This window comes from Polaribacter sp. R2A056_3_33 (assembly GCF_019278485.1).
GTDB lineage: Bacteria > Bacteroidota > Bacteroidia > Flavobacteriales > Flavobacteriaceae > Polaribacter.
In genome coordinates, this window is the sequence record NZ_CP058984.1 from 57,672 (window position 1) to 115,342 (window position 57,671).

At 30.4% G+C, this 57,671-nt stretch carries 54 protein-coding genes and 2 tRNA genes (2 of these 56 cut by a window edge); 37 read left to right on the forward strand and 19 right to left on the reverse strand.

Features of this window, described 5'->3' with window-relative positions; translation table 11 throughout:
• The 4 genes from H0I29_RS00290 to H0I29_RS00305 all read right to left on the reverse strand — a co-directional run.
• On the reverse strand, window positions 1-490 hold the 5' portion of the coding sequence (locus tag H0I29_RS00290) for a hypothetical protein (protein WP_218754007.1). It extends 539 nt beyond the left edge of the window; only the first 490 of its 1,029 coding nucleotides appear in the window; its start codon is at window positions 488-490; its stop codon lies beyond the left edge, outside the window.
• Between the two features lie 2 nt (window positions 491-492).
• Window positions 493-825 (reverse strand): type II toxin-antitoxin system PemK/MazF family toxin, encoded by a 333-nt coding sequence (locus H0I29_RS00295; protein ID WP_218754008.1) that lies wholly within the window; start codon window positions 823-825, stop codon window positions 493-495.
• Entirely contained in the window at window positions 826-1,071 is a 246-nt protein-coding gene (locus tag H0I29_RS00300; protein ID WP_158838426.1) for a ribbon-helix-helix domain-containing protein, read from the reverse strand. It lies immediately after the preceding gene.
• 273 nt (window positions 1,072-1,344) lie between these two features.
• Complete coding sequence (locus H0I29_RS00305; RefSeq protein WP_218754009.1) at window positions 1,345-2,685, reverse strand: microtubule-binding protein; 1,341 nt, start codon at window positions 2,683-2,685, stop codon at window positions 1,345-1,347.
• A gap of 296 nt (window positions 2,686-2,981) precedes the next feature.
• On the opposite strand from H0I29_RS00305, the gene H0I29_RS00310 reads away from it, so the two are divergent.
• The 5 genes from H0I29_RS00310 to H0I29_RS00330 all read left to right on the forward strand — a co-directional run bounded on the left by H0I29_RS00310 (window position 2,982) and on the right by H0I29_RS00330 (window position 11,750).
• Complete coding sequence (locus H0I29_RS00310; protein WP_218754010.1) at window positions 2,982-5,714, forward strand: T9SS type B sorting domain-containing protein; 2,733 nt, start codon at window positions 2,982-2,984, stop codon at window positions 5,712-5,714.
• 30 nt (window positions 5,715-5,744) lie between these two features.
• Window positions 5,745-7,733, forward strand: coding sequence for an excinuclease ABC subunit UvrB (gene uvrB, locus H0I29_RS00315; RefSeq protein WP_218754011.1), 1,989 nt, complete (start codon window positions 5,745-5,747; stop codon window positions 7,731-7,733).
• A 194-nt stretch (window positions 7,734-7,927) separates the two neighbouring features.
• On the forward strand, window positions 7,928-9,112 hold the full coding sequence (locus tag H0I29_RS00320; RefSeq protein ID WP_218754012.1) for a PorT family protein: 1,185 nt from the start codon (window positions 7,928-7,930) through the stop codon (window positions 9,110-9,112).
• Window positions 9,113-9,141: 29 nt separating this feature from the next.
• On the forward strand, window positions 9,142-10,503 hold the full coding sequence (locus tag H0I29_RS00325; RefSeq protein ID WP_218754013.1) for a PQQ-binding-like beta-propeller repeat protein: 1,362 nt from the start codon (window positions 9,142-9,144) through the stop codon (window positions 10,501-10,503).
• 17 nt (window positions 10,504-10,520) lie between these two features.
• Window positions 10,521-11,750 carry a DUF5018 domain-containing protein gene (locus H0I29_RS00330; protein ID WP_218730992.1) on the forward strand — a complete coding sequence of 410 codons (1,230 nt, stop codon included), beginning with the start codon at window positions 10,521-10,523 and terminating at the stop codon, window positions 11,748-11,750.
• Between the two features lie 258 nt (window positions 11,751-12,008).
• On the opposite strand, the gene H0I29_RS00335 is transcribed toward H0I29_RS00330, so the two are convergent.
• Together H0I29_RS00335 and H0I29_RS00340 are read right to left on the reverse strand one after the other, a co-directional pair.
• On the reverse strand, window positions 12,009-12,704 hold the full coding sequence (locus tag H0I29_RS00335; protein ID WP_218730993.1) for an LrgB family protein: 696 nt from the start codon (window positions 12,702-12,704) through the stop codon (window positions 12,009-12,011).
• Window positions 12,701-13,066: a CidA/LrgA family protein gene (locus H0I29_RS00340; RefSeq protein WP_218730994.1), complete on the reverse strand. Its 366-nt coding sequence runs from the start codon at window positions 13,064-13,066 to the stop codon at window positions 12,701-12,703. Before H0I29_RS00340 ends, H0I29_RS00335 begins: the two co-directional genes overlap by 4 nt.
• Window positions 13,067-13,571: 505 nt before the next feature.
• Between H0I29_RS00340 and H0I29_RS00345 the strand changes: the two genes are divergently transcribed.
• Window positions 13,572-14,090, forward strand: coding sequence for a peptide-methionine (S)-S-oxide reductase (locus H0I29_RS00345; RefSeq protein ID WP_218754014.1), 519 nt, complete (start codon window positions 13,572-13,574; stop codon window positions 14,088-14,090).
• Between the two features lie 58 nt (window positions 14,091-14,148).
• Here the strand turns inward: H0I29_RS00345 and H0I29_RS00350 are convergent, their stop codons facing one another.
• Window positions 14,149-15,048 (reverse strand): EamA family transporter, encoded by a 900-nt coding sequence (locus H0I29_RS00350; RefSeq protein ID WP_218754015.1) that lies wholly within the window; start codon window positions 15,046-15,048, stop codon window positions 14,149-14,151.
• 305 nt (window positions 15,049-15,353) lie between these two features.
• Here H0I29_RS00350 and H0I29_RS00355 point away from each other — a divergent pair, with 305 nt between their 5' ends.
• From H0I29_RS00355 to H0I29_RS00400, 10 genes are all read left to right on the forward strand, one after another.
• Window positions 15,354-15,686: a helix-turn-helix transcriptional regulator gene (locus H0I29_RS00355; RefSeq protein ID WP_218754016.1), complete on the forward strand. Its 333-nt coding sequence runs from the start codon at window positions 15,354-15,356 to the stop codon at window positions 15,684-15,686.
• Between the two features lie 50 nt (window positions 15,687-15,736).
• Complete coding sequence (locus tag H0I29_RS00360; RefSeq protein ID WP_218754017.1) at window positions 15,737-16,204, forward strand: DUF6428 family protein; 468 nt, start codon at window positions 15,737-15,739, stop codon at window positions 16,202-16,204.
• Window positions 16,205-16,232: 28 nt separating this feature from the next.
• On the forward strand, window positions 16,233-16,865 hold the full coding sequence (locus H0I29_RS00365; protein WP_218754018.1) for a low molecular weight phosphatase family protein: 633 nt from the start codon (window positions 16,233-16,235) through the stop codon (window positions 16,863-16,865).
• Window positions 16,866-16,867: 2 nt separating this feature from the next.
• A complete protein-coding gene (gene arsB / locus H0I29_RS00370; RefSeq protein ID WP_218754019.1) occupies window positions 16,868-17,908 on the forward strand; it encodes an ACR3 family arsenite efflux transporter in 1,041 nt (346 codons plus the stop codon).
• Between the two features lie 64 nt (window positions 17,909-17,972).
• On the forward strand, window positions 17,973-19,466 hold the full coding sequence (locus H0I29_RS00375; RefSeq protein WP_218754020.1) for a potassium/proton antiporter: 1,494 nt from the start codon (window positions 17,973-17,975) through the stop codon (window positions 19,464-19,466).
• 127 nt (window positions 19,467-19,593) lie between these two features.
• Window positions 19,594-19,902, forward strand: coding sequence for a DUF6660 family protein (locus tag H0I29_RS00380; protein ID WP_218754021.1), 309 nt, complete (start codon window positions 19,594-19,596; stop codon window positions 19,900-19,902).
• 122 nt (window positions 19,903-20,024) lie between these two features.
• Window positions 20,025-24,359 carry a CusA/CzcA family heavy metal efflux RND transporter gene (locus H0I29_RS00385; RefSeq protein WP_218754022.1) on the forward strand — a complete coding sequence of 1,445 codons (4,335 nt, stop codon included), beginning with the start codon at window positions 20,025-20,027 and terminating at the stop codon, window positions 24,357-24,359.
• 4 nt (window positions 24,360-24,363) lie between these two features.
• Complete coding sequence (locus H0I29_RS00390; protein ID WP_218754023.1) at window positions 24,364-25,554, forward strand: efflux RND transporter periplasmic adaptor subunit; 1,191 nt, start codon at window positions 24,364-24,366, stop codon at window positions 25,552-25,554.
• Window positions 25,554-25,973, forward strand: coding sequence for a Fur family transcriptional regulator (locus H0I29_RS00395; RefSeq protein ID WP_218754024.1), 420 nt, complete (start codon window positions 25,554-25,556; stop codon window positions 25,971-25,973). Before H0I29_RS00390 ends, H0I29_RS00395 begins: the two co-directional genes overlap by 1 nt.
• Before the next feature lie 56 nt (window positions 25,974-26,029).
• The gene (locus H0I29_RS00400; RefSeq protein WP_218754025.1) at window positions 26,030-27,982 is read left to right on the forward strand and encodes a heavy metal translocating P-type ATPase; all 1,953 of its coding nucleotides are present in this window, start codon (window positions 26,030-26,032) and stop codon (window positions 27,980-27,982) included.
• 99 nt (window positions 27,983-28,081) lie between these two features.
• Here the strand turns inward: H0I29_RS00400 and H0I29_RS00405 are convergent, their stop codons facing one another.
• Complete coding sequence (locus H0I29_RS00405; RefSeq protein WP_218731007.1) at window positions 28,082-28,645, reverse strand: hypothetical protein; 564 nt, start codon at window positions 28,643-28,645, stop codon at window positions 28,082-28,084.
• A gap of 98 nt (window positions 28,646-28,743) precedes the next feature.
• Entirely contained in the window at window positions 28,744-29,940 is a 1,197-nt protein-coding gene (sucC, locus tag H0I29_RS00410; RefSeq protein ID WP_165733658.1) for an ADP-forming succinate--CoA ligase subunit beta, read from the reverse strand.
• Between the two features lie 237 nt (window positions 29,941-30,177).
• Between sucC and H0I29_RS00415 the strand changes: the two genes are divergently transcribed.
• From H0I29_RS00415 to H0I29_RS00460, 10 genes are all read left to right on the forward strand, one after another.
• The gene (locus tag H0I29_RS00415; RefSeq protein WP_218754026.1) at window positions 30,178-32,601 is read left to right on the forward strand and encodes a DUF5916 domain-containing protein; all 2,424 of its coding nucleotides are present in this window, start codon (window positions 30,178-30,180) and stop codon (window positions 32,599-32,601) included.
• Between the two features lie 108 nt (window positions 32,602-32,709).
• Complete coding sequence (locus H0I29_RS00420) at window positions 32,710-33,372, forward strand: ABC transporter ATP-binding protein (protein WP_218754027.1); 663 nt, start codon at window positions 32,710-32,712, stop codon at window positions 33,370-33,372.
• A 45-nt stretch (window positions 33,373-33,417) separates the two neighbouring features.
• Window positions 33,418-33,963 carry a CPBP family intramembrane glutamic endopeptidase gene (locus tag H0I29_RS00425; protein WP_218754028.1) on the forward strand — a complete coding sequence of 182 codons (546 nt, stop codon included), beginning with the start codon at window positions 33,418-33,420 and terminating at the stop codon, window positions 33,961-33,963.
• Between the two features lie 6 nt (window positions 33,964-33,969).
• Entirely contained in the window at window positions 33,970-34,734 is a 765-nt protein-coding gene (locus H0I29_RS00430) for a TIGR02757 family protein (protein ID WP_218754029.1), read from the forward strand.
• Between the two features lie 199 nt (window positions 34,735-34,933).
• Window positions 34,934-36,883 (forward strand): BatA domain-containing protein, encoded by a 1,950-nt coding sequence (locus H0I29_RS00435; RefSeq protein WP_218754030.1) that lies wholly within the window; start codon window positions 34,934-34,936, stop codon window positions 36,881-36,883.
• On the forward strand, window positions 36,880-38,133 hold the full coding sequence (locus H0I29_RS00440) for a dihydroorotase family protein (protein ID WP_218754031.1): 1,254 nt from the start codon (window positions 36,880-36,882) through the stop codon (window positions 38,131-38,133). The genes H0I29_RS00435 and H0I29_RS00440 overlap by 4 nt, the downstream gene beginning before the upstream one ends.
• Window positions 38,134-38,138: 5 nt before the next feature.
• Complete coding sequence (locus H0I29_RS00445; RefSeq protein ID WP_165733665.1) at window positions 38,139-38,465, forward strand: hypothetical protein; 327 nt, start codon at window positions 38,139-38,141, stop codon at window positions 38,463-38,465.
• A gap of 21 nt (window positions 38,466-38,486) precedes the next feature.
• Entirely contained in the window at window positions 38,487-39,128 is a 642-nt protein-coding gene (locus H0I29_RS00450) for an alpha/beta hydrolase (RefSeq protein ID WP_218754032.1), read from the forward strand.
• Between the two features lie 195 nt (window positions 39,129-39,323).
• A complete protein-coding gene (locus tag H0I29_RS00455) occupies window positions 39,324-39,770 on the forward strand; it encodes a GNAT family N-acetyltransferase (RefSeq protein ID WP_218731016.1) in 447 nt (148 codons plus the stop codon).
• A 65-nt stretch (window positions 39,771-39,835) separates the two neighbouring features.
• Window positions 39,836-39,908: transfer RNA gene (locus H0I29_RS00460), tRNA-Gly, on the forward strand.
• 67 nt (window positions 39,909-39,975) lie between these two features.
• Here the strand turns inward: H0I29_RS00460 and ppk2 (H0I29_RS00465) are convergent.
• Both ppk2 (H0I29_RS00465) and ppk2 (H0I29_RS00470) read right to left on the reverse strand, forming a co-directional pair.
• Window positions 39,976-40,755 carry a polyphosphate kinase 2 gene (gene ppk2 / locus H0I29_RS00465; RefSeq protein WP_218754033.1) on the reverse strand — a complete coding sequence of 260 codons (780 nt, stop codon included), beginning with the start codon at window positions 40,753-40,755 and terminating at the stop codon, window positions 39,976-39,978.
• 7 nt (window positions 40,756-40,762) lie between these two features.
• On the reverse strand, window positions 40,763-41,617 hold the full coding sequence (ppk2, locus tag H0I29_RS00470) for a polyphosphate kinase 2 (RefSeq protein ID WP_218754034.1): 855 nt from the start codon (window positions 41,615-41,617) through the stop codon (window positions 40,763-40,765).
• Window positions 41,618-41,710: 93 nt separating this feature from the next.
• On the opposite strand from ppk2 (H0I29_RS00470), the gene H0I29_RS00475 reads away from it, so the two are divergent.
• Window positions 41,711-42,661 (forward strand): lipid A deacylase LpxR family protein, encoded by a 951-nt coding sequence (locus H0I29_RS00475; protein WP_218731019.1) that lies wholly within the window; start codon window positions 41,711-41,713, stop codon window positions 42,659-42,661.
• A 31-nt stretch (window positions 42,662-42,692) separates the two neighbouring features.
• Here the strand turns inward: H0I29_RS00475 and H0I29_RS00480 are convergent, their stop codons facing one another.
• Entirely contained in the window at window positions 42,693-44,117 is a 1,425-nt protein-coding gene (locus H0I29_RS00480; protein WP_218754035.1) for an ATP-dependent RecD-like DNA helicase, read from the reverse strand.
• A gap of 105 nt (window positions 44,118-44,222) precedes the next feature.
• On the opposite strand from H0I29_RS00480, the gene H0I29_RS00485 reads away from it, so the two are divergent.
• From H0I29_RS00485 to H0I29_RS00495, 3 genes are read left to right on the forward strand one after another with little or no spacing between them, the layout of a single operon-like run.
• The gene (locus tag H0I29_RS00485) at window positions 44,223-44,957 is read left to right on the forward strand and encodes a hypothetical protein (protein WP_218731021.1); all 735 of its coding nucleotides are present in this window, start codon (window positions 44,223-44,225) and stop codon (window positions 44,955-44,957) included.
• Window positions 44,926-45,762 carry a DUF3822 family protein gene (locus tag H0I29_RS00490; protein WP_218754036.1) on the forward strand — a complete coding sequence of 279 codons (837 nt, stop codon included), beginning with the start codon at window positions 44,926-44,928 and terminating at the stop codon, window positions 45,760-45,762. Before H0I29_RS00485 ends, H0I29_RS00490 begins: the two co-directional genes overlap by 32 nt.
• Window positions 45,759-46,298 carry an RsmD family RNA methyltransferase gene (locus H0I29_RS00495; RefSeq protein WP_218754037.1) on the forward strand — a complete coding sequence of 180 codons (540 nt, stop codon included), beginning with the start codon at window positions 45,759-45,761 and terminating at the stop codon, window positions 46,296-46,298. Before H0I29_RS00490 ends, H0I29_RS00495 begins: the two co-directional genes overlap by 4 nt.
• A gap of 78 nt (window positions 46,299-46,376) precedes the next feature.
• Here the strand turns inward: H0I29_RS00495 and H0I29_RS00500 are convergent, their stop codons facing one another.
• The 5 genes from H0I29_RS00500 to H0I29_RS00520 are packed head-to-tail and all read right to left on the reverse strand — an operon-like array spanning window position 46,377 to window position 51,451.
• Window positions 46,377-47,330, reverse strand: a complete 954-nt coding sequence (locus H0I29_RS00500) for a MoxR family ATPase (RefSeq protein ID WP_218731024.1) — start codon at window positions 47,328-47,330, stop codon at window positions 46,377-46,379.
• Window positions 47,330-48,712 (reverse strand): peptidylprolyl isomerase, encoded by a 1,383-nt coding sequence (locus tag H0I29_RS00505; protein ID WP_218754038.1) that lies wholly within the window; start codon window positions 48,710-48,712, stop codon window positions 47,330-47,332. The genes H0I29_RS00500 and H0I29_RS00505 overlap by 1 nt, the downstream gene beginning before the upstream one ends.
• Window positions 48,678-49,463: a hypothetical protein gene (locus H0I29_RS00510; protein WP_254712669.1), complete on the reverse strand. Its 786-nt coding sequence runs from the start codon at window positions 49,461-49,463 to the stop codon at window positions 48,678-48,680. The genes H0I29_RS00505 and H0I29_RS00510 overlap by 35 nt, the downstream gene beginning before the upstream one ends.
• Window positions 49,464-49,522: 59 nt before the next feature.
• Window positions 49,523-51,157, reverse strand: coding sequence for a peptidylprolyl isomerase (locus H0I29_RS00515; protein ID WP_218754039.1), 1,635 nt, complete (start codon window positions 51,155-51,157; stop codon window positions 49,523-49,525).
• 12 nt (window positions 51,158-51,169) lie between these two features.
• Complete coding sequence (locus tag H0I29_RS00520) at window positions 51,170-51,451, reverse strand: DUF493 family protein (RefSeq protein ID WP_165733678.1); 282 nt, start codon at window positions 51,449-51,451, stop codon at window positions 51,170-51,172.
• A gap of 96 nt (window positions 51,452-51,547) precedes the next feature.
• Here H0I29_RS00520 and H0I29_RS00525 point away from each other — a divergent pair, with 96 nt between their 5' ends.
• The 5 genes from H0I29_RS00525 (at window position 51,548) to H0I29_RS00545 (ending at window position 56,040) form a co-directional block, all read left to right on the forward strand.
• The gene (locus tag H0I29_RS00525; RefSeq protein ID WP_218731029.1) at window positions 51,548-52,090 is read left to right on the forward strand and encodes an AAA family ATPase; all 543 of its coding nucleotides are present in this window, start codon (window positions 51,548-51,550) and stop codon (window positions 52,088-52,090) included.
• A complete protein-coding gene (locus H0I29_RS00530) occupies window positions 52,087-53,979 on the forward strand; it encodes an ATP-dependent DNA helicase RecQ (RefSeq protein WP_254712670.1) in 1,893 nt (630 codons plus the stop codon). Before H0I29_RS00525 ends, H0I29_RS00530 begins: the two co-directional genes overlap by 4 nt.
• Window positions 53,980-53,981: 2 nt before the next feature.
• Entirely contained in the window at window positions 53,982-54,932 is a 951-nt protein-coding gene (gene fmt, locus H0I29_RS00535; protein ID WP_218754040.1) for a methionyl-tRNA formyltransferase, read from the forward strand.
• A gap of 186 nt (window positions 54,933-55,118) precedes the next feature.
• Window positions 55,119-55,391: an HU family DNA-binding protein gene (locus tag H0I29_RS00540; RefSeq protein WP_068449845.1), complete on the forward strand. Its 273-nt coding sequence runs from the start codon at window positions 55,119-55,121 to the stop codon at window positions 55,389-55,391.
• 91 nt (window positions 55,392-55,482) lie between these two features.
• A complete protein-coding gene (locus H0I29_RS00545; protein WP_218755158.1) occupies window positions 55,483-56,040 on the forward strand; it encodes a YqgE/AlgH family protein in 558 nt (185 codons plus the stop codon).
• Here the strand turns inward: H0I29_RS00545 and H0I29_RS00550 are convergent.
• On the reverse strand, window positions 56,037-56,870 hold the full coding sequence (locus H0I29_RS00550) for an aminotransferase class IV (RefSeq protein ID WP_218731031.1): 834 nt from the start codon (window positions 56,868-56,870) through the stop codon (window positions 56,037-56,039). The two genes, H0I29_RS00545 and H0I29_RS00550, sit on opposite strands and share 4 nt — an antisense overlap.
• 163 nt (window positions 56,871-57,033) lie before the next feature.
• Window positions 57,034-57,417: an START-like domain-containing protein gene (locus H0I29_RS00555; RefSeq protein WP_218731032.1), complete on the reverse strand. Its 384-nt coding sequence runs from the start codon at window positions 57,415-57,417 to the stop codon at window positions 57,034-57,036.
• A gap of 108 nt (window positions 57,418-57,525) precedes the next feature.
• Here H0I29_RS00555 and H0I29_RS00560 point away from each other — a divergent pair.
• Window positions 57,526-57,599 (forward strand) — tRNA-Met (locus H0I29_RS00560).
• Window positions 57,600-57,651: 52 nt separating this feature from the next.
• On the forward strand, window positions 57,652-57,671 hold the start of the coding sequence (locus tag H0I29_RS00565; RefSeq protein WP_218754041.1) for a site-specific integrase. 1,342 nt of this gene lie beyond the right edge of the window; only the first 20 of its 1,362 coding nucleotides appear in the window; the start codon lies at window positions 57,652-57,654; its stop codon lies off the right edge, out of view.

The following is a 57,671-nucleotide window of genomic DNA, read 5'->3' on the forward strand; positions in this document are numbered from 1 at the left end:
GTTTAGCTGTTAGAATTTTACCTTGTACAAATCTGTTAAAAATGTATTTTTTTTCTACAGAAGTATAATAAACAAAAGAAGAAGCTTTAAATAAATCTAACTTTTTAATGGGTTGTTTTTTTACTAAAAGTGTGTTTAGAAATTCAGCTTTTAGAGTATCTACATCTTTTAATTTATCTAAATACTGATTTCTTAACTCTAAATCGTTGTACAAAAATCGAAATTCTAAATAATTAGGAAACCCAGAATCTGTTAAATCGACTTTCATATTATCTTCTTCATCGTACATATATTTAATACGCATGGCTTCTATAGAATATAAAAGTAAATCTGAATATTGCTTAAAAAGTAACAATTCTTGATGTGTGCATAATTTTTCTTGTTGCACACTTACAATGAGTTCTTTTAATACAAAATCTACCATTTTATGATAAAAAACATATTGTTCTTTTGAATCTAAAAGTGCAGAATCTAAAGGTGTTGTAATCATTTTTAAAATTTAAGAATATCGTTTAAAGTTTTCTTAATTACTTCAATATCTTTTAAAGGAATTTTACCTATTTTTTTATCCAACCTTGTTTTAGAAACAGAACGAACATGAAAAGTCAACACTTCTGAAGTCTTTTCTAATCCGTTTATTTCATTTGGGTTGATAATTAAATTTCCTTTATAATTTTTAATACTTGTGGTTAATGGACAAACAATTACAACTTGTAAATGTTTATTTAACATATTACCACTTATAATAACTGCTGGTCTTCTACCGCTTTGTTCACTACCTTTTGTAGGATTTAAATACAGTTCCCAAATTTCTCCTTGTTTCATTTAGTTAGAATCTGCATCGTTAAGTTCTGTAAAATATTCTTGCATGCCTTCTTCTGCAATCAATAAAATATCTTGGTCCGTAGCAGCTTGCTTATAAGACTTTATATAACTCGCTTTTTCTATTTGTTCTAAATACAATTCTAAAGCATTTTCTATTAACCTATTTTTAGGAAGTTTTAACTCTTTTGCCAATACAGATAATTTTTCTAAAAGACTATCTGGTAAAGAAGATGTGAATGTTGCCATTTTATATTTATTTTTCACAAATATAATACATATTTACTGTTTACAATTATAAATTAAGAAATAAATATCTTTAACTTAAGCAATTAGCTAACAAATAAGCCCGCGTTAAGGATTGAAATGACATCCTTTTTTCTTTTTCAGAAAAAAGATATAATGAAAAGCCTGACCTTCTTTTTGTTTTTCAAAAAAGAAGGTAACGCCCAAAATATTTTTCTTAACAACAATTTTCAGGCAAAAGCTAACTGCTTACTACAACTGAAAACTGAATACTTTTTACCCTAACAAATCGTCGTTAGAAGTATCTGTTTTTGGTTTTGCTGCAGGAGCATCCGTTCCTTTTGGTGCAGTTGCATCTGCTTTGTAATAGTCTTCAAAAATCTCTTTCATGTCTATTCCGTAACGGTCTGCAAAGTTTTTTTGAATGTCGATATCTTTCTCTCTAATTTCGTGCAAAGCCTCTGCGTAAGAGCTATAAACACCCGTCATTACTTTTTCGTGAACCGGAATATTATCCATCATTTCTTGACGCGCTCTAGCACTTGCAGAATGCATAGACGCTAAAGTTTCTCCGATATGCTCATCTGTTTTTACGCCTAAATGCTCTAAAATTGCCGCAAATTCTTGGTCTGTTCTTGCTTTTAATGCAACCACATAACCATCATAATACTTTAACCTTTCTTCTGTATCCGACTTTAATTTTGCTCTATGAGTTTGTAAATTAGAACGCAAAGAAGTTAATACTTTAATGGTTAAATTGTGTTTGTGCACAAAACTATCTTTACTGGCTGCCAAGGTTGTGTAGGCATTTTTAAGACCTTCTAACTCTTCTACTTTTTGCTCAATAGCAGTCATTTTACCAATCGCTTCTGAATAGGCAGTAGATTGTTTGTCTACAATTTCTTCTAATTCTTGTCGAGATTGTTTTAACAACGCATATTGTTCTTCTAATTGCGCTTCTACTTCTTTCTTTTTAGCTAACGCTTTTGTATGGTTTTTAGAAGCTTCTACAATAGCATCTTTTAACTTTTCTTCTACTTCTTTTATTTCTACTTCTCTATTTTTTAAACGTGTAACTGCTGCTTGAGATTTGTAGGAAAGCTCACTTAATAACGTTTGAATATCGGCACTTTCTATACGTTGCTGAAATAATGCTTTTGCTTTATTATCTGCACCTGCACGTAGTTTTTCTGCTGCTGCAAATTCTATTTCTTCTTTTTTAATCTTCGATTTTCTACCCCATAAATTGTTCCACCAAGTATCGGCTTTATTTTGGGCATCTTCTAACTCTATTCTTGCTCGTTCTAATCCTTTTTGAGCATCGTCTATTACTTTTTGTTCTGATGGGTTTAAGGCTGAAAATTTCTCAAACATAATACCAACTTCATCTTGGTAATCTGTTAAGTCTTTTATAGCATCTAAAAGCGTACTTCTGTCTTTTTCTGCCATGTGCACAACATCATCTAAGGTTGCGTTTAGAATTTTTTGGCGAGACTCTGGATCATCTTCTTGTGCCAATTTAGATTTCATGGTGTCAATCGCTTTCCCCCAATTTACATCTACTTTTTCAGTTTTTTTGTTTGCACTAGTTTCTAGTAAATCAAAATCATCAGACATAGTTTTTTTATTTTTTTAGTTGAACACGTTATTAGACTAGCAATTTCGTTAAAAATTTTTAATTAAATACAAAATCACATCTAAATATATGTAGCTCAGATTCTTTATTTGTTACAATTAATTTAATATTTTTAAAGTTTTAATGCATATAAAGCTACTTTTTGACAAGATTTCAAATAATAATACTTCCAAAAAAATATTTAATTCTATTTTTTACATGTTTCAACTATTTTTTAACACAATAAAATGATAGGACTCTATAAATAGTTTTATTTTTATTTTTTAAAACCCTCAATTTGAAAATAAAACTACTTTTATTACTTATTCTTATTAGTATCAATACTTTCTCGCAAAGAGAAACAGATCATTGGTATTTTGGAGATAAAGCAGGCATTCATTTTAATAAAGAAAATGTAGATGTTTTAGAAGACAGCCAAATGACAGTTCTTAAAGGCTCTTCAAGTATTTCGGATAACCAAGGAAACTTATTATTTTATACAGACGGACAAACCATCTGGAATAAAAATAATGAGATAATGATAAATGGTGAGGGCTTAAATGGCGAGTTAAACAACACGCAATCTTCGATAATTATACCTAAGCCAAATAGTGATTCTACTTTTTATGTTTTTACAACTAGAAAAACAGAATTAAGTTCTCCCTTAGTTTATCCTATGATTTATCATTCAGAAATAGAATTTTCAACTTCAAGACCTTTAGGCTGGGTTAAATACAAGAACATGCCACTTATACATTCCACAGCAAATAAAATTACCGCTGTACACCATAAAAACGGTAAAGATGTTTGGGTTATAACTTACGGAAGTAATGCATATGAAGCTGAAAATGATATTTTTTACGCTATTAAAGTTACAGAAGATGGTGTAGAAAGACCATTTACAACAACACAACTTGAGTATGTAAAATATGAAAATAGTTATGATGGAGAAATGACAATTTCTCCTGATGGAAGTACCATCGCTTTATATAATGATGGTCTTATCAGGTTTTTTAATTTTGATAGCAATACCGGTATTTTATCAAAATTAAAATATGTAACCATAGCAGAATTTGGTGGAGCTGGTTATGCCGCTTATGGACTTACTTTTTCTCCTGATTCTAAATTTTTATATTATTCTGCAAGTTATAGTGGTCAAACCTATAACATAATGCAATTAGAAGTAGCCAATACAAATGAAAGTTATAGAGGAACCCCCGTATACTCTGGTCCACTAGACATACTGCAATCTTCTATAAGCTTAGGTACAGACGGAAAAATATATATTGCACAATCAACCTATGAAAATCTATATGATATAAATGGTTATAAAATTGGTTATAACCTATTTCCTGTCCAAACTCTTAGTATTGTACATGAGCCTAATAAAATAGGTGCTTTGGCAAACTACGAACATGAAGCTCTAAATTTAAAAAGTGGTGCTTCTTATAGAGGCTTGCCTAATTTTATTCAATCTTATTTTAGAAATAGAATTGTTACTCAAAATGAATGTATTACAGATACTTTTAACTTTAGTCTAGACTCTTATAATACAATATCTAATGCCCAATGGGATTTTGGCGATGGAAATTCTGCTTCAGGTTTATCTTCAGATCATCAATACGCATCCGAAGGTAATTACCTAGTAACCTGCACCGTAACAATTAACGGAACCGATATTCCTTTTTATAAAGAAGTAACAGTTTATCCATTACCTGTTTTAACTCCAGACCAAAAATTAATACAATGTGATGTTGATAATAATGGAATCGATTTTTTTGATTTAACTGATATTGGAGATAAAATAGTTAAAGATGCCTTTAATAAAGCGTATCTTTTCTACAAAAACAGCATAGATGCAGAAAATGATGAAAACCGCATACCAAATCCAAAAAACTTCGAAAATGAAAGCAATCCTCAAGAACTTTTTGTAAAAGTTATTTCGGAAAAAGGCTGTGGAAACATTACTAACTTTTTTATTGAATCTAAGTTTGTTTCTCTTGGTACCATTGACACGTATTATACCTGTGATAGCTCAGACAATTTAAATGGAGACAGTATTGGATATTTCGATTTAAGAACAAAAAGCACTGAAATTATAGACCAATTTAGTTTAGATTCTAAAAATACAATTCGTTTTTACCCAACATTATTAGACGCACAAACCACAGAAAATCAACTTCCTTATAAACTTAATACGCCATCTACAACTATTTATGTTCGAGTAGATAATGAGTTAGGTTGTGGCGGAATGGAGCCTATAAATTTAGTAGTAAATCCTACTCCCAAAATAGAGCTACAAGACAGTTACACTATTTGTTTTAATCCAAATGTAAACCCAATTACCCTAACAGCAGATGCTAGCAATGATTTATATGAATGGAGAGATAGTTCAGACAATATTATAAGCACAAACAAAGACTTTAAATTAAATGCTATCGGAGATTTTTCTTTAACGGTTTACAAAACCGAAAACGGAATAACCTGTACTAGTTTTAAAGAATTCACAGTAATTAATCCGCCAGCGGCAACGATTTACTACATCAATGTAAACACAGAAGACGAAGCCAATAATATTATTGATATTAGTCTTGACGGTAACAGTACCTATGAATTCTCATTAGATAATAACACCTTTTTTGGTAATGGAACTTCACATACTTTTACGCATGTCACTCCAGGATCAAGAACTATTTATATAAGAGATCTTAATAATTGTGAACCTCCAGTGCAAACCGATGTTTCAGTAATTGGGTATAGAAAGTTTTTTACACCAAACAATGATAATAAAAACGACTATTGGAATGTAAAAGGAATAAATAGCACTTTCTTTAAATCTGTTAAAATATTTATTTTTGATAGATACGGTAAAGCAGTCTACCAAATTACAGATTTCAATAATCTAGGTTGGGACGGAACCTATAATGGTAAACCGCTGCCTTCTAACGATTATTGGTTTCAATCTGAAATTATTGACAACAACGACCAATTAATTAAAGCTTCTGGAAATTTTAGTTTAATAAGAAAGTAATAATCTTTTTTCTATCCGTATTTTTACATCATGGAATTTAAATTGGTATCAGAATTTTCTCCTACGGGAGATCAACCACAAGCAATAAAAGAACTTACACAAAGTGTTAATGATGGCGAAAAATATCAAACGCTTTTAGGTGTAACAGGTTCCGGTAAAACATTTACCGTTGCTAACGTGGTAAAAAATGTAGACAAACCTACCTTAGTTTTAGCGCACAATAAAACATTGGCGGCACAATTATATTCTGAGTTTAAACAATTCTTTCCTGATAATGCCGTAGAATATTTTGTTTCGTACTATGATTATTATCAACCAGAAGCATATATTCCCGTTACCGGAACCTTTATTGAAAAAGATTTATCTATCAATGATGATATAGAACGTTTGCGTTTAAGCACTACTTCTTCTCTACTTTCTGGTAGACGAGATGTTATTGTAATTGCATCGGTTTCTTGTTTGTATGGTATTGGAAATCCGGTTGAATTTAAGAAAAACGTCATTCCCATTCATGTTGATCAACAAATTGCAAGAACAAAATTTTTACATCAACTAGTACAAAGTTTATATTCTAGAACAGAACACGAAATAAAAAGCGGAACCTTTAAAGTAAAAGGAGATGTGGTTACCATTTATCCGTCTTACGGAGACAATGGCTATAGAGTCCATTTTTTTGGTGATGAAATTGAAGAAATAGAATCATTCGATTTAGAAAGTAATACCGTTTTAGAAAGCTTTAGTGAACTGACCATTTACCCAGCAAACTTATTTGTAACGTCTCCAGACATTTTACAAAATGCCATTCATCAAATTCAGGAAGATATGATGAAACAGGTAGATTATTTTAAAGAAATAGGCAAACATTTAGAAGCAAAACGTTTAAAAGAGCGAACAGAATTCGACTTAGAAATGATTCGTGAATTGGGTTATTGTTCTGGTATTGAGAACTACTCTCGTTATTTAGACGGACGAGAACCTGGTACAAGACCGTTCTGTTTGTTAGATTATTTTCCGGATGATTATTTAATGGTTATTGATGAAAGCCACGTAACCGTTCCGCAAACACACGCTATGTATGGTGGCGATAGAAGTAGAAAAGAAAATTTGGTGGAATACGGTTTTAGATTACCTGCTGCAATGGACAATCGTCCGTTAAAATTTGAGGAGTTTGAAGAAATTCAGAATCAGGTAATTTATGTATCTGCAACGCCTGCAGATTACGAGTTAGAAAAAACAGAAGGTGTTTTTGTTGAGCAAGTAATTAGGCCTACTGGCTTGTTAGATCCGGTAATTGAAATTAGACCAAGCTTAAATCAGATTGATGATTTAATTGAAGAAATTCAACAAAGAGTAGAAAAAGACGAACGTACTTTGGTGACTACACTTACCAAAAGAATGGCAGAAGAATTGACTAAATATTTAACAAGAGTCGATATTCGTTGTCGTTATATTCATTCTGATGTTGATACTCTTGAGCGTGTAGAAATTATGCAAGATTTGCGTAAAGGTTTGTTTGATGTTTTAATTGGTGTCAACCTTTTACGTGAAGGATTAGATTTACCAGAAGTTTCTTTAGTCGCAATTCTAGATGCCGATAAAGAAGGTTTTTTACGTTCTCACCGTTCTATTACACAAACCGTTGGTAGAGCTGCAAGAAATGTAAATGGTTTGGCAATTTTATATGCTGATAAAATGACCAACAGCATGCAAAAAACCATTGACGAAACCGAACGCAGGCGAGAAAAGCAAATTACCTACAATACCAAACACGGCATCACTCCGACTCAGATTAACAAAAAAATTGATGATACTTTGTCAAAATCTGCTGTTTCTAGTTATCATTACGATAATGCAAAACAGGTTGCCGCGGAACAAGATTTACAGTATTTACCAAAAGAGGAAATAGAAAAACGTATTAGAGAAAAACGCAAGCACATGGAAGCTGCCGCAAAAGAATTAGACTTTATTGTTGCTGCAAAATTACGTGATGAAATTGCGGTTTTGAGAGAAAAATTGTAATAAATAATTCCATATTTTTTTTTACAAAATTATTTTTTAAAACTTCTTTTGAATAAAATTTAAGTAAAATAAACATTAAGTTAAGTCGAATAAAAAAGCAAAAAAAAACCAATTCTATTAATAGGTTTTAATATAGATAATTATCAATAGTTAAGTAAGGTCTTATTTATATTTTCACAACAATAATTAAAACAATGAAAAAGATAATTACTCTTATTATCCTATTTATAGGATTAAATTCAATTGCCCAAAATAAATTTGAAAAAGGTTATTTTACAACTATAGATGGAAACAAAACTGAATGCTTAATTAAAAATGAAGATTGGAGGCAAATTCCATCTCAATTTCAATTTAAATTAACTGATAAATCTGAAGTTAAAAAAATACAATCTAATCAGTTAAACGTATTAGAAATCTATAATAAATTCTTATTTGAAAAACATAAAGTAGACATTAACAAATATTCTAATAATTTAAATAACCTGAGTAATAAAAGGGTCTCAATATTTAAAAATAAAAACTTGTTCTTAAAAGTAATAATAAAAGGAAAAGCAAGTCTATTTAAATATTCAGATAACGGAGTTGATTACTTTTTTTATAGTATAAATTCAAAAATTAAACCTTTAGAGTATAAAAAATATAAGAATAATAAAGGTGGTATTTCTGAAAACTTAAATTACCAAAAAACGTTGAGGGATGAATTAAATTGTAAAAACATTAATTCTAACATTAAATATAGAGAAGATAGTTTTATCAACTTTTTCTCAAAATTCAACTCATGCTCTAATAGTTCAAATAAATTATATATAAAAAAAAACAGAAAAGGTAAATTTAATATTTATGGTAAAATAGGTTTTGGACTATCATTATTAGATTTTACTTCTACCCCAGCAATTAATTTAGGTTTAGAATTAGAATATATTTTCCCTTTCAATAATAATAAATGGTCTCTATTTACTGAGCCTACTTATCAGTCTGCTTTCAAAACAATTAATATAGATGTAGTTACAGGATATACACTTTATGCACCACCATCAAACCCAAATGCAATTGTTGGCTTACCGATTTATAGTAGTGAAAAAGTAAAATACAGCTCTTTAGAAATACCCATTGCAATAAGACATTATCTATTCCTTAATAATAAAAAAGTTTTATTTATTAATTCGGGTATTAACTTAGACTTTCCTATAAAATTTAATGAAAAGGAAACTAAAATGAATAAAAACATAAGTTTTCTTTTAGGAATTGGATACCACTTTAATAATAAACTCAGTATAGAAGCACGTTATAATGCACCTAAAAAAATAACTTCAGAAAGTAATACTGAATATCCAAACATTCAAAGTTTCATGATTAAATTAGGATATTCTTTTAATTAAAAAATTACAAACTATACATTAAAAGAACTATGAAAAAAATAATATCAATTCTATTAATACTAATATTGCTTTCATGCTCAAACGATGAGTCTCTTCCTCATCAAAATTCAAATCCTGAAGAAATAAAACTAGAAAAAATTTCTTTTGAAGGAAAAACAGTTACTATAGATTGGAATACTGTTTTAGATGCAGATGATGATCTTATATATTATAGCTTATATATAAATTCTATTTTAGTAGAAAAAACAACTAAATCTATAAGCACATCACTCTTAGAATATAACAATGAATATAGAGGTAGAATCATTGCCACAGATAAAAACGGAGGAGTTTCTGAATTAGAATTCACTTTTGAAAGCCCTAAAAGTAAAATCCTACTTTTTTCAGATTCTTCTCAAAACTTAATAGCATATGATTTAATTACAAATAAGACTTTGTGGGAATCTAGCACTTCGTTTATTGAAGCTCATACAGCTTATAAAGACATGATTTTTTCAGGTGTAAAGGGATTAAACGGTATTAACATCCTTACAGGTGAAATTGAATGGACAATCAGTCCGGGTACTAATTATAATGAATATAGAAACATTATTACAGATAATACCAATGTATATGCTTTTGATGCAAGTAGTAAACTTTATTGTGTAAATATTGAATCAAAAGAAAAATTATGGGATCGTAGTTTTCTTAATTATTACGCAACACTATCTATCGATGAAACTAGAGTCTTTGTAAGCAGTAGAAATAATGATCATTTATACGCCATAAATAAAGTATCAGGACAAACAGATTGGAGTCTAAGGTTAAACGCAAGCTATAAATTTTTAACCAATCCTTTAATTAATAACGACCAAATATATATTGGGGATTACTATGGTATATTTTATGCATTGAATAAAAATAACGGAAGTAAAATATGGACTGTCGATATGGGAAGATATAATTCCTTTTTTGCAGCACCCACAATATTCGAAAACACTATAATAACAGGAACCTATAGCACTCTTTATGCTTTGTATGAAAACAACGGCAATATTAAATGGACTTACAAACCTGAAGGAACAATAGAAACTTCTCCTTTTATACACAACAACAATATTTATATTGGTTTATCTAAAAATGGAACAGCAGAATTAGTCTGTTTAAATGCTGAAGACGGCGGTTTTAAATGGAAATATGATTTAAGTTCTAAAACAACTACTTCTCCTATTGTTTACGAAGGCATTGTCTATATCGGTGATTGGGATAATAACTTCTATGCAATTAACGCGACTAATGGTAGCTTAGAATGGAAACTACAAACAGATAATCCTATTATAAAGTCTCCAATAATTATTATTGGAAACAGTGATACTGTAATTTATCCTAGTTCTCACGGCTTAAAAAACTAACAAAAATCCCCTATAAAATGATTAAAAAAATCACAATATTAGTATACATAATATTTGCTCTTATAGCATGTTCTAAAGACGATGAACCCGATTTACCAATTGTTTTAAGCAATCAGAACACCATTAACTCATTTGACCTTACTATTAACGGAGAAATTATAAACGGAACTATAAACCAAATAGACAAAACAATACTATTTAGTTTAGCTGGAGCTGACATTTCTGCCTTAAAGCCTTCAATTGATTATTCTGAAAACGCAAATATATCACCTAACATAAACGAATCTCAAAATTTTAATAATGAAGTAGCATACACTGTATATGCAGAGAATGGAGACCCTAATATTTATAGAGTTATTGTTAACAATAGACCACTTAATTCAGAAAGTGAAATACTATCCTTTTCGGTCCTTGTTGAAAATAAAACTATTGAAGCCTATATTAATAAAGACAACAAAATTATTAATTTTAATATGGGAACATTAGATAAAAGTTCGCTTTTACCTACAATATCAATTTCTGAAAACGCTACAATTTCTCCTGATATTACAATTCCTCAAAACTTTGAAGAACCAGTTAATTATACCGTTACCGCAGAAAACGGAGATAAAACGGAATATACAATCATTGCTAATATGCCCCAAATTAGCGACAATAGTAACTCTTCATCGGCCCACCTTTACTATATTAGAGCAGATTTACGTATTTCAGGTCAATTTTTAGACATGGATAAACCTGGTGCAGAAATCTACTTATACGATGGTAGTAATAAATATGAACTAAATATTTTAAGCCAAAATAGCTATTCTTCTCAAGAAAACATTATTGAATATAGTCTAAATACTAAAATTACAGAAAATATACCAACTTACGGTAATTACAAAATAGTATATCAAACAAATTCAATACGTATAGAATCAAGTCAATTTATAGATATACTTGCAGAAAGTGCTCCTAAATTCATTTCATTAAATCAAGATTCTTTTTCTTACAATGATATTTTAAAGATTACTGGTGAGAATATTACACAAACAATTGCAATTCCTTCAAATGGCTCTATATTTCAAATACAAAATTCTTCCAACTACGATTACACTGTAAATAGTGATAAAACTCAGGCAACATTAACACTTGATTACTATTATTTGTTTCCGGCATACTTTGGAAATCCTGCAGCTCCAAAGACTATTACTTTTTGGGGACCAGGAAGAAGGATAGGCGAATCATTTACAACTATATTCAATTAAATTTATCTAATAATACTATTAAAGAAGATTAAAAGTTATTATAAAACAATGAAAAATTAAGTTTTCAAAACTGTAATTTTTCTAATACACTTTTTGCTAAATAAAAAAATGCCTCAATTACTTGAGGCATTTTTAATATAGCGTAATACTAAAATAAAGTATTCTACTTTACTACTACTCATACTTTTTTCAAATAACAAACCACCTTTATAGATTCCTTTCAAAACAGGACGTATATATTCCTAACAAACAACTTTCTTATATAATGCCAAGTAATGCTAGAATAATAGGAGTAAATATAGCAGTAAACAATCCGTTTAAAATAAGCCCCATACTTGAATATGCTCCAAATCGTTGACTTATAGCCATCGCCTGAGCCGTTCCAAGCCCGTGACTTGCGGTCCCCATTGAAAGACTTTTAGACATTGGGTTACTCACTTTAAATAGTTGTAAAATTTTAAAACCTGCTACTGAACCAAAAATTCCTACCATAACAACCATTGATGCAGTAAGAGATGGAATCCCCCCTATTGACTGTGAAATATCAATAGCAAGCGGAGTCGTAACAGACTTAGGTGCTATCGAAATTATTACATCATTTGAAGCTCCTAACCACTTAGCAATAAGAACCCCCGAAATTATACCTACTATAGAACCTACTAATTGTGAAATAAAAATAGGGATCACTTGTTTTTTAATTTTACTTAACTGAAGATATAACGGTACTCCTAATGCTACAATTGAAGGTTTTAGAAAAAACTCAATAAACTTACCTGCCTCATGATAAGTCTCATAAGAAATACCTGCTAATTTTAAAATGCCTATTACAGCAATTATTGTTATTAATATAGGATTTAGTAGAACTGAGTTGGTTTTATTTTGAAGATATTTTGTCAACCAATAAATACCTACAGTTATGGTTAACAACATATAAGGTTCTGAAATCAGTTTCATTTTTTATCTTTTGTTAGTTTCTTCAATCTTATTTTCCTCAACACTTGATGTGTAAAACTAGTGCTTAGTAAAACTAAAACAGTACTCCCCAGAATTGCTGCTAGTATTGGTACTAGTTCTTTTGAAATTAAATCAAGATAACACATAATAGCTACGCCCGGTGGTATAAAAAAGAAGACCATGTTATCTAAAAGAAAATCAGCAACTTCCTGTATCCATTTAAGTTTAATTACTTTAAATTGAAGTCCTGCTGTTAATAACAACATACCTATGATACTTGAAGGGATTTTAATTCCAGTGAAATAAACTATAATCTCACCTAGAGCAAGACACATGAGTATTATGAATAATTGTCTAATCATACTATTATTTTTCTACTACAAAAGTAGTGTTCTATAAAAAGATAGAGCTGATAATTCTCATGAAACAACAATATTATTTTCTATAATATTTACATAAAAAAAGAAAGATTCATTAATAGAAATTAAGGATAAAAAAAATGATTTTAAAAGACAAAAAACGAACCTTATAGAAACCCCAAATAATACACTTTGCAACTACTCAATACCTTTTTTCAAAAAGGTAAATTAACTTTATAGATTTCTTTTAGAATTAAACTGAGAACTATTCCTAAATAGTTACAAGAAATAAGAGTACTAGCAAAAATTTATTATAGTCACTAAATTATTACTTTTTTAAAACAAAACTTGTAGGATTTTGATTGAAAAAAGAATGTTTCAACTCTTGATTTCTTAACTTAAAAAAGTAACTTAGCTAACATTAAATCTAAAAACGCGGCATATTCATCTTAACGTTACCAGCAATTAAAAACAATAAAAAAGATTAATTAACAGAACAAACAATATAATGGAAACGATATATATTGCAGGGGGCTGCCTTTGGGGTGTTCAAGAGTTTTTCAAACACATACCAGGTGTACTTGAAACCAAAGCCGGAAGAGCTAATGGAATTACCAAATCTACTAAAACAAGCTATGATGGTTTTGCCGAATGTGTCAAAATAACCTTTAACCCTAAGGTTATTTCAGTTGAAGATTTAATACATCATTTATTAGAAATTATTGATCCTTATAGTATCAACCAACAAGGAAACGATATCGGAGAGAAATATCGCACAGGCTTTTACAGCGATCATCAAAAGCATCTGTTAAAAGCAAAAAATTGTATTCAAAAAATAGAACAGACATTAAACCTTAAAAATAAAACCATAAAAAAAATAGCGATTGAAGTGCTTCCTTTAACTAATTTTATCCCGAGTGATGAAGAACATCAACATAGATTAACCTTGCACCCGAATGATCATTCTTATTGCCACATTCCTTTAGACATACTGTATAAGTATAAAAAAAAGGTAAGTAATAATTAGCTAGGTAGCTAGAATTCTCCAAAGTCTGTTATTAAAATGAAGTATAGAAAAGAGAATCTTAATCAGTCTTTATACTTTTAATTAATAAGGATTTAGAGCTATTTTTTTTATTCAGATATTCATTAAGTGCAAGAGAAGCAAAAATAAGACTTCCACCAATTAAAATCTTTTGAATATCTGCCTCTTTATTCCAAATAACAAGGTTGACAATTAATCCTATTGGAACTAATGCATTATTCATAATTGCTAACGATCCTGTATTTACCATAACAACACCTTTGTTCCAAAAAAAATAACCTAGTCCAGAAGCCACAGCGCCCAAATATATTAATACTCCCCATTGAACAGATGTGGTTGGCAACTTTTCTGTTGCCCCAAAAATGAAAAAAGCAATGAGTGCTACTAGAAATGCTCCAATAAAGAACAACCCAAAAATAGTATGCTTTGGAGTACTTTTTAATTCAGGCGTAGATTTTAATAAATATTTATAAGCGATTTGACCTACAGCAAAGCAAAGGTTAGCACCTTGGGTAATCATAAAACCTAAAAATACATTTTCACTAATACTTGAGTATTGAATATAAGCAGCTCCTAAAACAGCTATTAAAGCAGTAAGCAGATGTCTTTTATGAAATTTTTTACTTAAAAAATCATTTAATAAAGTAATGTAAATTGGTGTCAGCACACTAAAAAGTAACACTTCTGGCACCGTAAGAAAACGAAACGATTGAAAGTAAAAACAATACATTAAACCCAATTGAACTGAACCAATTGCAATAAGTTTGTAAATTGTTGCTACTTTAATTTTCTTCAGCTTTAAAAAAGGTAAAAAAAGCATTGTAGCAACACCTATACGCATCAATACTGAAAACCAAGCATCAACAAACCCAGAAAGATATACACCAATTAAGCTAAACGAAAAAGCCCAAATCATAGTAACTCCAAATAAATACTTCATAAAAAAACTAGATAAACAATAATTAATTAGACACCACTTAAAAAACAAAAAATTAACTAAAAAAAGACAATGATTTTTAATGAATCTTCTAGTTACAATTAACAAAGCACTAAACAAAATCACTGTTTGATGTGATGATGGGACAAAGAAAAATAAAAAAAGTGACAAAAAAATTATAAATTAAAATATCTCACTTTTTATGAGTAATGATAATATTAAAATGTGGTAAACTTATTTTACTAAAAAATAAGTTTGACAGAACAAATATTAATCGTAATATTGCAATGAATAAATAAAGAAACAAAATGGGATTGGCAAAAACTGAAATGTTTACGGATCAACAAAATGAAATAGCATTGTTTGCTAAAGTTTTTGGTCATCCAGCAAGAGTAACTATTTTACAACATTTGTTTAAGATTGATTCTTGTGTTTGTGGTGATTTAGTAAGTGAAATCGGATTGGCACAACCTACCATTTCTCAACACTTAAAAGAATTAAAACATTTAGGGTTGATAAAAGGAAGTGTAGAAGGGACAAGTGTTTGTTACTGCATTCATAAAGAAAACTGGACCGCAATGAAAATAGTAATGTCAGATTTTTTAGATCAAGATTTATCTCAAAAAACAGATTGCTGTTAAAAAAATTTACAAATATTAATCGCAAAATTGCAATAAACAAATATATCAAGATGAAATTATCAGAAGTAAAAGTAGCTCTAAAAGCTTTAAAAACAATTGGTTTTCAATTACCAAACGGAGAATTAGTACCAAATCATTTTCATGTAACAGAAGTGGGGAAAATCACCAAAAATTTTATTGATTGCGGCGGAACCGTTAGAAACGAAGAAGTAGTAAACTTTCAACTTTGGAATGCCGATGATTATGACCACAGATTGCACCCAGAAAAATTATTAAATATTATAGAGCTTTCTGAAAAGGTTTTAGCCATTGGAAATTTAGAAATTGAAGTAGAATACCAAGCAGAAACTATTGGTAAATTCGGACTTGATTTTGATGGAACAAACTTCTTACTAACTTCTAAGCAAACAGATTGTTTAGCCAAAGACAATTGCGGAATTCCGGAAGAAAAAACAAAATTACAATTTTCAGAAATAGCTACAGGAAATTCTTGTGCTCCAGGAAGTGGATGTTGTTAAACTAAAAAAAAAATCAACTTAAATAAAAATGATCACAACACAAACAACACTGTTTTCAGAAATAGAAAACGTAATTAAAGGTTTAAACTTTGCAGCCATAACAGAAGAACGTAAAACCGTTTTACAACCTTTGGCAGATTATATTAAAACCAAAGTTTCTAATCAACAAGAAATTAGAATCAACTTTATTTGTACGCATAATTCTAGAAGAAGCCATTTATCTCAGGTTTGGGCACAAGCAATGGCTAGCTATTTTAACGTTAAAAATGTATTTTGTTATTCTGGAGGAACAGAAGCTACTGCTCTTTTCCCGATGGCTGCAGAAACGTTGAAAAATCAAGGTTTCCATATTAAAACAATTTCAGAAGGTAAAAACCCTGTTTATAGTATAAAATACGGAGAGAATGCACATCCTATTATTGGGTTTTCTAAAAAGTTAGATGACGATTTTAATCCGAAATCTGAATTTGCTGCTATTATGACTTGCTCGCAAGCGGATGGTGGTTGTCCGTTTATTGCTGGTGCAGAAAAACGTATTCCAATAACTTTTGAAGATCCAAAGGCATTTGACAATACACCTCAACAAGCAGAAAAATACCAAGAAAGAAGCTTGCAAATTGCAGCGGAATTATTTTACATTTTCTCACAAGTAAATTTATAAAAATGGCTTCAAAAAAATTAAGTTTTCTAGACAGTTATTTAACTTTATGGATATTTGTTGCCATGGCAATTGGAGTAAGTTTGGGGTATTTTATTCCTACTTTTCCAAACATTATAAATTCCTTTAGCAGCGGAACTACAAATATTCCTATTGCAATTGGCTTAATATTAATGATGTATCCGCCTTTGGCGAAAGTAAACTACGCACTATTACCTAAGGTTTTTAAGAACACAAAAATCTTATCCATTTCACTAATTTTAAATTGGATTATTGGTCCTGTTTTAATGTTTATTTTGGCAATTACATTTTTACGTGACTATCCAGAATACATGGTGGGACTTATTTTAATTGGTTTGGCTCGTTGTATTGCAATGGTTTTGGTGTGGAATGATTTAGCAGAAGGAAGCGCTGAATACGGAGCTGGACTAGTGGCTTTAAACAGTATATTTCAAGTTTTTGCATATAGTTTTTATGCATGGCTTTTTATCACTGTACTTCCACCCTATTTTGGTTTTGAAGGTGCAATTGTAGATATTTCTGTAGCCACTATTGCTGAAAGTGTTGCTATTTACTTAGGTGTCCCGTTTCTATTAGGTATTTTAAGTAGATTAATTTTAGTGAAATTAAAAGGAGAAGATTGGTACACAAACAAATTTATCCCTACAATTTCTCCATTAACCTTAATTGCATTGTTATTTACCATTGTAGTGATGTTTTCTTTAAAAGGAGAATTAATTGTAGAGATACCTATGGATGTATTAATCATCGCTGTTCCTTTATTAATTTACTTTACATTGATGTTTATTATTGGATTTTTCTTTACCAAAGCATCAGGGGCAGAATATGATAAAACTGCAGCCGTGGCATTTACAGCTGCAGGTAATAATTTTGAATTAGCAATAGCAGTTGCCATTGCTGTTTTCGGTTTAAACTCCGGACAGGCTTTTGCAGGTGTAATAGGTCCTTTAGTAGAAGTGCCTGCTTTAATTTTATTAGTACGTGTTTCTTTTTGGTTGAAGAAAAAATATTACAATAAAGCCTAGTTTTATAAACATTTTACTATATAATGAGTTAAATTTGTGTAAACCATCTTAAGAAATTGCATAAATGAATTTAACCATTGAAAACATACTATTAGTAGGATCTATACTCCTTTTTATAAGTATTATTGTTGGTAAAACCTCCTATAAATTTGGAGTACCAACTTTAATACTTTTTTTAGCTATCGGAATGATGGCAGGATCAGAAGGGATTGGCGGTATTAATTTCGATGATCCAAAAATGGCACAATTTATAGGGATTGTTTCACTTAACTTTATCTTGTTTTCTGGTGGTTTAGACACCAATTTTAAAGCAATAAAACCAATTTTAAAAGAAGGTCTAGTTTTATCTACTGTAGGTGTTTTACTTACGGCACTTTCCTTAGGTACTTTTGTTTGGTTTGTTACGGACTTTACGATATACGAAAGTTTACTTCTAGGCTCTATTGTTTCTTCTACAGATGCAGCTGCCGTTTTTTCCATTTTAAGATCAAAAAATTTAGCTTTAAAAAATAACTTAAGACAAACTTTAGAGTTAGAAAGTGGTAGTAACGACCCAATGGCATATGTATTAACATTGGCTTTTTTAACTTTAGTAATCAACCAAGATTTAAGTATTGCTTCTATAATTCCAACATTTTTTCAACAAATGATTTTTGGTGGAATCGCAGGTTTTGGTTTTGGTAAATTAAGCGTATTTATCATCAATAAAATCAAACTTGACTTCGAGGGTTTGTATCCTGTTTTAGTCATTGCCCTTATGTTTATTACTTTTTCGGCTACAGATGCAGTTGGCGGAAATGGTTTTTTAGCAATTTACATTTGTGCTGTTTATTTAGGAAATCATGATTTAATACATAAATCGACCATTCTAAAAATGTTTGATGGTATGGCGTGGCTTATGCAAATTGTATTGTTCCTGACTTTAGGTTTGCTTGTTTTTCCTTCAGAGATAATCCCTTATATGGGCGTTGGAATCTTAATTTCTATATTTTTAATTTTAATTGCGAGACCAATAAGTGTTTTTATTAGTTTACTATTTTTTAAAATGAAACTTCGTAGACGTCTCTACATTTCTTGGGTTGGTTTACGTGGCGCTGTGCCTATTGTGTTTGCCACCTATCCGCTTTTAGCGGGAATAGACAAAGCAAATGTTATTTTTAATATTGTCTTTTTTATCTCGGTAACCTCTGTATTAATACAAGGTACCACATTATCTCTTTTTTCTAAATGGTTAAATGTTGCGCTACCAGAAAAATTAAGTCCGGTTGCAGAGAATGATCGTTATATTTTGAATTTACCAAAATCTGCTATGAAAGAATTAAAAATTCCAGCAGACAGTACAGCTGTTAATAAACGAATTGTAGATTTACACTTTCCAACTTGTGCCTTTATAAGTATGATAAAAAGAGACGGTAAATTTGTGCGCCCAGGGGGAGCAACTGTTATTGAAGCAAACGACACGCTTGTAATATTGCTAGACAATGATCACAGTATAAAAGAAGTTTGTGACGTATTTAATAAATACGGAATGAGTTATATTGAAAATGTAACAGAGTAATAAAAACGAACCTTTTTTAGTCTTATAAAATTGAAAAATACTGATATCTTATAGCAATTTAAAGCATATTGAATTCAATCATCAGTTTGCAATACCATTGCAAGAATAAGTTTCTATATTTGCATCAATGAAATTTTTAATATTTTTATTAGCTATTTATATTTTTGCACTCAACCTAACACCTTGTGCAGATTTTATTGTGCCTAATGATCATGTACAAACCAAAATTTCACAAATTACCGACAACCACAAACATCAAGACTCAGATTTATGTTCGCCTTTTTGTATTTGTCAATGTTGCCACGTAAACGCAACAGATCTTCAATTAACTTTTATAAAAATTGAAGTTTCTGAAATTTCGACACAAGATTTTTTCTTTTTAAATGGCTCAGAAAAAGAGTATACTTCTTCAATTTTACAGCCTCCAATAGCATAATTTAATTCTTTTACAGGATACTTATATCCCATTTTGAATCTTTTAGGTTCTTTTTATTTCGAATGATTCTATTTTTATAATTGAATTATATCGAGATGTTTCACTGAATTAAATCTTTTTTTATGATTAATAAAATCATTGATTTCTCAATCAATAACAAGTTTATTATTGGTTTGCTTACGCTTACCATAATTGCAGCAGGTATTTGGAGCATGACCAAAGTACCTATAGACGCTGTGCCAGATATTACAAACAACCAAGTACAAGTAATTACCCAAGCGCCAAACTTGGGCACAGAAGATATTGAACAGATAGTAACCTACCCTGTAGAAATTGCCATGAGTAATCTGCCTAATGTTCAAGAAATTCGTTCTATTTCTCGCTTTGGTCTGTCTGTTGTTACCGTTGTTTTTGATGACGATATGGGCACGTATTTGCCACGTCAATTAGTAGCTGAAAAACTAAACGATATTAAAGCTCATATTCCCGAAGGATTTGGAGAACCATCCATGGGACCAATATCTTCTGGATTAGGAGAAATTTATCAATACACCTTAAAAGTAAAGCAAGCATTTAAAGACAAATACTCAATTACCGATTTGCGAACCATGCAAGATTGGATTGTACAACGTCAAATGGCCATGGTAAAAGGTGTTGTTGAGGTAAACGCCATAGGCGGAAAAATTAAGCAATATGAAGTTGCCCTAGATCCGAATGAATTAAGAGCAATTGGCTTAACTATTACCGATGTTTTTGAAGCGTTGGAAGTCAATAATCAAAATACAGGAGGTGCTTATATCGAAAAAAATCATCAAGCCAATTTTATTCGTGGAGAAGGATTGGCAAGAAATTTAGATGATATTAGACAAATTGTTATTAAAAACACTAATAACATTCCAATTACAATTGGAGATATTGCAACCGTTCAATATGGTGCTGCCGTTCGTTATGGTGCTATGACTCAAGATGGAAATGGTGAGGTTGTTGGCGGAACAGTAATGATGCTTAAAGGAGCCAACTCCAATGATGTTATAAAAAATGTAAAGGAAAGAATGGCTGAGATTGAAAAATCTTTACCAGAAGGTGTTAGTATAGAACCTTTATTAGACAGAAGTAAACTGATTAAAGAAACAACATCTACAGTTTCGAAAAACCTAACTGAAGGCGCTCTAATCGTCATTTTTGTCCTCATTTTTTTATTAGGTAATTGGCGTGGTGGCTTAATTGTGGCTTCAACAATTCCATTATCATTATTATTTGCTTTTATTTTAATGAATGCATTTGGTGTTTGGGCAAACCTAATGAGTTTAGGAGCTATAGATTTCGGAATTATTGTTGACGGAGCCGTAATTATTGTAGAAAGCACTGTTTTTATTATAGCTACACAAGTCTTAAAAAAGAAGAAATTATCACAAAAAAAAAGGGATGGTGTAGCAGCTAATGCTTCTAAAAAAATGATGAATGCAGCCTTTTTTGGTCAACTTATCATCTTAATTGTGTTTTTACCCATTTTAGCATTAGAAGGTATCGAAGGAAAAATGTTTAAGCCAATGGCTTTAACATTCATATTTGCCATGATTGGCGCCATGATTCTTTGCTTAACATATGTACCAATGATGTCTGCCTTAATTTTAAGAACACCTAAATCTGACAAAAAATCGTATGGTGATAAATTTGTGCTTTGGACAGAACGAAAATACCAACCAATATTAGAGAAAGCTTTAAAAAACGGAAAACTAATTGTTGGTATCTCGGTCGTTTTATTTGGTGTAACTGTATTTATGTTCTCTAAAATGGGAGGAGAATTTATACCACAACTAGATGAAGGAGATATTGCATTTCACGCTATTCTAAAACCCGGTAGTTCTCTTACAGAAACACTTGAAACGACAACTCGAGTTGAGCAAATTGTAATGTCTAAGTTTCCAGAAGTTAAAAAAGTTGTTAGTAAAATAGGAGTTGCAGAAATCCCTACAGACCCCATGCCTATGGATCTAGCTGATGTTTTTGTTATTCTGAAACCTAAAAATGAATGGACAACTGTAACTTCTAAAGACGAGTTAATTGAAAAAATAAAAGAAGCCGTAGAAATTATTCCAGGAGTAAATTATGAATTCACGCAACCTATGGAAATGCGTTTTAATGAATTGCTTGAAGGTGTTCGTGAAGATATTGCTATAAAAATTTATGGAGAAGACATTGATATTCTTTCTAAAAAAGCCGAAGAAATTTCTAAGATTATTGCAGGAACAAAAGGTATTGGTGATATGAAAACGGAAGCTACCACAGGTTTACCACAAATAACCATCACATATAATAGAAGTAAACTAGCGCAATATGGCTTGCAAATAAACATGCTGAATCAGATTGTTCAATCTGCATTTTCAGGAGGAACCGCTGGTATTATCTTTGAAGGTGAAAAACGTTTTGATTTAGTAGTTCGTTTAAATTCTGAAAATAGAAAAGACATTTCAGACGTTAAAAACTTATTTATCAACTTGCCCTCTGGAATACAAGTTCCGCTTCGCGAAGTTGCAGATGTGAGTTATAAATCGGGGCCTATGCAAATAAGTAGAGACAATACCAATAGAAGAACTTATGTTGGTATTAATGTTAGAGGGCGTGATGTAAAATCTTTAGTAGAAGAAATTAAAGTAAAATTAGATGCGAAATTGGAATTACCTTCTGGGTATTTTATCCGCTATGGAGGCGCTTTTGAAAACTTAGAACGTGCTAGTAATCGCTTGCAAACCGTTGTTCCGATTGCCTTGTTACTTATTTTTGTATTGATTTATTTTGCATTAAAATCGCTACCACAAACCTTAATGATTTACATAGCAATCCCTATGGCAACCATTGGCGGTGTTGTTGCATTATGGCTTAGAGACATGCCTTTTAGTATTTCTGCAGGTGTTGGTTTTATAGTACTCTTTGGAGTTGCTGTTCTTAACGGACTAGTAATGATTAGTGGTTTAAATGAATTAAAAGAAGAAGGTGTTACTAATTTAAAAGATAGAATTATAGAAGGTACCAAAAGACGTATTAGACCTATAATGTTAACTGCACTTACCGATGTTTTAGGTTTTTTTCCAATGGCAATTTCATCATCTGCAGGCGCAGAAGTGCAAAGACCTTTAGCAACCGTTGTTATTGGTGGTATATTGACGGCTACCTTATTAACTTTATTTGTTTTACCTATTTTATATCATTGGGTAGAAAACAAAACTTTCAATTTTAAGATAAATAAAAAACTCATTACAACTACCGCTATTTTAGTATTTATATTCTTATTACCTATTGCAGGAAATGCCCAAGAGTCTCTAAATAAGCTACCGATACTTTCAATGCAAGATGCTCTAGAATTATCAAAAGAAAATTATCCTAGTTTAAAAGAAGGACAGTTAGAAATTGAAAAACAGCAACTATTAAAAAGTTCTACTTTTGATTTTGGTACTACTCAAATTTATACAAGCGGAGAAGAACTAAACAATGGTGCTGGTGTTTACACAACTATTGGTTTAGGGCAATCTAACATTGATGTTTTTGGAATTTCATCTAAACGAAAATTAAATAAACAACGTATTCAATTGGCTGAAAAAGCCTATCAACTTTCTGAGTTAGATTTAGAGCTAGAAGTAAAAAAAGCTTGGTCAAAAGTATTTCAGACAAAGAGCAACTACTATTTATATAAAGAATTAGACTCAATTTATATTAATTTCGAAAAATCTGTAAAGTTAAATTATGAAGTAGAAGCAATCTCTAAATTAGAATATTTAGCGGCTAGAAATCAAAAGTTACAGATTCAGAATAAAACAAAACAAGCCTATAGTGCATATATTATTGCAATACAACAATTCAATTTATGGTTTGTTTCAGATGAGTTGTTTACCGTATCAGATAAATTTGAAGACCTAAATACTATTGATATCAGTACGATTAACCCAGAATTGCACCCATTATACAGTCTTTCTCAGCTGCAAGTAACAGAAGCAGAAGCGAACTACAAAGTAGCAAAAGCAGAAAACTTACCTAAATTGAATCTTAAAGGAGGTTTACAGGAAGTACAAGGAGTTTCCGGATTTTATAGTTATCAAGTAGGTATTTCTATTCCCTTTTTATCTGGGAGAACAAAAGCACAAATTAAGACTGCTAAAATAGATACAGAAATAGCTAAAGCAAATGTACAATTCAAACAGAAAGAAATTAAATCTAAATTATTTCAGGCAAAAGAAAATTATCAAAAATGGAAAACTTCTTGGTTGTTTTATAAAGAAGAAGCTTTACCACTTGTAAAAAGTCAAAAAACAGGTGCTCTATTTGCTTACAAAGAAGGAGAGATTGATTATACCGCATTTACACAACTTATAAAGGAAGCCATACAGTCTGAATTAGACGCACAAGATGCATTTATAAATTATTTAGAAAGTACTTTTGAATTACAATATTTTAAAAATTAAGACAATGAAAAACACAATATATAACATTCTAGCAGTATTAATTCTCTCAGTTTTATTAACTTCATGCGGTGATAAAAAAGAAGATACACATGCACACGATATAGAAGTTAAAACAGAAGTAAAGCAAGAAGAACATCTTGAAGAAGCGATGATTTCTACTCAACAATTTGATGCTTTAAAAATGAAAGTAGCAACTATAACTACAAGACAAATGAGTGGTTTTGTAGAAGCAAATGGAACCTTAGAGGTTCCGCCACAAAATGAAGCAGCAATAACTACAGTTATAGGTGCAAATGTGGTTTCTATTAAAGTGATTGAAGGAGACAAAATAAATAAAGGGCAGGTTGTGGCGTACCTATCACATCCAAATATTATAAAAATGCAAACGGAATATTTAAATGCTTATAGCAATCGTAATTTTCTACAAAAGGGTTTTGAGCGTCAAAATAAACTATACAAAGCTGGAGTTGGTTCTGGTGCTAATTTTCAAAAAGCAGCAGCTGAGTATGAAGCTTCAAAAGCATTAGTTAATGGAATGGCTGCACAATTAAAACTGTTAAACATAAATACTTCTTCTGTTAGAAATGGCACTATTTTTCAACGTATTGCATTGCGAACTCCAATTGAAGGTTTTGTGCAAAAAGTTCAAGTAAAAATGGGTCAATATGTAGATCCACAAACAGAATTATTCGAAATTGTAGACACACATCACGTGCACGCTGATTTAATGGTTTTCGAAAAAGATGTTTACAAAGTAAAGAAAGGTCAGAAAATAACGTTTGATGTTCAATCGATTCCTAATCAAGAATTAACGGCAGAAATTTATTCAGTAGGTAAAACTTTTGAAGAAAATCCAAAAGCAATTCACATACACGCAGAAATAGAAAATAAAGAAGGAAATTTAATTCCGGGAATGTATATTAAAGGAAGAATTCAGGTAGAAAGCACAGAAACAATAGCATTTCCAGAAAGTGCTATTACAAAAGAAGGAGATCATTTTTATGTTTTTTCTGTTGAAAAAGAAAATGATGCTTGGAGTTTTAAACCCGTAGAGGTTATTCCAGGCCAAAAAGATGGTGACTGGATCGCTTTAACTTTTCCGAATGAAATAAATCCTAATACAAAATTTGCTTATAACAATGCGTATTACCTTATTGCAGAAATGAAAAAAGGAGACGCAGAACATTCACATTAATGACGCAAACAATAGAACATTTTTTAGAATCTAACAATATTCGGGTCACAGCAATGCGACTGCTTATTTACAAGTTTTTGGCAAAAAAACAAGTTGCTGTTACCCTAACGGATATTGAAAATGCTTTTGAAAAAGCAGACAGAACAACTTTATACAGAACAATTAAAACTTTTGAAGAAAAGACAATTGTACATCAAATTGATGATGGAACGGGTATTACTAAATACGCCCTTTGTGCACAAGGATGTAATTGTGAAATTGAAACCGATTTGCACCTACATTTTCATTGCAATCATTGTAATGAAACAGTTTGCTTAACAGATCATAAAATTCCACAAATAAAAGTACCCGATGGTTTCATTTCAGAAAACATCAACCTCGTTGTAAAAGGAATATGTGATAAATGTAGCGGACAATAAATGCACTTCCGTTGCATTGAATTTTATAGCATCTTTGAGCTATAATTAAAAGCATTATGAAAAAAAAGCAACTCAATTTAAGAGATATAAAACCAAGTTCAGAAAAAGAACATCATCATCATGATGGACATAATCACGATGGAGAGCCAAGTGGTTTTAAAGCCTATATTCCGGCAATTGTAAGTTTTACAATGTTGATGACTGGTATTACCTTTGATTATTTTGATATTTCTTTTTTTAAAGATTGGGTCAGAATTATTTGGTACGGAATTGCTTATCTACCTGTTGGACTTCCCGTAGTTAAAGAAGGTTGGAAGAGTATTAAAAAAGGAGCTATTTTTACCGAGTTTTTCTTAATGTCTATCGCAACTGTTGGTGCCTTTGTTATTGGCGAATACCCAGAAGGTGTTGCGGTAATGTTATTTTATACCGTTGGCGAATTGTTTCAAAGTGCCGCAGTAAATAGCGCAAAAGGAAACATCAAGGCATTGTTAGATGTCCGCCCAAAAGAAGCCAATGTTTTTAGAAACGGAAAAACAGAAAGCGTAACACCAGAAGAAGTTGTTATTGGCGAGAAAATTCAGGTTCGAGTAGGAGAAAAAATTCCGTTAGATGGAATTTTAACTTCAACAAAAGCAGCATTAAATACTGCCGCATTAACTGGAGAAAGCAAACCGAATACGATTAAAAAAGGTGATACTGTATTTGCAGGTAGTATTAACCTAGAAAGCGTCATTGAAGTTAAAGTTACCAAAGAATTTAAAGACAGTTCTATTGCTAGAATTTTAGATTTGGTACAAAATGCGACAGCTCGTAAATCTAAAACGGAATTGTTTATCAGAAAATTTGCACGAATTTACACACCATTTGTGGTATATCTTGCAATCGCTGTAACATTCTTACCGTACTTTTTTGTAGTTAATTATGTGTTTACAGATTGGTTATATAAAGCCCTAATCTTCCTAGTAATTTCTTGTCCTTGTGCTTTGGTTATTTCTATTCCGTTAGGTTATTTTGGAGGATTAGGAGCTGCTTCTAAAAATGGAATTTTGTTTAAAGGGGCTTCTTTTTTAGACACCATGACTAAAATAAACACATTGGTTCTAGACAAAACAGGAACTGTAACGAAAGGTGTTTTTAAAATAACAAACATTAAAACGATTGGTTGGGAAGAAAAGGAATTTATGAAATACCTTTTTGCCATAGAAAAACAATCTACACACCCAATTTCCAAAGCTATTTTAGAATATAAAGCAGATGCTACACATTTTAAAGCAACTGAAGTCACTGAAATTGCAGGAAAAGGTTTAAAAGGAATCGTGAATGGAAAAACTGTTTTAGTTGGTAACAAAGCTTTAATGATGGCTAACAAAATTGAAATTCCCCAAGAAGTTGAAACGATTGTAGAATCAATCGTTTTAGTTGCTATTGACGGAGTCTTTGCTGGTTATGTAGTAATTGCAGATGAACTAAAAGATGACGCAAAAGAAACCATTATCAACCTACATAAAGTAGGTATCAAAAACATCATAATGCTTTCTGGCGATAAAGATTCTATAACTCAAAAAGTAGCATCAGAATTAGGTATTAAAATCGCTAAAGGCGGATTATTGCCCGAAGATAAATTAAATGAAGTAGAACTTTTAAAGCAAAATACTGCAAATAAAATTGCATTTATTGGTGATGGTATTAATGACGCACCCGTTTTAGCTACAAGTGATGTTGGTATTGCCATGGGCGGTTTAGGGAGTGATGTTGCCATTGAAACTGCAGATGTTATTATTCAGACAGATCAACCTTCTAAAGTAATAAAAGCGTTAAAAATAAGTCGTGCTACACGTAAAATTATATGGCAAAATATAGCACTCGCTTTTGGTGTAAAATTAGTTGTAATGATTTTAGGAACTCTGGGCTTAGCAACCATGTGGGAAGCCGTTTTTGCTGATGTAGGCGTTGCTTTAATAGCCATTTTAAATGCAGTTAGACTACAAAAAATGCAGTACGATTAAGCATCATAATTACTTATTAAAACAAAATAAAGTCTCACTTAAACTGAAATCAGTTCAATTTAAGTGAGGCTTTTTAACTTATTTACTCTTTAAGCAAGACTACTCTTCACTTCCCCAAGGAGCAGAAGGTGTTTCAATTTCTTTTGTGACATCAAACTTTACAGAAAAGTATCTTTCAGAACCAATTCTTCTTAGATTATATGTAAAACTTGTTTCATCAATAGTTACCCACCAAACATTGGTTGCTGCTGACGGAATTAAATCTGCAGTTTGTTTATCCGCAGGAAAAACTTGAAGATTCGCTAACCCAACATTCGAACTCATGCCTCCATATTGTGTAATTTTATATTCTGATCCATCTTTGTGCCTATGATCGTGTTTTAATTGAATCAAATTATCTTTATCCATTGTAAAAACCCACGTTCTAGATTTGTCATCACCCACAAAAAAAGGAATTCTAATGGTATTTTCTTCACAAGAACGCACATGCATTACTAATTTCTCACCTGTAAAACCATCTCCTTCTTTTCCACCTGCAACAATTTCTCCCTCATAAGATTTGCCACAATGTGTTGCTAAAGCATCCCAAAACACTACAGAATTTGGTACACCTTGTGCTAATAATTGAATTGGTAACAATAATAGAAATACTAATTTTTTCATATTTTAATTTTAAATAATCGGATGAAGATACACTTTTTAAGCATAAAAAAACACCTCATTTACATGAGGCGTTTTAAGTATTTATAAAACTTTAAGTATTAAGCTCCTAAAACTTCAGCAACTTTATCTGCAGCTTCTTGAAATTCTGTAGCAGAAATAATTTCCATTCCAGAATTGTCAATTAATTCTTTTGCTTCAACAGCGTTTGTACCTTGTAATCTACAAATAATTGGCACAGTAATTTTGTCTCCCATACTTTTGTAAGCATCTACAACACCCTGTGCAACTCTATCACAACGTACAATACCTCCAAAAATGTTTACTAAAATTGCTTTTACATTCGGGTCTTTTAAGATAATACCGAAAGCAGTTTCAACTCTAGCTGCATCTGCAGTACCACCAACGTCTAAAAAGTTAGCAGGCTCTCCTCCAGATTCTTTAATTAAATCCATAGTTCCCATTGCTAAACCAGCACCGTTTACCATACAACCAACGTTTCCATCTAAATCTACATAGTTTAAACCAGCAGCTTTTGCTTCAACTTCAATTGGGTTTTCTTCACGTAAATCACGCATTGCTGCATAATCTTTATGTCTGTATAATGCATTTTCATCTAAAGAAACTTTAGCATCAACTGCCATAATTTTAGAATCAGATGTTTTTAATACTGGATTAATTTCAAACATAGCAGAATCTGAACCAATATACGCTTTGTATAAATTGGTAACAAATTTTGTCATTTCTTTAAAAGCAACTCCAGATAAACCTAAGTTAAAAGCAACTTTACGTGCTTGAAAAGGCATGATTCCTAATAAAGGATCAATTTCTTCAGTAAAAATTAAGTGCGGAGTTTCTTCTGCAACAGTTTCAATATCCATTCCACCTTCTGTAGAATACATAATCATGTTTTTACCAGTTGCTCTGTTTAATAAGACAGACATATAGTATTCATCTGGCTCAGAATCTCCAGGATAATATACATCCTCACAGATTAAAACTTGATTCACTAATTTTCCTTCTGCAGAAGTTTGAGGAGTAACTAACATCATTCCTAAAATATCATCAGAAATACTTTTTACTTCGTCTAAGTTTTTAGCCAACTTAACTCCACCACCTTTACCACGACCACCTGCGTGAACTTGTGCTTTAATTACATGCCAACCAGTTCCTGTTTCTTCTGTAAGCTTTTTCGCAACTTCTACTGCCTCTGCAGGAGTACTTGCAACAATTCCACGTTGTATTCTAACGCCAAAACTGTTTAATATTTCTTTTCCTTGATATTCGTGTAAGTTCATCTGTAAATGTTTAAAACGGAATCAAAAATACAAATTCATATATAAAAAGGTGCAAAGTTTCTATTAAAAATTTATTAATGCTATTTATCTTAAATTTTCTAGAGATATTTTATTACAAAAAAGTGTAACATTTTAACAAGATACTCGTCTTTATAATAACGAACAAAATAGACTTATGTATCTAAAACAGAAAAGAGATATTGGTTTTGTACGTACAGATAATCAACCAAAAATTATATGTTTAAAAGAATCATTCTACTGCTTATTGCAGTGTTATCAATAGCTCCGCTATCTGCTCAAAATAAAAAAAACAGAAAAACTATTAAAACTACAAGGGTTAAAAAAACTCCTAAAATAGATGGTCTTTTAAATGATGTAGTATGGGAAAAGGCAGAAGTTTGTACAGACTTTGTTGACTTAAGACCAAATAATGGTAAATTAGTTTTAGAAGAATATCAAACAACTGTTAAGGTTATTTATGATGATGATGCCATCTATATTTCTGCTCAAATGAACGATCCAGACCCAGAAAGTATTCCGCAGGAGTTTGCAACAAGAGATAATTTTAGTATTGCAGACTTCTTTATGGTTACCATAAACCCTAACGACGATGGTCAAAATCCTTTTGAATTTTTAGTTCAAACTACCGGAAACCAAGCTGATGCTAAAGTTTCTAACGGAGACGAAGATTTTAATTGGAGTGCTGTTTGGGAAAGTACTGCAAAAATTAATGATAAAGGTTGGGCTGTAGAAATGAAAATTCCCTACAGAGCAATTCGTTTTGCAAACAGACCAATACAATCTTGGGGGTTTAATTTTCACCGAAGGTTAGAGAAATTAAACGCTCATCATACCTGGACGCACATTGACAATGCTGTTGGAAGATGGACGCAATACGATGGTTTAATTGAAGATTTTAGAGATATTAAACCACCAACAAGATTAAATCTTTACCCATATGCTTCTGCAACTGCTAATACTTTTGAAGGACATACAAAATATGATTGGAGTGTTGGAATGGATATTAAATATGGTTTAACTGAAAATTTTACTTTAGATGCTACTCTAATTCCAGATTTTAGTCAGGTTGGTTTTGATGATGTTGAATTAAATTTAGGCCCTTTTGAACAACAATTTACTGAACAAAGGCAATTTTTTACAGAAGGAACCGAATTATTTAACAAAGCAAACCTTTTTTACTCTAGAAGAATAGGTAGTGACCCAATAGATCAATTTAACGTAGAAAGCACTTTAACTTCGGATGAAGAAATTACAGATTACCCAAGTAAAGTAACCATGTTAAATGCTATAAAAGTTTCTGGAAGAACAAAAAGCGGACTGGGAATTGGATTTTTTAATGCCATTACAGAAAAAACAGAAGCAACCATAAAAAATAATTCTACTGGAGACACTAGAAAAGAAGTGATAGCCCCTTTTACAAACTACAATATTTTCGTTTTAGACCAACAGTTTAATCAGAATTCTACAGTAACATTAATCAACACAAATGTTACAAGAGACGGCAGGTTTAGAGATGCAAATGTAACTGCTTTAGATTGGCACATAGAAACAAAAGACAGTAAATACAATGCAGATGGCTCTGTTAAGATGAGTAATATTTCTGATGACATAAATAACCCAAACACCGGGTATACATTTGATAATAGCTTCGGATATAATTCTGATCACTGGAACTGGGAATTGGGTTATAATTTTGAAAACAAAGATTTTAACCCGAATGATTTAGGAATTCTTTTTAGCAACAACGAACAATCTATTTATGGTAGCGCAGGGTGGCGAACTTTACAGCCAACCAAAAATTATAATTGGTATAATATTTACTACTACAACAATGCTAATTTTCAACATTATTCTGGCATTTATACTGGTTTTACTGCTAGCGCAGGAATTGAAGCCCAGACAAGAAATAGATTTACTTTTGGAGGAAACTTAAACTACAATACAGAAGAAAAAGATTTCTTTGAACCAAGACAAGGATCTACAAGTGGCATTTATTTCCTACAACCAGAAAGAAAAAATATAAATATTTGGATCTCTACCAACTCACAAAAAAAATTAGAAGTGAATGCAGATATTTATTATTCTGCCTACAACAATTACAACAAGGCAGCTTACGGCTTTAGCATTGCTCCTCGTTACAGATTTACAAATCAGTTTTCTTTACAATATCAATTAAATTACAATAAAACGGATAATGATTTAGGTTTTGTAGATAAAGTAAACACCAACATTATCTTCGGTAAAAGAGATCGAAAAAACTACACCAACACCATTGCTGGTAAATATAGTTTTAGTACCAATTCTTCTTTATCTCTTAGTTTTAGACATTATTGGGGCGCTGTGAACTATAACGATTACTACAATCTTAACACAAACGGTGGATTAGACTCAAACACAACCTATAATAGCGATAATGTAAACTTTAATAGTTGGAATTTAGACCTGAGTTACATTTGGCAATTTGCCCCAGGGAGTCAGTTAATTGCTTTTTACAGAAATGCAATTTTTAATGAAGACACAAACGCAGACTTAAATTTCAGTAAAAACTTAGACAACTTATTTAAGGAATCACAAAGACATACGTTTTCTGTTAGGCTTGTTTATTTTATCGATTATAACAAATTGAAAAATATTTTTTAAAACTTCTTACTTTATAAACACAACGGATATTCTTAATAACAAAGGATATCCGTTTTTTTATGAGTAAAATTAAAGTCTTTTTTATACATTCGTTACAAAGTTATAGGTATGATAATAGGTAAAAACATTCACAAATATTATGGGGATGTAGAAGTTTTAAAAGGAGTAGATTTACATATTAAAAAAGGAGAAATCGTTGCTATTGTTGGTCCATCCGGAGCAGGAAAAACAACTTTACTTCAAATTTTAGGCACCTTAGACAAACCTCAAAAAGATCAAAACTACGAGTTAAAACTAAATAACGTTTCACTAAAAAACCTCGCAGACAAAAAACTTTCTTCTTTTAGAAACCAGCATATTGGCTTTATATTTCAATTTCATCAATTATTACCAGAATTTACGGCTTTAGAAAATGTTTGTATTCCTGCTTTTATTGCTAAAAAATCGAAATTAGAAACAGAAACAAGAGCTAAAGAAATACTTACATTTTTAGGATTATCGCACAGAATAAGTCACAAACCAAACGAACTTTCTGGAGGAGAACAACAAAGAGTTGCCGTTGCCAGAGCATTAATTAACAATCCTTCCGTTATATTAGCGGATGAACCTAGTGGTAATCTAGATAGTGAATCTGCTAAAAACTTACACGAATTGTTCTTTAAATTGCGTGATGAATTTGGACAAACCTTTGTAATTATTACGCATAATGAAGAATTAGCAGACATGGCAGATAGAAAATTAACCATGATTGACGGTAAAATTATAGAATAGTGTAACATTTCTAAGTTTAATACTACTTATAAATAAACCTAGATAATGAAAGAAACCTTTAACAATGTAATTAGCTATTTAAAAAACCCAGTACCAGGCATAGATCCCAATGAGAATGCTGGTTATCGCATTAAAGTATTCTTTCACCTATTTGTTATAAGCATAGCAACCAGCATTATAATCACTCCTTTATTCAGTTTAATTCAAGAGTTACAACTTGTAGATTTTGAAACTCATAAACTAGAAGAAATGTTTAAAGACTTGTCTTTTATTCAAGTTTTATTATTAGGTTCTATCCTTACTCCTATTTTAGAAGAAACCTTATTTAGAGCCCCAATTACTATTTTTGTAAAACCTAAATCGTTTAAATATGCCTTTTATATTTTTACACTAATTTTTGGTTTTATACATATTAGCAATTTTGAAATCACCACAAACGTCCTATTACTCTCTCCCATATTAATCTTACCACAATTATTAGTTGGTGGTTATTTTGGATATATAAGAGTAAAATTTGGCTTATTATGGGCGATGTTACTTCATGGAAGTTATAATGGTTTTTTATTTTTAATGAGTTTTTTATTTGAGTAGATAAATATGAAGAAATCTGAATTAAAAGAATTTTTAGACGAGAAGGTAGTTCTATATAACACCCCTAATTTTATTGAATCTGACCCAATTCAGATTCCGCATTTGTTCACAAAAAAGGAAGATATTGAAATTTCAGGCTTTTTAACAGCAACTATTTCTTGGGGAAATCGAACTATGATTATTAAAAACGCCACTAAAATGATGGATTATTTTGATCATTCTCCTTTTGATTTTGTTATGAATCATGAAGAAAATGATTTAAAAATTCTTGAAAATTTTGTGCATAGAACTTTTAATGCAATCGATTTACAACAATTTATAAAGTCTTTAAAACACATTTACACGCATCACCAAGGATTAGAAAAGGTGTTGTTGGTTGATAAAAAACAGACCGATTATAAGCATGCAATTCATCATTTAAAACAAGTTTTTTTTGAAACTCCTCATCAACAAAGAACTCAAAAACACATCTCAGATCCTCTAAAAAATTCGGCAGCAAAAAGAATAAATATGTTCTTAAGATGGATGGTTAGAAACGATAATTCTGGGGTAGATTTTGGCATTTGGAAAACCCACAAACCTGCAAATTTATCATGCCCATTAGACGTACATTCTGGTAATGTTGCACGTAAATTAAAACTTCTTTTAAGGAAACAAAATGACTGGAAAGCACTTTCTGAATTAGATACAAACTTGCGAAAACTAGATCCAAATGACCCTGTAAAATATGATTTCGCTTTGTTTGGTTTAGGTGTTTTTGAAAAATTTTAACGACTCTTAAAACTCTAAAAAAAGACAAACAAAGCAGTTTATTACACCTAATTTAAAGTTCCTTTTCATCCCTTGTTCTGCTATTTCTATTTTCAAATTAAAGACTATTATTTCGTTTTAATTTCAAAAGATTATCTTTCACATTTCTAAATCTATTTTTTAAATTTAACTTTTTTCGAATCACATCTAAACATGATAAATGCAATTTAAAAACCCAGAAATATTATACTTTTTAGCACTGTTAATCATACCGATTATAGTGCATCTTTTTCAACTACAAAAGTTCGTAAAAGTACCTTTTACAAATGTTGCTTTTTTACAAAAATTAGCACAACAAACACGTAAAAGTTCACGTATAAAAAAGTGGTTAATATTAGGTACAAGAACACTTTTATTTACCGCTATTATTTTTGCATTTTCACAACCTTATTTCAGCAACAAAACAGCAAACAAAAAACAACATAACTTCATCTATTTAGACAACTCTTTAAGTACAAATACAAAAGGAAAAAGAGGGAATTTATTACAAATAGCAGCCCAAGAAATTATAGAAAACGCATCAGAAAAAGATGTATATTCGCTGCAGACAAATTCCAGTTTCTACGACAGAATTACAAAGTCAGAACTAAAAAACATCTTATTACAGGTTAAAGAAACTTCAAAAAAAATAGATTTAGCGACTGTTTTATTAAAATTCGACTCCAAAACACAAGATAAAACAAACACTACAAATAAGACAATACTAATATCTGATTTTCAGAACACCTACAAAAACGAGTTTACAAATGTAACACCTGATTTTTCAGCTATAAAACTAGAATCTTCCATAAAAAACAACATTTCTATAGACAGTGTTTTCGTTACTGATTATAGCGGCAATAATTTCACACTCAATGTTCTTGTAAAAAACCAAGGGGAAACAAAAAACAACATTCCTATTGCTGTTTACAACAATAACAAACTAATTAGCAAACTCTCCTCCTCTTTTAAAAAAGACACTTTAAAAAACGTTCAATTTAAAATTCAAAACCAGGCAGAATTTAACGGTAAAATAACCATTAATTTTAGCGACACTTTCGCCTTTGATAATGTATTTTATTTCACCATAAAAAATGATCAAAAAATCAATATTTTATCCATCGGAAACAAAGCTAATTTCCTTCCAAAAATTTACACTAAAAATGAATTTAACCTCACACAATCTACAGTCCAAAACACAAACTATAATTCCATTTTAAAACAGCAATTAATTATCCTAAATGAGGTAGAAGATATAACTGAAATACTATCTAAAAAAATCATTGAATTTTCTAAAAACGGAGGAAGTCTTGTAATTATTCCACATAAAAACTTGAATATTAATTCTTACAATTCTTTGTTTCAAAATTTGAGTTTAGGGAAAATTCAACCTAAAAAAACAGACAGTTTAAAAATTACAAACATCAACTATAAGCATCCACTTTTTCAAAATGTATTTTCAAAAAAAGTGACAAATTTTCAATATCCAACAGTGCAACATTACTACCCTTTCTCTTCAAATAATAAAAGTACAATTGTAGCTTTTGAAAACGGAAGTTCTTTTATTTCTCAAATTAAAAATGGAGAAAACAACACCTTTTGGATATCGAGTTCTCTAGACACAAAAAACAGTAATTTTATAAATTCTCCTTTAATAGTTCCTGTGTTTTACAACTTCGGAAAAATGAGTTTTAAACACCCTAAATTATTCTATAGAATTGCATCAAAAAACACCATTGATATTGAAACAAATATTAAAAAAGACAAGGTGTTAAAAATTGCAAATTCTGAAAATTCTTTTATTCCGTTGCAAAAGAAATTTCAAAATAAAATAAGCATCACTACAAAAGAACAACCATTAAAATCTGGCATATATAGCATCCTACAAAATACAGATACCATTCAAAAAATTGCATACAATTACGCTAAGGAAGAAAGTTTGTTAAATTTTCTGGACTTAAATGAACTAAAAGAAACCAATCAAAATATTACTGTTTCTAATTCAGTTGCAGACGTTTTTAAAAAAATCAACAAAAAAAATGAAGTTCATTGGCTTTGGAAATGGTTTTTATCGTTGGCAATTGTATCTTTGCTTTTAGAAATTTTGATTTTAAAATTCTATAAACCATGACTACGCTTTTAAAATCGGCAACGATTATAGATACTTCAAGCCCATATCATCACCAACAAAAAGACATTTTAATTACCAACGGAATCATTACTAAAATTGAGGATTCTATAGAAGACAACAATTATCAAGTGGTAACGCTAGACAACTTGCATGTTTCTTGTGGTTGGTTTGATACGAGTGTTTCTTTTGGAGAACCTGGCTATGAAGAACGAGAAAATATTAAAAACGGATTAAATGTTGCTGCAAAAAGTGGCTTTACAGCCGTAGCAGTAAACGCAAACTCAAACCCAGTAATAGACAATAAGGCAGCGGTTGAGTATTTAATACACAAAGCAAACGGATTTGCTACAGGTCTCTATCCTATTGCTGCACTAACACAAAACAGCGAAGGTGTTGATATTGCCGAATTGTATGACATGCAACAATCTGGTGCCATTGCTTTTGCAGATTACAACAAACCAATTGCAAAAGATAATTTGATGAAAATTGCACTTTTGTATGCTCAGAATTTTGATGGCTTGATTTTTAGCTTTCCTAAAAACAACTCTATTGCAGGAGAAGGAATTGCAAATGAAGGCATTAATAGCACGAGATTAGGATTGAAAGGAAGCCCTGCTTTAGCAGAGCACATACAAATTGCAAGAGATCTATATTTATTAGAATATACAGGAGGAAAATTACATATTCCAACTATTTCTACCACAAAATCTGTTGAGCTAATTAAAGAAGCTAAAAAGAAAGGATTGCAAGTTACCTGCAGTGTCTCTGTACATCATTTAACTTTATCTGACGATGAATTACATGGTTTCGACAGTAACTTTAAGGTAAACCCTCCTTTAAGAACTAAAACCGATTTAAAAAGCCTGATAAAAGGAATTAAATCTGGAGTTATCGATGTTATCACTTCAGACCACAACCCTATTGACATAGAGCATAAAAAATTAGAATTTAGTGAAGCACAAGACGGAACTATTGGTTTAGAAAGTGCTTTTGGAGCAATTAATTCAGTTTTAGGTTTAGAAGATTTTATAGAAAACATTACAAGTAAACCAAAAGCTATTTTTGGTATAGAAAATCTTTCTATTCAAGAAAACAATAAAGCTGAAATTACTTTATTCAATCCTGAACAGAATTACACTTTTACAAAAGAGGATATTTTATCAACTTCTAAAAACAGCGCTTTTTTAGATAAAAAATTAAAAGGGAAAGCCTACGGAATTTACGCTAACAATCAATTAATATTAAAATAAACAGCATGCAAAATCAGACAGCAAACGAAGGAAAAACAATGGCAATTATAAGTCATTTTTGGATTATAGGCTTAATCATTGCTTTTTTCATGAACAACAGCACAAAGAATTCTTTTGCTAATTTTTACATCAGACAAATGATAGGCTTAAATTTAATTCAATTTTTAAACGGATGGATTATTTATAACTACCTAGGAAATACAGCAGGAATAATTGTAAGTACTATTTTATTGGTTTTATGGGTTATTTCATTAATGGGAGCTGTTAAAGGTGAAGAAAAAATTATTCCTGTAGTTGGAGATCAGTTTCAAGAATGGTTTAAGAACATATAATTAGATTAAAAAAGAATATAAATGAGCGATTTACAATACATAGTTAGGCAACCAAAAACAATAGCTGAAAACCCGCCATTATTAATTTTATTACATGGTTACGGAAGTAATGAACAAGATTTATTCTCTTTTGCTGAAGAATTACCAGATGAATTTTTAATTATCAGCGCACAAGCACCTAACGCATTGGGTGCCGATAGCTACGCTTGGTACGCTATTAATTTTGATGATGTAAATGGTAAGTTCTCAGATCTAAAACAAGCAAAAGAATCTATAGATAAAATTGCCATTTTTATTGATGAAATAAAAGCAAAATACAATACAGCCTCAGACAAAACTTTTTTATTAGGTTTTAGTCAAGGTGCTATATTAAGTTATTCTTTAAGTTTTTTCTACCCAAATAAAGTACAGCATGTAATTGCATTAAGTGGTTATATTAACACAGAACTACTACCTGCATCTATTTCTAAAGAGATTAAAACAGACTACTATTGCTCTCATGGTTCTGTAGACCAAGTTTTACCTATAGAATGGGCTCGAAAAAGTAAACCTTTCTTAGATAGTTTAGATTTTAAAAACGTGTACTCAGAATATCCGGTAGGTCACGGAGTTGCTCCACAGAATTTTTATAGTTTTAAAACCTGGATTGAAGAACGTTTATAAGCTTGTTTATTTTAAACTAAAAGTGTATACCAAATCAATAAAAGCTTTAAAAGACATATAAAGAACCTCAAACACTCGTTTGAGGCTTTTTATTTACAAATAAATAAAACTCAGCAATAGACAGAAATCTATCTTATTTATAAATTTGAACCACAAATAAACCCCAACAATACATATACCATTAAATTAAAACGCATGAATACGCTAATAAAAGTAATTGAAGCAGAAGAAATTTTGACAATAATTCCGCTTTTAACAAAATTAAATTCAAAAACTCCTTTAGATATATTGAAAGAACGCGTGATAGAAATATCAAAAAACACCAATTACGAATGCGTAGGTCTATATGTTGATGAAAAATTAGTAGGAATATCTGGACTTTGGTACTCTACAAGACACTATATTGGTAAATCCGTAGAGCCAGATCACGTAATTATTGACGACTCTGTTCGTGGACAAGGACTTGGAAAACAATTCTTTAATTGGATAGATAGTCACGTTAAAAATAAAGGCTGCGAAGCGATTGAGCTAAATGCTTATTCTAGCAATCCTAAATCTCATAAGTTCTATTATAATGAAGGATACAACATCTATGGCTTCCATTTTTTAAAGGTTTTACGAGACGATAAAAAATTTTATTAATTTTTTCAAAAAAAAGCTTGCGGAACTCAAAAAACATATTATATTTGCAACCGCTTACCAATAATGCGAAAGTAGCTCAGTTGGTAGAGCGTCAGCCTTCCAAGCTGAATGTCGCCGGTTCGAACCCGGTCTTTCGCTCAAAAGACTTCATATTTTATATGAAGTCTTTTTTTTGTTTAAAATATTAAAAAAGATTTAGAAGTTTTTAAACCTCCAAATCTTTATCATAAGGAATACGGTTTAAAATGTGATTAATTACATTTACACGCGCTTCTGTTTTTCTATTTGCTCTTATTATCTTCCAAGGAGAAATATCTGTATTTGTTTTCTCAAACATTGCTTTTTTATACTCTGTATAATCATCCCAAAGCAATTGAGCCTTTTCATCTAGCTTTGTCATTTTCCATTGCTTTAACGGATCACTTTTTATGTCTGCAAAACGTTTTGCTTGCTCTTTTTTAGAAATAGACATATATATTTTAACTAAATGAATTCCCGATTCTAAAATCATTCTTTCGAAATCATTAACCTGGTTCATAAATATTTTATATTCCTCTTGTGTACAAAAGTCATTAACAGGTTCTATAACCGCTCTGTTGTACCAACTTCTATCGAAAAACACCATTTCTCCTGCTTTTGGAAACTGCTCTACATATCTCTGAAAATACCATTGAGACTGCTCATCTTCCGATGGCTTCGGCAGCGCAACAATACGCATATGACGTGGATTGATACGTTCTGTTAATCTTCTAATCGCTCCTCCCTTACCTGCAGCATCTCTACCCTGAAAAACAATAATTATCCTTTCATTATTATTAATAGCCCATTTTTGTAAACGAATCAATTCTACTTGCAAGCCCTCAAGCTTCTTTTGATAATCTACATATCTAATGGCTCTTTCTATATTTAAAGGTTCTTTAGACAAAAGCGCTAACAAACCTTTCTTAGAATTTAGTTTTTTTAAATTTTTAGGTGATATTTCCATATTAAATTTAATCTATATTAGTATTAGATCTATAATAACGCATTACAACATTAGGATCTGGGGTTAATACTGTCTTTGCTTCTTTATCCTCATAATCAAACTGAGATAATACGTGCCTAATAGCTTCTAACCTTGCTACTTTTTTATCATTCGTTTTTATCATCATCCAAGGACTGTAAGAGGTATGTGTCTTAGAGAACATCTCGCCCTTATAATGCGTATATCTATCCCAAAGAATTTGCCCTTGCTTATCAACAGGACTAAATTTCCATCTTTTTAATGGATTTTCTTTTCTGCCTTCAAAACGCTTTAGTTGCTCATCTTTACTAATTGATAACCAAAACTTAATAATAATAACCCCGTCTTCGTACATCATATGCTCAAACTCGGGCACTTGCACTAAAAACTCTTTATATTGTTGATCTGAACAAAACCCCATAACAGGCTCTACTACCGCTCTATTATACCAGCTTCTATCAAAAAAAACAATTTCTCCAGGGTTTGGCAATTCTTTTATATAACGTTGAAAATACCATTGTCCTTTTTCTATTTCTGTAGGTTTATTTAAAGCCACCAACCTACTAGAACGTGGGTTTAGGTGCTCCATAAACCTACGAATATTACCACCTTTACCGGCAGCATCTCTTCCTTCAAAAATAATTGCAACACGCTTGTTGTTATTAGAAATCCATCTTTGTAATTTAACAAGCTCTATCTGAAGCAACCTTAGCTCTTCATTATAAATAATTGTTTTCTTTACTTTCTTACAAGCAGCATTCTTTTCTCCTATAAGTGCTAATAACTCTTGATTGTTTTTAACATTCTTAAAGTCTTCTGAACTTAATCCTTCTTTAATTTCCATAAATTCTATTTACTCGGACTAAAATAACTACTTTTTTTTAGAAATACATTAAAAAAAAATCATTTTAAATAAGTTATTTTATATTTGTTACTTATGAAATACTTTATACTCATTCTAGTTGTCTTTATATCGTCATACACAATTGCTCAAGAAAAATTCTCAAAAGAAATTAGCCTAATCACAGATAACGATTTATATGTTTCTACAGTTAGAGATAGATATTATACAAGTGGAATTTTCTTAAGTTATAGCTACCTTTCTAAAAATAAAAAAGAGTCTTTGGATAAACGAATTTTAGAATGGAAAATAAATCAGGAAATGTATACTCCTTTTAAAGCTACAGTTCAAAACGCTAGCAATCACGACAGACCTTTTGCAGGGTATTTATATGGGAGCTTCGGCATAAAAAGAATCTATAAGAACAACCAAATTTTTAACACTACTGCTCAAATTGGGGTAATAGGCAGTAATTCTTACGCAGAAGAATTACAAGAATTGATACATAATGTTTATGGCTTTAAAGAAGCAGTAGGCTGGGAACATCAAATAGAAAATGCTTTTGCTTTAAATTTTAATGTGGAATATTTAAAAACAATTGTAAACAACCAAAACCAGCTTTTTGACATCACTTGGACCAACAACGTAAATTTAGGTTCTGTCTATACAAATATTTCTACAGGAGTTTATAGTAGAATTGGATTAAAACCTCTTCAGAACTTAGCTAATTCAATTGCCTTTGATACAAACCTAAATAACGAACACACTAATTACTTTAGAGAAGTTGAATCTTTTTTTTACATAAAACCAATGTTGCGTTACGCAGTTTATGACGCAACTTTACAGGGAAGTTTCCTCAACAAAACGAGCCCAATTACAAAAGATTTAAAGCCCATTGTCTTTCATCTAGAATTAGGATTAAAATTTACTGCAAACCGTTTTAACTTTGGATACTCATTTCACTACAATACAAGCAAATCTAAAGATTTACGATTTACAAATGGGCATAGATACGGTAGCATCGCAATTAACTATCTATTGAAATAACCTAATTTTAATTAACAAAAAGAGCTCGTAACTATTCCTCAAAAAACTCATCTTTAAAACCGATTAAATATAATTTTTCTTGCGCCCTAGTTAATGCGGTATACAACCATCTATAATATTCTTTAGATACTCCTTCGGGTAAATAAGGCTGCTCTATAAACACTGTTTTCCATTGCCCTCCTTGAGATTTATGGCAGGTCATAGCATAAGAAAACTTAACTTGTAATGCATTAAAAAACAAATTCTTTTTAATTTCCAGAAACTGTTTAGACTTCGATTTTAAATGTGCATAATCTTCCTTTACTGCCTGATATAATTTATTAGATTCCTCATAAGTTAAAGAAGGAGTTTCACTCGTTAAAGTATCTAACAATAAAACGGTTTCAAAAGGCTGCATTTCTGGATAATCAATCATACTTACTTCTACTTCTGCAAATTTGAAACCATACAATTCTTTAATAGAAAATATTTTTAAGACCTCACAAATATCTCCATTGGCAATAAAACCTGCGGTTGAATTTTCTTTTAACCAGAAATAGTTGTTTTTTACAACCATTATATAGTCTCCAGCAGAAATTTCATTTTCTTGCCCACGAATTTTCATTCTAATTTGCTGATTATAGTCATTTGCTCTTTTATTAGAACGCACAATAAACGCAGTATCCTCTACACCATCACTTTCATAAGCAGTAACTAAAGCGTCTTCTATATCATAACCATCATCTAAACGAACAATATCAGGAAAATCAACATCAAACTTAAAATTAATAGTATCATTTTGAATCATTAACCTCAATAAGGTAGCATTTGCAAGAATTCCAGAATCTTCATGCTGACGCATAACTTCATCTAATTCAATTTCAGTGACATTCTTATGATAGTCATACACCAAGGTATCTTCTTCTAAAGCAGGACTAATATTTAACTTTACAGGAGGTAATTGAGCAGTATCACCTATAAATATCAATTTACACTGATGACCAGAGTACACATATCTAATTAAATCGTCTAATAATGATCCCGAATCGAATAATTGTTGATTCTGCCTACTATCAGGAATCATAGAAGCCTCATCCACAATAAAAATAGTATTTCTATGCTTATTGGGTTGCAAAACAAAACCTACACCACCATTTGACTGTTTTTTAGGAAAATATATTTTTTTATGAATTGTAAATGCAGGTCTTTTAGAATATACAGAAATTACTTTTGCTGCTCGCCCTGTTGGCGCTAGTAAAACTGCTTTCTTACCAATAGCTCCCAAACTATTAACATAAGCACTAATACTTGTTGTTTTCCCGGTACCAGCGTACCCCTTTAATAAAAACAATGCATCTGTATCTTCTGTAAAGCTAAAATCGCTTAAAAGATTTAATAATTTATTCTGCTTCGTTGTTGGTGAAAATTGAAATTTTTTCAATAATTCTACGTAAAAATCGGCTCTTTTATTTATCATATAAAAATTAATACAACAAAGATACATTGATTTGTAAATAAAAGTTTTTATCATAAAAAAAAAATTGTAGATTTGCCTTAGGACTATTAAAAAAAATACTTAACAATGGGATTACTTGGAATGATTTTGGCAGCTGTTTTAGTTGCAATATTACTAGCTTTTATTATAGTTAAATTTTTACCATTAAAACTAAGGTGGATTGCCTCTATATTACTTTTGGCATTAACCGCTTTTTTAGTTTCTAAAATATACTACGGTATTATGGAGCCAATTATTTTTAACAAAACAAAAGTTGTTAAGTACAGCAAAGTTGTTGATAAATTAAAAATAATTAGAGATGCAGAAGTTAAACATTTTGAAGTAACAGGAACATACACTAAAGACAAAAATGCTTTATTGCAATTTATTGACACTGCTAGATTAGCTTTAACAGAAACAAAAACTGTTGTTGAAAAAGAAGATAGAGGTGGTGGAATTATCATTGATGTAGAAAAAAAGAAAGTAGATACTATAGGTTACGAGCCAGTTTCTAAATACTTTAAAGGTAAAAACTACAAAGAGATGTTTAAAGTACCTGGTGTAGAAGGAAAAGAGTTTGATATTGAAGTAGGAACAGTAGAAAAAGTTCCAGGAATGGTAGTACCAACATTCTATGTAAAAACAGATAAGAAAGACATTTTAAAAGGAATGAATGAATCTCTTTTAAAACAAGAATTAGAGCAAGTTGCAACAGACCAAATTAAAGGAGAATTTGTTTCTGTAGGTTCTTTAGATGAAGTTTCAACTGGTGGTAACTGGCCTCCTGCTTATGATAAAAAAGACCGTGATCAAGAAGAATAGTAGAAATACTGTAACACACTCAAAAGATACAAAGTTATCCATTCAATTTAATTTGGATGGATTTTCTTTTTGTATCATAAACAACACTACAAAAGAAACTAATTATTTTTCTGAATATGTTTTTAAAGAAAAACAATTAACTCCAGAGAATCTATTAAAAAAAATAGAAGAAATATTTAAAACAGATATACATTTACAAAAAGATTTTTCTTCTGTTTTAGTTATTCATCAAAACAATTTATTTTCACTAGTACCTAATCAATATTTTTCTGAAGACGTACTTTCTGAATATCTTAACTTTAATATTAAAACATTAGCCACAGATTTTATTGCATATGATGATATAGAAACCATCAATGCAAAAAATGTATATGTGCCTTATGTAAATATTAATAATTACTTATTTCAAAATTTTGGAGAGTTTGAATACCAACATCATTTAACTATTTTAATTGAAAAATTAATTTCAACTAATAATTCTGATGATAAAAAGGTATTTGTAAATGTTTCTAAAGAAAATTACGACATTGTTGTACTTGAAAATAAACAATTGCAATTTTCCAATTCATTTAATTTTCAAACAAAAGAAGATTTTATCTATTATATCTTATTTACATTCGAACAATTAAAGTTAGATGTAGAGAAAATAGGTTTATTTTTTACGGGAGATATTGAGCCAGAATCTGAAATTCACAAAATAACGTATCAATACATTAGAAATGTTTCCTTTTTAGAAAGCAACAACAAAATTTTTAATGAATTAGATGCTTCTAAACATTCTAATTATATACTTTTAAATTCATGAGAATAATTTCTGGAAAACACAAAAGTAGACGTTTATCAGCGCCTAAGAACTTACCTGTTCGCCCTACAACAGATATGGCAAAAGAATCGTTGTTTAACATTTTAAATAACACGTATTTCTTTGATAGTATTGCTGTAATAGACCTTTTTTCTGGTACAGGAAACATTAGTTACGAATTTGGTTCTAGAGGAACAAAAGATATTTACGCTATAGATGCTCACTTTGGATGTATAAAATATATCAACGAAACAGCTAAAGTTTTAGACTTACCAATAAATACTTTTAAAAGTGATGTTTACAAGTTTTTAGAAAAGACTTCTTTACAAGCAGATATTATTTTTGCTGACCCACCTTACGATTTTGAAGAAGAACAATTTTTAAAAATAGTAGATTTAGTTTTTACTAGAAAACTACTAAAGGAAGAAGGTGTTTTAATTGTTGAACACTCTAAACATACAGACCTTTCTAAACATGAAAACCACAGTTACGACAAGCGCTACGGAGGAAATGTATTTAGTTTCTTTGAAAACGAATAATTTTTATCAATTAAAAGTTTACTCATAAAAAAACACGGCAAATGCCGTGTTTTTTTATGTATGAAAAATATAATATATCTATAAAAGAGACTTTATAATATCTGCAACTGTAATTCCTTCTGCCTCTGCTTTGTAATTTTTCACAATTCTGTGCGATAAAATAGGGATTGCTACTGCTTTCACATTCTCGATATCCGGAGAAAACTTTCCGTTTACAACTGCATGTGCTTTTGCTGCTAAGATTAAGTTTTGAGATGCTCTTGGTCCTGCACCCCAATCTAAGTAAGATTTTACTAAGTCTGTCGCTTCTTTAGATTTTGGTCTTGTTTTACCAACTAAACCAACTGCATATTCTATTACATTATCTGCAACAGGAATTTTACGTATTAGTTTTTGAATTTCAACAATTTCTTCCGCCGAAAACAATGGATTTATAGTGGTGTTTTTATTACCTGTTGTACTTTTTACAACTGCTACCTCTTCTTCAAATGAAGGATATTCTAAATAAATAGAAAACATAAATCGATCTAATTGAGCTTCAGGTAAAGGATATGTCCCTTCTTGCTCAATTGGGTTTTGTGTTGCTAATACAAAGAATGGTAAGTCTAATTTATAATGATTCCCAGAAACCGTTACAGAACGCTCTTGCATTGCCTCTAATAAAGCTGCCTGCGTTTTTGGTGGAGTTCTGTTAATTTCATCAGCAAGAATAATATTAGAGAAAATAGGTCCTTTTATAAATTTAAAATGTCTGTTTTCATCTAAAATTTCACTCCCTAAAATGTCGGAAGGCATTAAATCTGGCGTAAACTGAATTCTTTTAAAACCTAATCCTAAAGCATCTGACACTGTATTTACTAACAAAGTTTTAGCCAAACCAGGTACACCAACTAATAATGAATGTCCTCCGCAAAAAATAGACAATAAAGTAAAATTAACAGCCTCATGCTGACCAATAATTACTTTACCTATTTCTGTTTTTAGCGCGTTGTATTTATCTACTAAATCCTTTACAGCTTTAACGTCAGACATTATTTATTTACTGCTTTTTTCCAATTCTTATCAAACGTACATTTACTATGTGTAGGTCCGATGTTGATGTAAGTGTCTTTTATTTTTTCTTTAGACCATTTTGTAATAGTTTCTTCTTTCTTTTTTTGAAGTGCTAATTGCTGTACTTTAACGTAATCATCAATAATATTGGCAACATGCGTATCTGTTCTACCTTTCATTAAAATGAATTTAAACATTTTATCTCCAGATCTTTCTTCATCATAAAAAGGGTCTGTCATTTCACCTTTTTTAAGATCACTTACTCTTGCATAAAAAGCAGGATCCATTCTTGTTAAATCGAATTTAGATTCTCCTGTGGATGGGTTAATAATAAGCCCTCCACTATTCCTTGTATCCTCGTCATCAGAATATTTTTTAACAGCTTCCTCAAAAGTTAAAGCTCCTTCTCTAATTTTTTGAACAATACTATCTGCTTTCACTTTAAGCTCATTCATTTTAGAGTCCGGAACTTCTGGTTGCATTAATATATGAGAAGCAACTCTTGTATTTCCTTTAACTGCATGCAATTGCATAATATGATAACCAAATTCAGATTTAAATGGTTTAGAAACCTGACCAATATCTAAAGTAAAAGCCATTTCTTTAAATTCTTTAATAAAAGCAGATTCTTTTGTCACTGTATACTCTCCTCCATTATTAGTAACTCCAGGATCATCTGAATTAATAATCGCTTTCATTCTAAAGTTAGAACCGTCTTCTATATCCTTTTTAATTTCTAATAATTTAGCAATAACTCTTTCTGTTTCTTCTTTTGTAGGTACTGCTGTTAAAACTATTTGAGCCAATTCTATCTCTGCAGGAAACTGAGGTAATTCTCCTTTTTCTTTTAATCCATTAAAATACAAACGAACTTCTTCTGGAGTAACATCTATTTTTTCTGTAATTTTTAATTGTTCTTTTTCAATTAAAAGATTTTCTGTTTGAACAGTAGTCAATTCCTTTTTTAAATCTTCTAAATCATTAAAACCATAAGCTTTAATTACTTTGTCTATATTTCCGTATTGTTGTGTAAAGTACTGAATACTTCTATCTACTTTATCAGAAATTTCAGCATCAGAAACGGTAACACTATCTACAACTGCGTGATGTGCCATTAATTTCTGCTGCATTAATTCTTCTAGCATTTCGCAGTCTGAAATTTGCACTTTCCCTTCGCTTCTTACCTCTACCTCTTGCTTAAATTTAGCTATATCAGAATCTAAAACAATGTTTTTACCAATAACAACGGCTACACCATCTATTTTTACCTTTTGTGCGGAAGTTTGCAGTCCTAAAAAGCATAAGAATAATGCAAAAATTGATGATTTAATATATTTTAAAATTGTTGTTCTGTGTTGCATCTTTTACTATTATTTTTTCTATCTCTCTTAATAATTCAATTTTACGTTTATGTAAAATCATTTGTTCTATGGTTGGTGTAATATAACTTAATGGCGCAATAGAATTACGCTCTAAAACATCGTTTATAGCCACCAAATATAAACCTATTGAGTCTTGTTTTTCGATGAATTTTGTTTTTTTTAACAGTTTTTCCTTGGAAAAAGGAAGTTTTAACAAAATGTTATCTAATTGCGTCCAAACAGAGTCGTTAAATTGATGTGATTTAAAACTCAACTCTTGTTTTTCTAATTTTTCTAAATCAGTAATATCATCCGATTTAAAAAGCTTTAAAATATTCTTTTTATCTTTAATATTATTATCTACATGAAGGTACCTTATTTTAACTAGCTCTTCATTTAATTTAAAATTCTCCATATTCAACATATAATATTCCGCTAATTCCTCTTCAGAAATAACAGTATCTAATTGTTGTTTTACAAGTTGTTCTTTAAAATTATTAATTAATAGGCTTTCTTTATAATCTTTAACTAAATTATCTATTTGATTTACCGTTTCTAGAGAAATATTATTCTTTGCTTTTTCTAGTAAAAGTCTTTTAATTGCCCAATTTTGAATATAGCTTTTTACCAACACTAAACTATCTACATTACTTATGTTTTTAGGTAACACATTTGCTAAGTCTTCTTTAAAAAGCTTTTCCGCATTAACAGAAGCCACGATTTCTGAGGTGTTAATTTCTTTTTCTTTCATTGTAAAAAATTCACAAGAAGAAAATAGCACTACACAAAATAGGAAAACAATGTATTTCATTATTTATTTTCGTAAAATTTAATTAACTTTTTTAATTCCTTTTTACTCACTTTAACTTTACTTTTCTTTCTTAAATCTGCAATCCAATTTTCGTCTAAAAAGTTTTGATAATCATTAATCACTTGTCCTTTTATACTATCTAAATCGCTTGTTGCATAAGTATCCTTTTGGTTCTCAAAGAACTCTTGCAATCCAATTGAGTCGTTAGAAGACTTTGTCCATATTTTCTCTTGCATCAATTCAAAAAGCAACAAACCATCTTCATATTCTTTTAAAGTATATGCATATTCTGGTTCTGTATAAATTAAATTCTCTTTATAATAGGTAAGAATTTGATCATCTTTAAACATTTCAAAAAGTTTAAAAACAGCTAAATGCCTTCTATTTCTAATATATTTTATAAAAGTTTCTTGTGTAATATTTTTATCATTTATACTAATAATTGTATTCTGTAATGAGTCTTTTGGAATTGCTCTTAGATTTTTACGATCTAAAATCTTTTTAGCTTCATCATATTCTGTTATTGTGTACTCTTTTTTCAATTTATTTACAACTGCATCTTCAGACAACTGCATTCTAGAACTCTTTTTTATCTTTTCTTTTAATTCAACTTTCATTTCATCAAAAGATTTAATAGGATGTTTTTTTAACAATTGTACAATATGCCAACCAAACTGACTTCTAAATGGTTTAGAGAAATCTGATACGTTTTCTAAAGCGAAGGCTGCATCATCAAATGATTTCACCATTCTTCCTGCTCCAAATTTACCTAGCTTACCTCCATTATTTTTAGAACCCGGATCTTCTGAGTATTTTTTTGCTAAATCGTCAAAACGCTCTTTATTATTTAATTTAGCATAAATACTATCTATCTTCACTTTACCAACAGCAGTGGTGTCTCTTATTAAAATATGTGCTGCTTCAATTTCTCCTTTAGATTCCTTTACATCATCAACTTGCATAATATGATATCCAAATTGTGTTTTAAATGGCATAGAAATTTCACCAACCTTAGTAGCATACGCAGCAACCTCAAAAGGATACACCATATTAAAAGCAGAGAAATAGCCTAAATTACCACCATTTCCTTTTCTTCCTGTTTTAGGATCGTCTTGTGCAGATCTATCTTCTGAATATTGTGCCGCTATTGCTTCAAACTGTTCACCTTTTGTAATTCTTTCTCTTAGTTCTAAGATTTTATTATAAACCATTAAGGTATCTTTTGGTGATGCTTCTCTTGGCAATCTTATTAAAATATGCTTTGCCTTTACCTGATTTTTAGTTCTAAAATAAGCGTCTTTCACTAATTGATCTATAAAAGTAGTATCTTGTAAATAAGGTGCAGAAAGCTGGTTTTTATAAGATTCCATTTCTCTTTTATAAGAAGGCAACGTATCTAAATTAATAGCATAAGCTTCTTTTACTTTTAGCTTATAATTAATGTATAAATCTAAATTTTTAGTGATGCTTTTAGCTTCTTCATTATCTATAGCCTCTAAATTTTTTTCATACACTCTTTTAAATTCAGAAACAGTTGTTTTTTCTCCATCTATTGTAATTAACGTTTTCTCTTTCTTTTGTGAGAAGACAGATATAGAGGCCCCTAAAACAAATAATAAAACTATTTTTTTCATAAAATGACTTAATTATAATGATATGATTCCTTTAATTTTTTCAGCTTTTAAATAATAAGAAATTACTTTATCTGAACTTTCTATCTTTAATACGATAGAAACGCTCACATATTTCCCTGTCTTAGATTTTTTTGTATTAATTACTGCCCCAGAATCGTTAAATAAATCTTCTACTTCTTGTACCTGATTACCATCTGTAGGTACAATAAATTTATACATATAATCTGCAGGAAACTTTGTAGTATCGTCTAATTGGCTCTTTAACTTTTTATAAAATTCTTTTTTATCACTCATAAAAATACTTTCTTAAATCTAAATTAATTATAAACAACAAGACACAAAATTACGTTAAAAATTAGTTTTATAAAGAGATTCATTTATTTTTGTGAAATGCAGCAAAAAATAGTCTTAATAGGTGGACCTGGAACAGGAAAAACTTCCGTTATAAATGAATTAACAAATAGAGGGTATTTTTGTATGCCTGAAATTTCTAGAGAAGTAACCTTAGAAGCTCAAAAAAAAGGAATCGATCAACTGTTTTTAACAGAACCTTTATTATTTAGCAAAATGCTTTTAGAAGGCAGAGAAAAACAATTTTTAGAAGCGAATAAAAGCGAGCAAAAACTAGTCTTTTTTGATAGAGGAATTCCGGATGTTCATGCATATATGGATTATTTTAAAACCGACTATCCAGCAACATTTTTCGAAAAATGCAATCTTTATAAATACACTAAAATTTTTCATTTCTCTCCTTGGAAAGACATTCATATAACTGATAACGAGCGCTATGAATCTTTTGAAGAAACCACTGAAATAGACCGATTTTTAATGAAATCTTATACTGATTTAGGGTACGCAATAATTAATGTTCCTTTTGGCTCTTTAAAAGAAAGAACAGATTTTGTTATAAATTCGCTTGCTTGCGAATTATGATTTCGCCAAAAGAAATATTAAAAAAATATTGGGGCTTTTCTGAATTTAGACCCCAACAAGAAGAAATAATTACGGCATCTTTAGCGCAAAAAGATGTGATTGCATTACTGCCAACAGGTGGAGGAAAATCTATCTGTTTTCAAATTCCGGCTTTAGCACAAGAAGGTGTCTGTTTAGTTATTTCTCCTTTAATTGCTTTAATGCAAGATCAGGTAGAAAACTTAACTCAAAAAGGAATAAAAGCAACAACCATTAAATCTGGTTCTACACAAGATGAAATGATAACATTGTTTGACAATGTTAAATTCGGAGGCATTAAATTCTTATATCTTTCTCCAGAAAGGTTGCAATCTTACTTTATTCAACAGAAAATAAAAGAATTAAACGTTAATTTAATTGCTATTGATGAAGCACATTGTATTTCTGAATGGGGACATGATTTTAGGCCCTCTTATAGAAACATCAATATATTAAGAGAATTAAAACCAGAAACTCCTTTTATCGCTTTAACAGCAACGGCAAACCAAAAAGTTCTTGGTGATATTGAAAAAAACCTTGAATTAAAAGAACCACAACTTTTTAAAAAATCTTTTTACCGAGAAAATTTAGCGTATCAAATATTTACGATTGAAGATAAATTACAACGCTTACTTCAAATATTTACAAAAACGAAAACACCTGCAATTGTTTATGTCAATTCTAGAAAAAAAACAGCTCAGATAGCCTCATTTTTAAATGCAAATAATTTTAAAAGTTCCTTTTACCACGCTGGATTATCATCCGTAGAAAAAAATATTTCTTTTGAAAATTGGATGACAGAAAAAACACCCATTATAGTGGCTACAAATGCCTTCGGAATGGGAATTGACAAAGCAAACGTTGGTTTGGTTATTCATTTAGACTTGCCTACAAGCATCGAAAATTACGTACAAGAAACTGGTAGAGCAGGTAGAAGTGGTAAAAAATCGTTTGCCGTTTTATTGTATAACAAAAGTGATGTTTTATTATTTAAAGAACGCTTAGAAAAAACATTATTAAGCATCTCTGAAATTAAAGAAATCCATAGAAAATTGTATCAATATTTTAGAATTTCTTTAGGCGAATTAAGCGAAGAATCTTATTCTTTTAATCTTTTAGAGTTTTCTAAAAAGTATAATTATTCCGTATTAAAAGTAGATACTGCTCTTAAAATATTAGCTAATAACGGAATTATAGAAATTAGCAATCAGTATAACAAAAAGTCTACGTTGCAATTTATTGTGAATAGTAAAACGGTTTTAAATTATTTGGACAAAAATCCTATAATTAAAAATTTTACTAACTCTATATTAAGAACCTATGCGGGTCTATTTGAGGAGGAAGTTAAGATTGATGAATTTTTTATCGCTAAAAAATCTGGTTTAACCACCAATCTTGTTTTAACAAATTTTGAACGTTTAGAAAAGGATAATATAATTGCTTACAAACCAGTGAAAAATGATGCAGAACTCTTATTTTTAGTACCACGGGAAGATGATTATACTATAAATAGGTCTTCTAGAGAAATGAAGCAATTCATCCATCAAAAAAAACAAAAATCTGAAGATTTAATTGCTTTTGTAAATAACAATTCCGTTTGTAGAAGTAATCAGGTTTTAAGTTATTTTGATGAAATAAAAACCGAAAAATGTGGTATTTGTGATGTTTGTATTTCAGAAAACAAAAAGCCTACCAAAACTTTATCATCAGAAATAATACTACTTTTAAAGAATAATCAATCTTTATCATCCCAAGAAATTAGTGCTTCTTTAGTAGCAGATGAAAAAGACATTTTAATACATTTGCGACAACTATTAACAGATGATAAAATAAAAATTAATCATCAGAATAAATACCAATTAATCCACTAATTATGAAAGACATGCGTATTATTTTTATGGGAACTCCAGATTTTGCTGTTACTATTTTAAAGCATTTGGTAGAAAATGATTATAATGTAGTTGGTGTTATTACAGCAGCAGACAAACCAGCAGGAAGAGGAAGAAAGTTAAATGAATCTGCAGTAAAAAAATATGCAACTTCGGTAAATTTGCCAATTTTGCAACCTACCAACTTAAAAAACGAAGATTTTAATATAGAATTAAAAAATTTAAATGCTGATATACAAATTGTAGTCGCTTTTAGAATGTTGCCTAAAGTAGTTTGGCAAATGCCCAAATATGGTACTTTTAATTTACACGCTTCTTTATTACCAGAATATAGAGGTGCAGCACCAATACATTGGGCAATTATAAATGGAGAAACTAAAACGGGTGTAACCACTTTTTTTATTGATGATAAAATTGATACTGGAGAAATTATCTTACAAGAAGAAATAGCGGTTTCAGAGACAGAAACAGTTGGTACATTACATGACAAGTTAATGTTTTTAGGAGCCGATTTAGTTGGTAAAACTATAGACTTAATTGCTACAGAAAAAGTAACCACTACAAAACAACCAGATTTAGAAGAAAAATCTGCTTCTAAATTAAATCCTGAAAATTGCAGAATAGATTGGACAGATTCTTTAGACAACATCTATAATAAAATTAGAGGTTTAAACCCTTTTCCAGCAGCTTGGACTATCATCAAAAATGGAGAAGATGAAATAACAGCAAAAATCTATGCCATTAGAAAAGAAATTGAAGAAGAAGCTCATGATTTTGAAATTGGTAAAATAATTGCTACTAAAAAAGAATTAAAAGTAGCTGTTGATGGCGGTTTCATTATTATTGATGAAATAAAACTATCTGGAAAGAAAAAAATGGATGCAAAAAGTTTATTAAATGGCTATAATTTTTCTTCTGAGGCGAATGTCTTCTAAAGCCTTTATCCGTAAGGTTTTTACAGATTTTTGTTATTTCCAACTACCTTTATTAACAATTTACACATATTTATTAACAAAAAGGTGCTTTTTTTGCACTCAAATTTGCGTAAACCCTTAATCCATCTATATTTGTTAAGCTATTAAGCAAAAAATATACAATTAATTTTAAAAAATTTATTTATTATGAACAAGTCAGATTTAATCGATGCAATGGCTGCTGATGCAGGAATTTCTAAAGTAGCAGCTAAAGCGGCATTAGAATCTTTTACAGACAATGTAACTTCTGCTTTAAAAGGTGGTGATAAAGTTGCATTAGTTGGTTTCGGTACATTCTCTGTTTCTAACAGAGCTGCTAGAACTGGTAGAAATCCTCAAACAGGAAAAACTATAGAAATTGCTGCTAAAAACGTAGCTAAATTTAAAGCTGGAGCTGGTTTAAGCGACGCTGTAAACTAAAACATATAGTTTTAAAGTATATAAAAGCTCTCTTTTTTAAGAGGGCTTTTTTTTATGAAAATTTTTATTATATTTAACATAACTATTTTAAATCAAAAATTTGAAACTAAATAAAGGTAAATTATTAATTGCAGAACCAGCTATTTTAAACGATAGCGCCTTTAATAGAACTATAGTCTTATTAACAGAACACACCTCTAGTAATTCTGTTGGCTTTATCTTAAATAGACCTTTAGATTATACTATTAATGATTTGCTACCAGAAATTGACTGTAATTTTCCAGTATATCAAGGTGGTCCTGTAGAGCAAGATAACTTGTACTTTGTACATAAAGTTCCACAACTACTTCCGGATAGTATAGAGGTTGCTAACGGAATATTTTGGGGAGGAAGTTTTGAGTGTTTAAAGGATTTGTTAAACACTGACACCTTAAAAGCATCTGATATTCGTTTTTTCTTAGGATATTCTGGCTGGGAAAAAGAACAACTAGACCAAGAAATGAATCAAAATTCATGGTTTGTAGGTGACAATGATTTCGAAAATATTTTTTCCATGGACGATGAAAGCCTATGGAAAAATAAATTACTACAAAAAGGAGGCAATTATAAGCTTTGGGCAAATGCCCCCAATGATTTTAATTTAAATTAAACACCCGTAATTTGTAATACTTTTAAATTACCTGCTATTTTCTTTCCAATCTCTGTAGTAAATACTTTTTTCTTATACCCAGTTACTGGTTGTACTCCAATTATTGCATTTGTAATAAACACTTCATCTGCTTTTTGTATTTCAAAAGGAGATATTGAAGTTTCCTCTAACGTAAAATCTTTGTTTTTAGATAAAATTTCAATTACCTTATTACGTACAATCCCTTTTATACAACCTTCTGAAAGTGCTGGCGTTTTAATAACATTTCCTTTAATTACAAATATATTTCCATTTGTAACTTCTACTACTCCCTTTTTTTCATTTAATAAAATACAATTGTCTAAATCATTTTCGTCAGCAAAAATACTTGCCAAAGTATTCAGCATTCTGTTATTGGTTTTTATGGTTGATAAAAGCCCAGAATAATTATAAAAATCTTTATAAACATCTAAAGAATAAGATTCTTTTGTCTGATAAGAACTTTCCGAAGCTTCTATAGTGTAATCTATTTTATTAGTTTTAGGAGTGTACAAACCACCGTCTTTTCTAAAAACATTTAAACGAACTCTATATGTATTTGCAGATCCTTGGGATGCGACAGTTTTTAAAATTTCTTGTTCTAAAAACTCTAAAGTAAACTCCATAGGAATTCTCATACGCAACATTCTCATAGAGGCCATTAATCTAAAATAATGATCTTCCCAAAAAACCACTTTTTTATGCATCACTTTTACAGATTCAAAAATGGCGTCACCATATTTAAAAGCTCTATTTTCTGATGATAATTTTATATTTTCAGGGTCTATTAACGCTCCATTAAAGTTAATCATAAATACATTTTTTTTAGCCTTGCGAAATTAATGCTTTTTAAAATATTTTAGCATAAAAAAACTCAACAATAATGTTGAGTTTTATATTTTAATTATATGTGTTAAACCACAAAGAATACAAAGTTTTAACAGAATAATACTATTACCCAATAAAGGCTAAAACTTAAGCACCAATAGTGTGTCTTAATTCATCAATTTGATTTTCCCAAAGTTGTTTAGACTCCTCTACTTCATCTTCATCATCAGCAAAATCTGTAATAACTAAAGAAACATCTTTAGTTAATGCATCAACTTGAATCTTAATTTCAAAATAACTATCATCTCCTTCACTCTCTACCCACTTAAAACGGATTCTATCATCTGTTTTTTTTGTGATCAATTCAGCAATTTCTTCTTCTCCTTCCCAAGTAAAGCTATATTCTTTACCTCTAGAGTTTACTTTATCTGCAAACCATTCTTGCAAATTAGAAGGTGATGAGATGTACTGATACAACATGTGAGGCGATGCGTGAATAGCTATTTCTAGTTCGAATTTTATTTTATCCATTATTATTTTCTTAGGTTGACAATATAGTTATTAATTCTTTTTAAAAAAAATTTAAAACAGTTCTTGCCAGTTTGTAAAATTCTACTATATTTGCAGCCTCAAAACAATGGCGAGGTAGCTCAGTTGGTTAGAGCGCAGGATTCATAACCCTGAGGTCACGGGTTCAAATCCCGTTCTCGCTACAAACTTAATGTTAATTAAATCAACGAATTGTGTCTCACAATTCGTTTTTTTATGTCTACATTTTTCTTACT

Excerpts from the sequence above, each read along its gene's own strand:
- H0I29_RS00295 (WP_218754008.1), bottom strand. The coding sequence starts at position 825 with ATGAAACAAGGAGAAATTTGGGAACTGTATTTAAATCCTACAAAAGGT.
- H0I29_RS00300 (WP_158838426.1), bottom strand. The coding sequence starts at position 1,071 with ATGGCAACATTCACATCTTCTTTACCAGATAGTCTTTTAGAAAAATTA.
- H0I29_RS00305 (WP_218754009.1), bottom strand. The coding sequence starts at position 2,685 with ATGTCTGATGATTTTGATTTACTAGAAACTAGTGCAAACAAAAAAACT.
- uvrB (WP_218754011.1), top strand. The coding sequence starts at position 5,745 with ATGGAATTTAAATTGGTATCAGAATTTTCTCCTACGGGAGATCAACCA.
- H0I29_RS00320 (WP_218754012.1), top strand. The coding sequence starts at position 7,928 with ATGAAAAAGATAATTACTCTTATTATCCTATTTATAGGATTAAATTCA.
- H0I29_RS00325 (WP_218754013.1), top strand. The coding sequence starts at position 9,142 with ATGAAAAAAATAATATCAATTCTATTAATACTAATATTGCTTTCATGC.
- H0I29_RS00330 (WP_218730992.1), top strand. The coding sequence starts at position 10,521 with ATGATTAAAAAAATCACAATATTAGTATACATAATATTTGCTCTTATA.
- H0I29_RS00335 (WP_218730993.1), bottom strand. The coding sequence starts at position 12,704 with ATGAAACTGATTTCAGAACCTTATATGTTGTTAACCATAACTGTAGGT.
- H0I29_RS00340 (WP_218730994.1), bottom strand. The coding sequence starts at position 13,066 with ATGATTAGACAATTATTCATAATACTCATGTGTCTTGCTCTAGGTGAG.
- H0I29_RS00345 (WP_218754014.1), top strand. The coding sequence starts at position 13,572 with ATGGAAACGATATATATTGCAGGGGGCTGCCTTTGGGGTGTTCAAGAG.
- H0I29_RS00350 (WP_218754015.1), bottom strand. The coding sequence starts at position 15,048 with ATGAAGTATTTATTTGGAGTTACTATGATTTGGGCTTTTTCGTTTAGC.
- H0I29_RS00355 (WP_218754016.1), top strand. The coding sequence starts at position 15,354 with ATGGGATTGGCAAAAACTGAAATGTTTACGGATCAACAAAATGAAATA.
- H0I29_RS00360 (WP_218754017.1), top strand. The coding sequence starts at position 15,737 with ATGAAATTATCAGAAGTAAAAGTAGCTCTAAAAGCTTTAAAAACAATT.
- H0I29_RS00365 (WP_218754018.1), top strand. The coding sequence starts at position 16,233 with ATGATCACAACACAAACAACACTGTTTTCAGAAATAGAAAACGTAATT.
- arsB (WP_218754019.1), top strand. The coding sequence starts at position 16,868 with ATGGCTTCAAAAAAATTAAGTTTTCTAGACAGTTATTTAACTTTATGG.
- H0I29_RS00375 (WP_218754020.1), top strand. The coding sequence starts at position 17,973 with ATGAATTTAACCATTGAAAACATACTATTAGTAGGATCTATACTCCTT.
- H0I29_RS00380 (WP_218754021.1), top strand. The coding sequence starts at position 19,594 with ATGAAATTTTTAATATTTTTATTAGCTATTTATATTTTTGCACTCAAC.
- H0I29_RS00385 (WP_218754022.1), top strand. The coding sequence starts at position 20,025 with ATGATTAATAAAATCATTGATTTCTCAATCAATAACAAGTTTATTATT.
- H0I29_RS00390 (WP_218754023.1), top strand. The coding sequence starts at position 24,364 with ATGAAAAACACAATATATAACATTCTAGCAGTATTAATTCTCTCAGTT.
- H0I29_RS00395 (WP_218754024.1), top strand. The coding sequence starts at position 25,554 with ATGACGCAAACAATAGAACATTTTTTAGAATCTAACAATATTCGGGTC.
- H0I29_RS00400 (WP_218754025.1), top strand. The coding sequence starts at position 26,030 with ATGAAAAAAAAGCAACTCAATTTAAGAGATATAAAACCAAGTTCAGAA.
- H0I29_RS00405 (WP_218731007.1), bottom strand. The coding sequence starts at position 28,645 with ATGAAAAAATTAGTATTTCTATTATTGTTACCAATTCAATTATTAGCA.
- sucC (WP_165733658.1), bottom strand. The coding sequence starts at position 29,940 with ATGAACTTACACGAATATCAAGGAAAAGAAATATTAAACAGTTTTGGC.
- H0I29_RS00415 (WP_218754026.1), top strand. The coding sequence starts at position 30,178 with ATGTTTAAAAGAATCATTCTACTGCTTATTGCAGTGTTATCAATAGCT.
- H0I29_RS00420 (WP_218754027.1), top strand. The coding sequence starts at position 32,710 with ATGATAATAGGTAAAAACATTCACAAATATTATGGGGATGTAGAAGTT.
- H0I29_RS00425 (WP_218754028.1), top strand. The coding sequence starts at position 33,418 with ATGAAAGAAACCTTTAACAATGTAATTAGCTATTTAAAAAACCCAGTA.
- H0I29_RS00430 (WP_218754029.1), top strand. The coding sequence starts at position 33,970 with ATGAAGAAATCTGAATTAAAAGAATTTTTAGACGAGAAGGTAGTTCTA.
- H0I29_RS00435 (WP_218754030.1), top strand. The coding sequence starts at position 34,934 with ATGCAATTTAAAAACCCAGAAATATTATACTTTTTAGCACTGTTAATC.
- H0I29_RS00440 (WP_218754031.1), top strand. The coding sequence starts at position 36,880 with ATGACTACGCTTTTAAAATCGGCAACGATTATAGATACTTCAAGCCCA.
- H0I29_RS00445 (WP_165733665.1), top strand. The coding sequence starts at position 38,139 with ATGCAAAATCAGACAGCAAACGAAGGAAAAACAATGGCAATTATAAGT.
- H0I29_RS00450 (WP_218754032.1), top strand. The coding sequence starts at position 38,487 with ATGAGCGATTTACAATACATAGTTAGGCAACCAAAAACAATAGCTGAA.
- H0I29_RS00455 (WP_218731016.1), top strand. The coding sequence starts at position 39,324 with ATGAATACGCTAATAAAAGTAATTGAAGCAGAAGAAATTTTGACAATA.
- ppk2 (WP_218754033.1), bottom strand. The coding sequence starts at position 40,755 with ATGGAAATATCACCTAAAAATTTAAAAAAACTAAATTCTAAGAAAGGT.
- ppk2 (WP_218754034.1), bottom strand. The coding sequence starts at position 41,617 with ATGGAAATTAAAGAAGGATTAAGTTCAGAAGACTTTAAGAATGTTAAA.
- H0I29_RS00475 (WP_218731019.1), top strand. The coding sequence starts at position 41,711 with ATGAAATACTTTATACTCATTCTAGTTGTCTTTATATCGTCATACACA.
- H0I29_RS00480 (WP_218754035.1), bottom strand. The coding sequence starts at position 44,117 with ATGATAAATAAAAGAGCCGATTTTTACGTAGAATTATTGAAAAAATTT.
- H0I29_RS00485 (WP_218731021.1), top strand. The coding sequence starts at position 44,223 with ATGGGATTACTTGGAATGATTTTGGCAGCTGTTTTAGTTGCAATATTA.
- H0I29_RS00490 (WP_218754036.1), top strand. The coding sequence starts at position 44,926 with ATGATAAAAAAGACCGTGATCAAGAAGAATAGTAGAAATACTGTAACA.
- H0I29_RS00495 (WP_218754037.1), top strand. The coding sequence starts at position 45,759 with ATGAGAATAATTTCTGGAAAACACAAAAGTAGACGTTTATCAGCGCCT.
- H0I29_RS00500 (WP_218731024.1), bottom strand. The coding sequence starts at position 47,330 with ATGTCTGACGTTAAAGCTGTAAAGGATTTAGTAGATAAATACAACGCG.
- H0I29_RS00505 (WP_218754038.1), bottom strand. The coding sequence starts at position 48,712 with ATGCAACACAGAACAACAATTTTAAAATATATTAAATCATCAATTTTT.
- H0I29_RS00510 (WP_254712669.1), bottom strand. The coding sequence starts at position 49,463 with ATGAAAGAAAAAGAAATTAACACCTCAGAAATCGTGGCTTCTGTTAAT.
- H0I29_RS00515 (WP_218754039.1), bottom strand. The coding sequence starts at position 51,157 with ATGAAAAAAATAGTTTTATTATTTGTTTTAGGGGCCTCTATATCTGTC.
- H0I29_RS00520 (WP_165733678.1), bottom strand. The coding sequence starts at position 51,451 with ATGAGTGATAAAAAAGAATTTTATAAAAAGTTAAAGAGCCAATTAGAC.
- H0I29_RS00525 (WP_218731029.1), top strand. The coding sequence starts at position 51,548 with ATGCAGCAAAAAATAGTCTTAATAGGTGGACCTGGAACAGGAAAAACT.
- H0I29_RS00530 (WP_254712670.1), top strand. The coding sequence starts at position 52,087 with ATGATTTCGCCAAAAGAAATATTAAAAAAATATTGGGGCTTTTCTGAA.
- fmt (WP_218754040.1), top strand. The coding sequence starts at position 53,982 with ATGAAAGACATGCGTATTATTTTTATGGGAACTCCAGATTTTGCTGTT.
- H0I29_RS00540 (WP_068449845.1), top strand. The coding sequence starts at position 55,119 with ATGAACAAGTCAGATTTAATCGATGCAATGGCTGCTGATGCAGGAATT.
- H0I29_RS00550 (WP_218731031.1), bottom strand. The coding sequence starts at position 56,870 with ATGATTAACTTTAATGGAGCGTTAATAGACCCTGAAAATATAAAATTA.
- H0I29_RS00555 (WP_218731032.1), bottom strand. The coding sequence starts at position 57,417 with ATGGATAAAATAAAATTCGAACTAGAAATAGCTATTCACGCATCGCCT.